The organism is Bartonella propinqua (assembly GCF_047263965.1).
Taxonomy (GTDB): Bacteria; Pseudomonadota; Alphaproteobacteria; order Rhizobiales; family Rhizobiaceae; genus Bartonella.
In genome coordinates this window covers 1-57,671 of record NZ_JBLEBK010000003.1, presented here as the reverse complement: position 1 = coordinate 57,671, position 57,671 = coordinate 1, and the positions used below count along the sequence as shown (strand labels likewise).

The window sequence follows — 57,671 nt, the reverse complement described above, 5'->3', positions numbered from 1 at the left end:
AAGTTGGTATTGATGTTACAAAAAATGTCAAAATAATAATTTTTATCAATGTATTACGCATCATTTTTATTGCTCACTTTTAATAAATTTCTGTACGATTACAATCACGGATAAAGTACTTTTATCATTGAGTATATTGTTAAAGGATATGACAAAAATTGTGCATTATTAACCGATAGCAAACATGTTATGAAATTTAGGGCAGGGAAGGTAGTAAGGAAATAAACATGGGAATATTAAAAGTTTTAACTAGGCTTTGTGTCGTTAAAAACTTCAAATTTTCTGCATGTAATTTTTTTTGCGTGTAAATTTACATTGTTTTGTGTGTTGAAGATTTTCTCTTCTGATATTTTGATCATAAACAAATTGGATATGAATTTTTACCGGTAATACTTTTGTTCAATCAAGTAAAATACGATTGTTTTTATGACGGATGGTGGATACAGCATAAAGTGGAATGGTTATGGGCATTTTACATCAGATGTATGAAAATTTTATTCTAAGCTCGCATAGCTTGGTGATCTTAGGTAAAATGTATCTAAGAGCGACAAGTAATATCGCTAACGGAGTATAATGATGAGAGAATTGCGATTTTATAATACACTTACGCGCAAAAAAGAAAGTTTTACACCGATAGATGCGGCTAAGGTACGTCTTTATGTTTGTGGTCCGACAGTTTACGATTATGCTCACATAGGTAACGCACGTCCTGTGATTGTTTTCGATATTTTATTTCGCTTATTGCGCCATATCTATGGCAATGATCATGTTATATATGCTCGTAATATTACAGATGTGGATGATAAGATTAATGCACGAGCAGCCCGCGAGTATCCAGAGTTAGCGCTAAATGATGCTATTCGCCAATTGACTGAGCGTACATATTCTCAATTTCAACAAGACACTATGGCACTTGGTTGTTTATTGCCAACAAGTCAACCACGTGCAACTGATCATTTAGAGGAAATGTGCTCTTTGATTGAAAAATTGCTTAAAAAGGGGTACGCCTATAAAGCGGAAAATCATATATTATTTTCTGTAAGTAGCATAAAAAAGCATCCTCATTATGGTACACTTGCAAAACGCTCATTAGATGAAATGAGAGCGGGTGCGCGTGTTGATGTTGCTGCTTATAAAAGAGAGGAGATGGATTTCGTTTTATGGAAACCTTCTGCGGAAGGAGAGCCAGGTTGGGCATCACCAGCAGGAATTCCTGTTTTAGGTCGCCCTGGTTGGCATATTGAATGTTCTGCGATGTCGATGGCAAAGCTACTAACTCCTTATGGCGGTGGTTTGATGTGTGATGATCCAACAGCGAATGTTTTTGATATTCATGGCGGTGGTATTGATCTAATTTTTCCTCATCATGAAAATGAAATCGCACAAAGTTGTTCAGCTTTTGGGACTGAACGAATGGCTAACCTTTGGATTCATAATGGTTTTTTGCAAGTTGAAGGGCAGAAAATGTCTAAAAGCCTCGGCAACTTTATTACTATTCGTTCTATTTTAGAGAGTAATTTTTTTGAGTTTAATGATGCTATAACAGATGAAATAAAACAAAACTGGGCTGGTTTATCTACACGTTTTTCGATGTTACAAACGCACTATCGTGAACCATTAAATTGGACAGCTGAGCGTTTAGCACAATCCAGTAGTGAACTGTATCGTTGGTATGAATTGCTTCGCTGTAAAAGAGAGAGCTTGGAGAAGAATGAAGTTCTTGAGGATTCCTTGATAAGTATATTAAGTGACGATCTTAACACTCCAAATGCGATTGCTGTTTTGCGAAAATTTTACAAATCAGGTAATGCAGTAGCTCTTGCAAATGGAATGAATTTGTTTGGATTATTGCGGCAAGAGTGGGTTAGAGAAGTAAAGTGCCCATTGTTTATGAGAAAAACTTCTCTTGATTCAAAATTTATTGATCGGCGCATTGCCGAAAGACTACGCCTTATCCATAATAAAGAGTGGACAGCTGCAGATACAATTCGTGATGAGCTTGCAGTTGAGGGGATTTTACTAAAAGATGGAAAAGATCCACAGACAGGTGAGCGTATAACTAAGTGGGAAATAAAGCGTTTTTAATACTCATATTCTAACAGCTTTCATAACATAAGAAGAGAGTCTGGTGGAATTTTATATCATTACGGATATATTGCATTTGAGTTAGTTATAAGCTTCGTTGCTTTCCTCTTTATTTTAAAAACCATAGGGCGTGGTAGCTTAGTCAAAATGACATCATTGGGTCTGGTAAGTAATTTTGTGATGGGTAATATCATTGGAGGAGTTATTTACAATTCGTATTCAGTTGTTATTTGTCTTATTCATTTGGCACTCCTTGATTGCATCTTTTAATTTTTTAGCACGATATTTAGTTTTTTCGCCCTCTTATTACAGAGCAAAGCATTGTAATTAATTTTAGGTAATGTTTTTCAAGTCGATGAGATCAAAAACTTGGGGATCAGCATGAATGATCTAATACAATGCTGCGTATTAACGGCTGTAGTTTACATGAAACTGCTTTGCTCGTTTGGAAACCAATAGTGATTATTCTGTTATTAAAAAGACAGAAGGTAAGAAATTTACCATTCTAAATAGTGAAATTTTTAATAAGGGTTTTAAGAGATTGGTAAGTCAAAGAAATAGCTTTAAGAGGAATTGAAAAAAGTGTGTAGAAGTTGAGAGTTTATATGCGGCAAAATGGTATGAGGATATAGACCAAAATAATAAACCTTATAGTGGATTATTTCTTGTCCCTCTTTCAAAAACAGTCTAACCTCAAATGCTAATACGTGTCGCTTATGAGAAGCGTATAGAAGAGGGGGTAGTATGATCTGTAAACTGATGCAGGAGAAGTGTTGTATTGCCCATTGGGTGCTTGAGAGAGAAATAGTGGCTTTATGAAACGGAATGAAATGATGAAAACTGTGTCGTCAGATACAGGTCAGACTTTGCGCACACTTTATAATTTATGGCCTTATATGTGGCCAGCAGATCGGCGTGATCTGAAAATGCGTGTTATATGGGCGATATTTTATCTTGTTTTAGCTAAGCTGATTCTCATATCTGTGCCGTATTTTTTTAAATATGCTACAGATGTGCTTGATGTGAGATCTAAGTTATCTACGTGGTTTCCATCCAGTTTGCTTGCCCCCATCATGCTCGTTTTAGCGTACAATGTTGCACGTATTGTTCAAGCTGGATTCAATCAGCTACGAGATTCCCTTTTTGCAACCGTTGGTCAACATGCTGTTCGTCGCTTAGCTTATAAGACCTTTGTGCATGTTCATGGACTATCTTTGCGATTTCATTTAGAGAGGCGGACTGGTGGGCTTTCTCGTGTGATTGAGCGTGGTACGAAGGGAATTGAATCTATCGTTAGATTTTCAATTCTCAATACAGTTCCAACGGTTTTAGAATTTGTGCTAACGGCACTTGTATTTTGCGTCAGCTATGGAGGGCTTTATTTTCTCATAGTTGTAGCAACAGTTGGTTTATATACTTGGTTTACAATTAAAGCGAGTGATTGGCGTATTCGTATTCGACAAAAAATGAATACAGCAGATACTGAGGCAAATACGCGTGCTGTTGATTCTCTTTTGAATTTTGAAACGGTCAAATATTTTGGCAATGAAACTTTAGAAGCACATCAATTTGATTCTTCGATGGCAGATTATGAAAAATCTGCAACGAAAATTTGGACATCATTAAGTTGGCTTAATTTTGGTCAGGCTGTTATTTTTGGTATAGGAATGGCTATCCTGATGTTGATGTCAGCTTATGAAGTTTTTCATGGGACGCAAACTTTAGGAGATTTCGTTTTTATTAATGCACTTTTAATACAGCTTTCCATTCCATTGAACTTTATTGGTTCAATTTATCGTGAAGTTCGACAAGGTATAACAGATATTGAAGCTATGTTTGATCTTTTAGATGCTCGACAGGAAATTGTTGATAAATCAGATGCTAAGCCATTGGTGGTAGGTGGTGGTACCATTCGATTTAATAAAGTAAAATTTGCTTATGATCAGACACGCCAGATTCTTAAAGATATTGATTTTGAAGTTCCAGGAGGAAAAACAGTTGCAATTGTTGGCCCATCAGGTGCTGGTAAATCGACTATTTCGCGATTACTTTTTCGATTTTACGATGTTGATGAGGGCTCGATTACAATTGATGAACAGGATATTCGTGATGTAACTCAAGAAAGTTTGCGTGAAGCTATCGGTATGGTGCCACAAGATACAGTTTTATTTAATGACACAATTGCATATAATATTCGTTATGGGCGTCCAAGTGCTACAGATGAAGAAATGCACAAAGCTGCTCAAATGGCGCGGATATCAAAATTTATTGAGATGCTTCCAGAAGGCTTTCAATCTATGGTAGGTGAACGTGGTCTCAAGCTATCGGGTGGTGAAAAACAACGCGTGGCTATTGCGCGAACCTTATTAAAAGCTCCTCCGCTTCTTATTCTAGATGAAGCAACCGCGGCTCTTGATACGGCAACAGAACAAGAAATTCAACAGGCATTGGATATTGTAAGCCGTGGGCGTACGACATTGATTATTGCTCATCGTCTTTCTACTGTTATCAATGCTGATGAAATTTTGGTACTCAAACATGGTCGTATTATTGAAAATGGAACACATGATGAGCTTTTGCGTAAGAAAGGTTTATATGCTTCAATGTGGAACAAACAACTTGAAGCATCGAAGGCAGAAGAAAAGTTACGTAAAATGCGTGAAGAGGATGAGCTGGGCATTGTTAATCGTAAAAAATAACCTGTGTGAAATGGCCTATATTTTATATGGAGTGATTGATTTAGTGTGCAAAAAGAAGGAAAGAACAAAAAAATCATTACTTATGAGATTATATCTGAACAGGAAATTATATGAGTATTCTGCAATCTGTCCATAATAACTTTGTGCCAATTCATAAAGAAGGTTATCCTTTTATTGTAGCGTTTTTTGTTATTTCTCTTATTCTTGGTTGGATATGGAGTCCGTTGTTTTGGTGTGGTCTCGTTTTAACGGTGTGGTGTATATATTTTTTTCGCGATCCAAACCGTGTGATACCTTTGAATCCAAATTGGGTTATATCTCCTGCTGATGGACGTATCTCATTTGTTGAGCCATGTGTTCCACCTGAAGAGTTAGGATTGGGTAATAAAGAAATGATTCGCATTTCCGTGTTTATGGATATTTTTTCATGCCATATTAACCGCATTCCTATAAGCGGTACGGTAGAGTCTATTGTGTATCGTCCAGGTAAGTTTGTCAATGCTGAGCTTGATAAGGCTAGTCAATTTAATGAGCGTAATGGAGTAGTGATTGACAGCAAGCATGGGAAAATTGGTATAGTGCAGATAGCAGGAATGGTTGCGCGTCGGGTTGTTTGTTGGTCAAAAGAAAATGATTCAGTTATGACAGGGCAACGTTTTGGGCTGATACGTTTTGGCTCTCGCCTTGATATTTATATTCCAATTGAAGTAAAGTTACGTGTTGCGGTTGGCCAAGTAGCTATTGCTGGAGAAACAGTTTTAGGTTCTTTTGATGATAAGAGTGCCATAACTAATTTCAGATTTGACTAGGATAAACAATGAAAAATTTTTCATTATTTTCTTCATTTAATCCTGAAGGACAACATGATGACATTCCAAATCGGTGGCGTTCACCCACGCCGATGCGATATGTCATCCCCAATATTATCACTGTTTTGGCAATTTGCGCGGGAATGAGTAGTATTCGCTTAGCTTTTGAGCATCGCTATGAGGCTGCTATTTTAATGGTACTTTTAGCAGCAGTTTTAGATGGTGCTGATGGTCGCATCGCTCGTTTGATGGATGGTAGTTCATCTTTTGGAGCACAGATGGATTCTCTTGCTGATGTTGTTAATTTTGGTGTTGCACCTGCACTTATTGTTTATTCTTTTATTTTAACGCAGGTTCACCAAGTCGGTTGGGTGGCAGCTCTTGTTTATTGTGCTGCTTGTTGTTTGCGGTTAGCTCGTTTTAATGTAATGCTGGATGACGCTAATATACCAAAATGGAAGGGAAATTATTTTATTGGTGTTCCTGCGCCAGCAGGGGCGCTATTGCTTTTATTGCCTGTTTATTTGGGAGCTCTTGGTTTGATACCAAGTTGGGGCTGGGCGTTATTTTTTAGTCTTTATACTGTAGTGATTGCCTTTCTTTTGGTTAGTCGCTTGCCAGTATGGAATGCAAAAACAATTGATCAAAATTTGAGACGTGATATTGTTGTACCATGCATGCTTTTCATTGTTATTTATGTGGGTTTTCTGGCAACTTATACATGGCATACTTTATTAATCACAGCTGTTGGCTATATGATTTTTTTACCCTGTAGTTTTATAGCTTATAATAAGCGGGTTGCTTTGGAAGAGAAAAAGATTAATGTTAAAGCTATCAAAAAATCGTAAAGTTTTGCATTTTTTTTGTAAGGTGAGACGGAAATATAAAAAGTTTTGATTAGCATGCGTAGTTTTTATAATTATAATTAATCAGGTGCATGATAATCCGTAAACCGATTTTTATGGACATTAAAAAGTTTACCTGTTTCTTTTAAATTGGGTGATAATAAATGCAGTATTTTTTCTGCAATTTCTTGCGGTGAAGGTAAAGTTTGAGGATCTTCATGAGGCATAGCTTGCGCGCGCATGGCAGTACGTGTCGCACTTGGATCAACACAATTGACCTTGATGTGAGTTTGTTTTAGCTCTTCTGCCCAGCAACGAGCAACAATTTCTAAAGCTGCTTTAGAAGCTGCATAAGGTCCCCAAAAAGCGCGTACAAGGTGAGCAACGCTTGAGGATAGAAAAATAGCTCGTCCTGCATCAGATTTACGTAGTAAAGGTTCAACTGCTTTCATTAAGCGCCATTGGCTCATGAGATTTATTTGAAAAACATCTTCAAATACCGTATTTGAGATATGAGTTATTGGTGAAAGTGTTCCAAGGATTCCTGCATTTGCAACCATAATATCGAGTTTTCCCCAGCGCTCAGCAATAGAAGTTCCGAGAGAGTCAATATGTTCCATATGACGTAAATCAATTGGAATGAGCGTTGCAGAAGCACCTTTTTCTTGAATTTTATTGTTAAGTTCAGTTAAACCACTAATTGTTCGTGCAAGAGCGATAATGTGAGCACCACGCGTTGCAAGCTCTAACGCTAAATGATAACCAATTCCTCTTAAAGCTCCTGTAACGAGTGCAACATATCCGTGGAGATTAAAGTCAAGCTTTGTCATCATTAATTTCTTGTTTTAAGAACAGATGATTGACGCATTTTAGGAACCATTTCTTGATCAACAAGATGTGTAGGGTAGTGTCCAGTAAAATAATGGTCAGTAAATTGTGGGTCAACATTATTTCGTTTTTCTCCTGCGACAGCAAGATATAAACCATCCGTTGAAAGAAATTCTAATGAATCAGCTCCAACAAAGCTACACATAGATTTTAAGTCAGGATACTGGTTAGCCAAAAGACTTTCAATTGTAGGCGTATCAATTCCATAAAAATCTGGATAAAAAATCATAGGACTAGAAATACGCATATGAACTTCTTTTGCTCCCGCTTCTCGGAGCATTCGCACAATTTTGACGGATGTTGTTCCACGCACGATAGAGTCATCGACCAAAATAACGCGTTTCCCTTCAATGATTGGGCGATTTGCAGAGTGCTTTAATTTAACTCCAAAAGCACGAATTTGTTGTGTCGGTTCGATAAAGGTACGACCAACGTAATGATTCCGAATAATTCCAAGCTCAAAAGGAATTCCAATTTCTTGTGCATAGCCAATTGCAGCAGGTGTTCCACCATCAGGAACTGGAACCACAACATCACCCTCACAAGGTGCTTCCTGTGCTAAATGAATACCCATATTTTTACGTGCCATATAAACATTTCGTCCTCCAACGATTGAATCAGGACGAGCAAAATAGACATATTCAAAAAGGCAAAGTTTCTCTGGCTTTTCTATCTCTGGCTTTATAACTTTTTTAGTGATTTCCCCATTTTTTTGTATTTCGCATATGATTATTTCCCCATTTTTGACATCGCGGACATATTTTGCTCCAATAATATCAAGTGCACAGGTTTCGGAACAAAAGATTGGTTTCCCATCAAGCTCACCCATTACGAGTGGTCGGATACCAGTGGGATCGCGTGCGGCAATGAGCTTTGTGCGTGTAAGTGCCAACATAGCGTATCCACCTTCCACTTGTCGAATAGCATCAACAAAGCGGTCAGATGATGATTCATAACGGGAGCGAGCAATCAGATGAAGAAAAACTTCAGAATCTGATGTCGATTGACAAATAGCACCAGATGCAATGAGTTCACGACGTAATGTAAGACCATTTGTGAGATTGCCATTATGTGCAATAGCAATACCTCCAGCTTTTAATTCAGCAAAGAGAGGCTGTACATTACGTAATGCTACTTCTCCAGTTGTTGAATAACGTGTATGTCCGATAGCACGATTCCCTGGTAAGCGAGCAAGTGTTGCAGGATTTGTGTAGTGATCTCCGACAAGACCAAGATGTTTTTCTTGGTGAAACATCTTGTTATGGTAGGAAACAATTCCAGCTGCTTCTTGACCACGATGTTGAAGTGCATGAAGCCCAAGGGCAGTTAATGTTGCTGCATCTTCATGCCCAAGAATACCGAAAATTCCACACTCCTCATGAAGGGTATCATCATCCAATGAGAATCTCTGAAAGGGAATATCAATTTTTGTCATCATATTTTTTTGGTTATGATATGAAAGATGGTTAATATTGTTACGTTATATTTATTTGAATTTTTTTCCCAATAAAAAATTATTCCTCATTTTATTGGGACATACTTTTATCAGAATGTATACCATTTGTGCTTGTATTGTCTCTTTTAAAAAGTTGTTCAGCTTTTTCGAGAGCATAGTCGAGATCTTTGGGCAGTATGTCCCAAATTTTTTGACCCAGTGAATCTAAGGTAGGCTTTGTTTTTGCATTTTTCAACCAATCAGATTGTTGCTCAGGTTTGATAAGCGCATTAATGAGTAATATGCCAATGACAATAATGAATAAGCCACGAATTGCTCCAAAGATAAAGCCAATAGTGCGGTCAAGTACACCAATTCGACTATCAATAATAAAATCGGAAATTTTCATTGTAACAACGGAAATAATAATCAAAATAATAATGAAAATCGTAACCACTGTAGCTATCAATGCAACCGTCTTGTTAGAGAGATATTGCTCAAAGAAGGGCAGTACAGGTTTGAATAAAAATAATGTGGCAACAGCTGAAATTGCCCAAGACATTAATGAAAGAATTTCGCGTGAAAATCCTCGAAGCATGGAGAGAAAAGCAGATAACAAGACGATTATTACGACAATTCCATCAAGGATTGTTATAGCCATCTTTATTTATTCCTTATACATAAAATTGCGTTTTGTTTAAACAACATACGAGCATGCTTCTGCTTCTTTGCTTTTTATAGCAAGAATCTTTTATATTTTGTAAATTTTTTTATCATGTACGTGATACAGGTTGTTTTTTTCCTGCAACAATAGAGCCAACCAACTCAGGAAGTTCAGAGAATGTTTTTTGTTGAAAGGTTTGCGATTTTGTTGTTTGGGTTGTTGCGGTGGGTTGAACAGATCCTTGAAAGCCAAGTTTTTTAGCTTCATTAATGCGTTGTCCTGAATGCGCAACGGTACGGATAGCTCCCGAAAGGCTTATTTCGCCAAAATACACATAATCAGTTGGGAGAGGAATGTTTGCAAGAGAGGAGACCAAAGCTGCTGCAACAGCTAAATCAGCTGCTGGTTCTGATATACGGTATCCACCTGCAACATTAAGATAGACATCATGTTGTCCAAAGCGAACACCACAATGGGCTTCTAAAACAGCTAAAATCATTGAAAGGCGATTTCCATCCCATCCAACAACAGCACGTCGTGGTGTTCCGAGTGAAGAGGGGGCAACAAGTGCTTGAATTTCTACTAATATCGGGCGTGTTCCTTCCATTCCTGCAAAAACAGCAGCTCCTGGTGCTTTTTCATTCCGTTCACCCAAAAAAAGTTCAGATGGATTGATTACTTCTCGTAGCCCTTTGTCAGACATTTCGAAAACGCCAATTTCATCAGTTGGTCCAAAACGGTTTTTTACAGTTCTCAATATTCGATAATTATGGGCGCCTTCACCCTCAAAATAGAGAACGCCATCAACCATATGCTCGACAACTCGAGGACCAGCAATTTGTCCGTCTTTTGTCACATGACCGACAAGAACAACAGCTGCTCCTGTTTTTTTGGCAAAGCGGATCATCGCTTGGGCGGCAATACGCACTTGTGTGACTGTTCCAGGTGCGGAATCTGCTGCATCTGACCATAGGGTTTGAATGGAATCAATAATAACCATATCAAGTTTTTTATGTTCGCTTAAAGTTGCAAGAATATCTTCAACATTGGTTTCTGCGGCAAGTTTTACTTCCGTATTGGTAGCACCAAGCCTTTGCGCACGTAGGCATATTTGCGCAATGGCTTCTTCGCCTGAAACATAAACAACATGATGCCCTTTTCGTGATAAAGCGGCTGCTGTTTGTGTTAGCAATGTTGATTTTCCAATGCCTGGATCGCCACCAACAAGTAATGCTGATCCACGAACAAAGCCGCCTCCAGTCACGCGATCAAGCTCAGCGATGCCAGAATGGATGCGTGGAGCATCTTCAATATTTCCAGAAAGAGACATAAGGGTAACGGCTCGCCCTTTACGAACATTTTGCATAGGACCACTGCCAATGCCGTTATTTGTGCCTTCTTCGATCAGGGAATTCCATTCTCCACAAGAATTACATTTCCCAGCCCAACGTGAATGGATGGTACCACAATTTTGACAAATAAATTGAACACGGATGCGTGCCATGGTGATTTAACCAATTTGTTCTGGGAGATATTGACTGTCTGCCAAATCACTGAAACGCGTAAAATCAGGTTGAAAAGCAAGTTTAACTAGCCCAGTTGGTCCATGACGTTGTTTAGCAATGATCACTTCAGCTTGCCCTAAAAGATCATCCATTTTATCTTGCCATTCTTCATGCTTGCGTTTTTCATGTTCTGTAATCCCTATCTTGGGTTCTTCATTTTTAAAGTAATATGCTTCACGATATACGAAAAGAACGACATCAGCATCTTGCTCGATTGAGCCAGATTCTCGTAAATCTGAAAGTTGTGGACGTTTATCTGTTCGATTTTCAACTTGGCGCGAAAGCTGCGAGAGAGCGATAATGGGAACATTTAGTTCTTTAGCTAATGCCTTGAGACCCGTAGTAATTTCTGTAATTTCTTGGACACGATTTTCAGATGAGCGCTTCGAATTGCTGGTCATTAACTGTATATAGTCAATAATCAAGACATCCAAACCATGTTGCCGTTTTAAACGCCGTGCGCGTGCTGCCAATTGCGCAATTGATATTCCCCCTGTTTGATCAATGTAGAGTGGTGCTTTTTGTAAGTGCTGCATTGCACGAATTATTTTGGAGAACTGCTTTTCTGAAATATTACCACGCCGGATATCAGAAGAAGAAAGCTCTGTTTGTTCTGAAATAATGCGTGTTGCAAGCTGTTCAGATGACATTTCAAGTGAGAAAAAGCCAACGATTCCTCCTTCATTTTCTGATGAAGAGCCTTCTGTTTTGGCATTATGATTGTAAGCATTAGCAATGTTAAAAGCGATATTGGTGGCAAGTGAAGTTTTTCCCATACCAGGGCGTCCAGCTAAGATGATTAAGTCGGATGGTTGTAATCCCCCCATTTGCTCATCAAGTGTTTTAATATGGGTAGCTATCCCCGATAATCGTGAAGAACGCTTTTTGGCAGCACTTGCCATGTCAAAGGCTTTTTTTATAGCTTCATCAAAATTTTCAAATCCACCACCGTATTTTCCTTTTTCTGCCAGTTCAAACAAATTGCGTTCAACCATCTCAATCTGCTGAGCTGGCGTAAGCTCTACAGGTGCATCAAAGGCTGTATTGACGATTTGGTTTCCAAGGTTAATTAAGGATCGTCGGATAAAAAGATCATAGATAACTCGTCCATAATCTTCAGAGTTAATGATTGTTACCGCTTCTTTGGCTAAACGAATCGCATAATTAAATACGGTAATATCTCCGATTTTTTCTTCAGCTGGAATAAAGGGCTTGATGGTAACTGGATTTGCAAGCTTTCCTTTCGCGATAATTTGCGATAAAATATCATAGATTCTTTGATGCAATGGTTCAAAGAAGTGCTCTGGTTTTAAAAAATCTGAGACTCGGTCAAGTGCATCATTGTTAATAAAGATTGCACCAAGCAATGCTTGTTCAGCTTCAACATTATGTGGGAGTTGTCGAAAAAGAGAAGGATCTTCTTTTTCTGAAGAGCTGAAATTGGCAATGCTTATTTCTTTCATAATGGCTTTCTCACTAAAATTCGTATTTTGCCTACTTTAGGCAATAATCGAATACTGTATATTAAACGGATTGGGCTCCAAATCCTTGTTTTTAGTTAAAATCACAGCTTTTATTTTTAAAAGACTCTTATCCCAATCGCTTACTCATAAATTTACTTACAATTGCATTAATATGTAACATAATTCTTTTGTGTTTTATTTTTTATAATTTAAAAATTTTAGTAAAAGCATCAGGAAAATTTTCAAATTCAGTTTTCTAAAAAATCCTGACAATATATCCCGAGTATTTTGATGTCATATAATCAAAATTCAATATTGAAAATAATAAGATTACGTGTCTTCATGGCAGAAATTGTTTCAGATGACAGAAGATGTAAGAAGTTGACCACTTATTATAGGATATTTTATATTTTTGAAGCATAAAATATCAAGTGATTCTTTGTTTCTATTTTAGGAAATGATAAGAAACATGTGAAAGTATTTTCAATCACGCTACTCATAATTTTAGGCATATTTCACTTTTTACACCACATCAAATCCTGATTCCTATATAAGTACAAGAATTCAGTTTTGGGATGATGGTAACAATAAAGTACTCAGATTTTTGATCTAAGCACTCTATAATTATGTAAATATAAAAAAGAAGAAAATTAAAAAAATGAAAAAAAGGTAAAAAAACGATAATTAATCCTTTTTGTCAGCGCTATTGGTATCGTTATTATTATTGGTATCGTTATTATTCATTTTTTCTTCTAACAATTCTTCCTGATCTTCTACCAATGGCTCTTCTGATTCTTCCTGAATATCATATATTGCTTCAGCAGAAGTAAGAGTTTCACCCTCTGCTTGGCGTTGTGCTTCACTGGTTGAACGTGCAACATTCATTGTCACAGAAATTTGAACTTCAGGGTGTAGGATAATCGTGATAACATGGAGACCGATAGTTTTTATTGGATGATTCAATTCGACCTGATTGCGCCCAACAGAAAAACCTTCAGTTGTTATAATTTCAGAAACATCGCGTGTTGATACAGATCCGTAAAGTTGTCCTGTTTCGCCAGCTGAACGAACGACAATAAATGACTTTCCATCAAGTTTTTCAGCAATTTTTTGCGCTTCACTTTTGCGTTCAAGATTACGAGCTTCAAGTTGAGTGCGTTGTGTTTCAAAATGTTTTTTATTAGCTTCATTAGCGCGTAAAGCTTTACCTTGAGGTAAAAGAAAGTTGCGTGCATAACCATCTTTAACTGAAACAATATCACCCATCTGACCGAGACGGGGAATGCGCTCAAGTAGAATAATATCCATATTTTTTCCTTTCGAACAAATAAATTAGTAGAGTTTATCCCGTGATTGAAAATTGTATTGAATAGCTGCCCAAATACCCATCAGAAGCATTATGAAAGAAATAGGTGGAGCAAGAAAGACAGTTAACATGGCAATAAAAATAGCAATATATACGAAGAAGAGTATAATAACCCGACCGTTTATCCCTTTTGTAATGTTGTGTAAATATGCTAAGCCACTGATTGATATAACGACAGTATATGCAGTGGTAAAGACGCGCGTGATTAAATTAAAAGTAAATCCCAATTCAATCATTGATGCTACACAAACAACAATAAAAATAACAAGTCCAGAAATTGGAAGACGGAAAGTTTTCCCCCAATCATCCCGAGGTCTTTTCAGCCAATTCATATGCTGTGCTGTTATCATTGAAAAATAAAGATTTCCAATGAAAAAAATCACACTATAAATAGTCAGAATAATAGCTGTCAAAGTTGCTGCATGCGTTGTTAAAATTTCGCTAAAAGCGAGTATATCAGCCTCTTTTATAGACTGCGATTGTTGCATAGCTTGTGTTATATTGGTAATAATTTGTTTTGTAATAACAGGTATGGACGGACGCGTTTGGATGTAGAGTCCGATAAGACTTGATATAAGAGCGATAAAATTGGTTAAATGAAAAATTACCAAAAATAACGGATACCATACCAATAAGCTTCCCTCTTGTACTGGTCGTGCAAGTCCAAGCAACCAAGAAGCATAAAAAGCAGGAAGAAAAAATAATAACATAAAGCCAAAACCAATATAAACATTACTGGCTATGGCAAGAACAAGAGTGGCACTGATTAACGCAACAAAGCTAACTAACGTTCCCCAACCGAATGCAACAATGAAAATTGGGAGTGAAAGAAAGCAACCGAGAAGAAGAGAAAAAGAAGGTGCAATATTTGCGACACTAATGACTGCCATTCCTATAACAGCAGCAAAAAGCCCAGCTAAAACACCAGTCATTATTTCATAGGTATGAAAATTTTTCATTGATCGCTGTCCTGCCTTCTGCAGTTAGGGGCGTTATAATGCCTCAACTTTTTATATTCTATACACTCTCACACACGTACATAATTAATCGACGTACTGCTAAGTTACAAAAAAAAGGCAGCTGAAAATACTTCAGCTGCACTGCAATTTGTTACTTTATAACGTATGGAAGCAAGCCAAGAAAACGGGCACGCTTGATAGCATTAGCTAATTCACGCTGTTTTTTTTGACTGATAGCTGTAATCCGTGAAGGAACAATTTTTCCACGCTCTGAAATATAACGCTGTAACAGTTTAACATCTTTATAATCAATCTTTGGGGCATTTGCACTTGAAAAAGGGCACGTTTTACGACGACGATGAAAGGGACGACGCACTGCTGTTTGATTAATATCGGTCATCATTCTATTCCTTCTACAGCATCTTCACGTTGATGACGTGGGGAGCGAGGTCGTTCTCCATCTTGTCCAGCGTGATTATTGCGATCCATGCGCGCAAGCATAGCAGATTTTTCTTTTTCATGCTCTTTTACACGGATAGTCATGTAACGTAAAATATCCTCATTGATACGCATTTGACGTTCAACTTCAGCAATTGCCGCAGCTGGTGCGTCAATATTAATCAGTACATAATAAGCTTTACGGTTTTTACGAATACGATAAGCAAGGGTACGAAGTCCCCAATTTTCTACACGCCCAACTTTTCCACCGTACGCTTCAATAACACCTTTGTAGACACCCAAAAGATCATCAATTTGCTGTGGTGCGATATCCTGTCGGGCAAGGAATATATGTTCATAAAGAGCCATTATTTTGCCTTTCTCCAATTAAACTTTACCTGTTTTAGCGCAAAGCCTCTGCGACTTGTCTTTTTTGGAGATCCAAAGAAGAAAGGACGCGTTTATAATTCGAGACATTCGAGAGTGAGGATACGGGAGGCCGGAAACATCACATCTCCTACTGAATTATTTTTCAGTCCTCCGTTCAACCCCCAGCCAAAACGCTGGTAACGAACGTTTGACGTTTACAGCTTATTTTTAAAAATAGCAAGTTCATGCTTATAAAAAATATGATTTAGTAAGTTTTGAATATATTTTGTATATATTGCAGGATGTTCCACAAAAAATGACGATCTAAAACTATAATAATTAAAATTAAGGAGATAAAAATGGATTTTTTAAACCAGATTGATTCTGCGCTTTTTAAAATGCTTGCTGGCAATTATCAATCATGGTCGATTTTAGTTTTAATTGGTATTTTTTGTGCAAAATTTTTAATTTATGTTATTCCAGCACATCTTTGTATGCTGTGGTTTTGCGGAAAAATCATGGAACGATGCGTAGCGTTAAGCATTTGTGTGAGCATTTGTATGGCTCTTTTTATAGGTTATCTCATTTCTCTTGTTTATTTTCATCCACGTCCATTTGTGGTGGATCTCACATTTCCTTTGATTAAGCATTGTGCGACAGCTTCTTTTCCTAGTAATCATGCTTTAACTATTGCATCTTATACGGCATGTCTTTATTTTTATCGGTATAAAACTGCCTTTAGGTTTGCAGTGATATTTTTATGTTTAATTTGTTGGGGGCGTGTTTTTGTCGGTGTACATTATCCTTTTGATGTTGTAGCTGGCGCAATTTTAGGGGGGGGAGTAAGTTGGGGCGTTATCCGATTCATGGTGCCGTATTTTCCTCAATTTTTATATCAAATTCCGCCGTTGAAATATAACTTTAAGATAGATATTCATTCCAAATAAATTACTTTATCTTGATTCATATTTATGGACTAAGATCAAAAGTAAATAATTTTGCATAATTTCGGAGGTGACTGATGGTAGCAGCATTTACTTTTCCAGGACAGGGGAGTCAGCTTGTTGGTATGGGCAAAGTGCTTGCACAACAATTTGTTGCAGCGCGTATGGTTTTTGAGGAAGTAGATGATGCTTTAGGTGAAAAATTATCAGATATCATTTTCGAAGGACCTGCGGATGCTTTAACTTTGACGATGAATGCACAACCAGCGTTGATGGCTGTATCTATGGCAATTATTCGTGTAATGGAAAATTTAGGGCTTAATATAGAATCAAAGGTAAAATTTGTTGCAGGTCATTCTTTAGGTGAATACTCAGCTCTTTGTGCTGCTGGTACATTTAGTCTTACCGATACAGCAAGGCTTTTACGGATTCGTGGAAATGCTATGCAGGCTGCTGTTGCTGTTGGTCAAGGTTCTATGGCAGCAATTATTGGTTTGGATGAGCAAGATGTTGAAAAAATTTGCGAAACTGTTTTAGGAGAAGGGCTATGCCAGATTGCTAATGATAATGGTGGTGGGCAAATTGTTATTTCAGGTGAAGTAAAGGCAATTGAGGCAGCAGTGGAGATTGCGTCAAAAAAAGGTGCAAAACGTGCGCTTCTTCTTCCAGTTTCTGCACCTTTTCATTCAGCTTTAATGCAACCTGCTGCTGATGCCATGAAGAATGCACTTTTGACTATTAATAAAGTGGCTCCAGTTGTTCCTCTCATTGCAAATATTTCTGTTGCACCAGAAAGTGATCCAGAGCGTATTGCGATGCTTCTTGTGCAACAAGTAACGGGGCGAGTGCGGTGGCGTGAAACAATAGAGTGGATCAGTGCCAATGGGGTTGATACGCTTTTTGAAGTTGGTTCTGGAAAAGTATTAACAGGTCTAGCTCGTCGTGTTAACAAGGATATAAAGGGATTAACAATTGGGACAGCTGAGGAAATAGAAGGAGCACTACAAGTGCTCGGTGTTTAATCTTTAAGGAGTCTAAAAAATGTTTAAATTAACAGGTCGTAAAGCGCTTATAACGGGGGCATCGGGAGGCATTGGTGAAGCAATTGCGCGCTGCTTCCACGCACAAGGAGCAATTGTTGGACTCCATGGAACGCGCGAAGACAAACTTAAAGAAATAGCTGAAGATTTAGGACAAGATGTTGTTGTATTTCCCGCGAATCTTTCTGAGCCTGAATCCATTAAGCAATTAGCTAAAGCTGCGGAAAGAGACATGGGAGGGGTTGATATCCTTGTTAACAATGCTGGAATTACGCGCGATGGTCTTTTTGTGCGTATGCAGGATAAAGATTGGGATGATGTATTAGCGATCAATTTGACAGCTGCTTCTACTTTAGCACGTGAATTGACGCACTCTATGATGCGACGTCGCTATGGACGGATTATTAATATAACATCAATTGTTGGTGTTGTAGGAAATCCTGGACAAACGAATTATTGTGCTGCGAAAGCGGGTTTAATAGGTTTTTCTAAAGCGCTGGCACAAGAAATTGCATCACGAAATATTACTGTCAATTGTATCGCTCCAGGATTTATTAAGTCCGCAATGACTGATAAACTCAATGAGAAGCAAAAAGAAACTATTATGGCGGCAATTCCAATGAAGCGTATGGGGATGGGGAAAGAAATAGCCTATGCTGCTGTTTATTTAGCAAGTGATGAAGCAGAATATGTGACGGGTCAAACAATACATGTCAATGGTGGTATGGCAATGATCTGAGAATTTGCTTTATTCCACATTGATTTATAAGCTGTAATATTTTAGTAATAACGAGTGAAAAGGAAACATGTACCTGTTTGTTTAACATGGTGGTTGACCAATTTATGTTTATGTCGGAATATCAGATTGATTTATTTTTTTTAGGATATCTACAGGATGTTTTAAATCGTTGCTAAAATTTTAAAAATAATGGATCTATTGTTTGATTAGATGACCCGATATAGCTAACCAATTACAGAAAAATGATACAAATTCGAGGATTTCAACATGAGTGATACAAAAGAGCGTGTTAAAAAGATTATCGTGGAGCATCTTGGAGTTGATGCAGATAAGGTAGTGGAAAATGCAAGCTTTATTGATGATCTAGGAGCGGATAGTCTTGATACAGTTGAGCTCGTTATGGCGTTTGAAGAAGAGTTTGGTGTAGAAATCCCAGATGAAGCTGCTGAAACGATTTTCACAGTTGATGATGCAGTAAAGTTCATTGATAAAGCTTCTGCATAATTACTGAAAGGCAAAGGCGTAAAATGCTTTTGCCTATATTTTTGAAGGCTATTTAAAAATATGGCTTTAAGAGGTAATTTCTCGGTTCAAGGTTAAAAATATGAGACGTGTTGTTATTACTGGTTTGGGATTGGTGTCTCCATTAGCTGGTGATGTCGAATATAGTTGGAAACGACTTCTTGAAGGGAAAAGCGGGGTTCGGCGCATTACTGAATTTGATGTATCTGATTTGCCTTGTCAGATTGCTGCGCGTATTCCTTTGGGGGATGGAACAAATGGTACGTATAATGCTGATTTGCATATGGAACTTAAGGAGCAGCGTAAAGTTGATTCATTTATTGTTTATGCAATGGCAGCTGCTGATCAAGCGCTTGCAGATGCTGGATGGTACCCTAAGAGTGATGAAGAACAGATTCGCACAGGTGTATTGATTGGTTCAGGTATTGGTGGCATTGAAGGTATTGTTGAGGCTGGTTATATACTGCGCGATAAAGGTCCACGACGTGTTTCACCTTTTTTTATTCCAGGGCGTTTGATTAATCTTGCGTCTGGCTATGTATCTATTAAATATGGGTTACGTGGACCTAATCATTCTGTTGTGACAGCTTGTTCGACGGGTGCACATGCAATTGGTGATGCCGCGCGTTTAATTGCATTGGGTGATGCAGATGTAATGACGGCAGGGGGAACTGAATCCCCGATAAATCGGATATCCTTGGCAGGTTTTTCTGCTTGTCGTGCTCTTTCCACTAATCGTAATGATACTCCTGAACAGGCATCTCGTCCTTATGATGCTGATCGTGATGGATTTGTTATGGGGGAGGGAGCTGCAATTGTTGTTTTAGAAGAACTTGAACATGCAAAAAAGCGTGGTGCTCGTATTTATGCTGAAGTTATTGGCTATGGTTTATCTGGAGATGCTTATCACATTACAGCTCCTTCTGAGAGTGGTGAAGGTGCAAAGCGCAGTATGATAGCGGCTCTTGAGCGTGCACAGGTAAATATAAGCGATATTGATTATATTAATGCTCATGGTACATCAACGATGGCAGATGTCATAGAACTGAAAGCTGTTGAGCATGTTTTTGGGCATTATGCACCGCAAATATCTATGTCATCAACGAAGTCGTCTATTGGACATTTGCTTGGTGCGGCTGGTGCGGCTGAAGCTGTTTTTTGTGTTTTAGCCATACGAGATAATATAGCTCCAGCGACACTTAATCTTGATAATCCATCGATTGAAACAAAAATTGACCTTGTTCCACATAAACCGCGCGAACGAAAAATTAATACGGTTCTCTCCAATTCTTTTGGGTTTGGTGGAACAAATGCGTCTTTGGTATTCCGACGTTTTGGAGAATAGGAAACATTTTCATTTGTATTTTCTGTTTCTGATTTATGATAGGATTTGAGTAAAAATATCTAAAAGTTGTTGGGGTTGATGGTTATGTCCGATGTGAAAAATGTGAGACCACTAAAGGACGTAGATAATTCTTCTTCGAATTATTTAGTAGATAATGATGATATGTCAGTGCATGAACAGCGAAAGAAGTCGTATATCTTACGTAATCCGTTGGTCATTCTTGGTCATTTTTTTCTGATGCTGATTATGGTTGTTATTTTAGCCACAGCTATTCCTCTTTACATTGGGAAGAGTATCTTTGAAGGAAAAGGGACAGCTGAAGAGGAAAAAGTTGTTCTTATCTATCCTGGGACTGGAATCCGTGAAATTGCGTCACTTCTTGAAAAAAATGGTCTTATTCGATCGTCTGATGTTTTTACTTATGGAGTGAGTTATCATCAAAAAGCAGCATCTCTTAAAGCTGGTGAATATTTAATTCCAGCATATGCTTCGATGCGGGATATTATGGATATTCTTGTAAAAGGTAAATCTATTGAATATACGTTTACAGTGCCTGAAGGTTTGACGGTTCAACAAGTTTTTGATCGGTTAGCTGCTAATGACATTTTAATCGGAGAGCTTCCAGAAGTTTTGCCTCCAGAAGGCAGTTTGATGACTGATACTGTTCATTTTATTCGGGGTACGACGCGCAAAGAAATTATAAAGAGATTGAGTGAAGGACAAACAAAATTAGTTAATGCAATATGGGCGACTCGTTCACCTGATTTACCAATTAAGTCCATTGAAGAGTTTATTATATTAGCATCAATTGTTGAAAAAGAAACGGGAATTGCAGCAGAAAGACCGCAGGTTGCTGCAGTGTTTTATAATCGTCTTGCGAAACGTATGCGTCTTCAATCTGATCCAACGGTAATTTATGGTCTTTTTGGTGGGAAAGGGAAGCCATCAGGTCGTGTGATTTATCGCTCAGATCTTGAGAAAGAAACACCATATAATACTTATAAAATTAATGGTTTACCACCAACGGCGATTGCGAATCCAGGTCGAGATTCTCTGAAAGCGGTTGCACATTTACCCAGCAGTGATGCACTCTATTTTGTAGCTGATGGTTCAGGTGGGCATGTTTTTTCCAAAACTTTGGAAGAACATAATAAAAATGTTTGTAAGTGGCGTGCATTAAAGCAGGCACACTGAATTTAAAAAAATTTATTACCAAAGTTTTGATGCAAAATTTTAGAAAAATTTAAAAAAAGTAGAGTGCTATTATGACATCCTTTGAGAGTGAAGCGAGTGCTAAAAAAGTAGGTCAGCGTCGCGGTTTTTTGTTTATTCTCTCTTCACCTTCAGGGGCTGGTAAATCAACTCTTTCTCGATTACTTCTCAAAGATGGACAATTAGAACTCTCTGTAAGTATGACAACACGGCAAAGACGTCCCAGTGAGGTAGATGGTCTTCATTACCATTTTATTTCAAAAAAAGAGTTTGAACGTAAGCGTGATGGAGATGAGTTTATTGAATGGGCTGAAGTTCACGGAAATTATTATGGAACTTTACGTGAAAATGTTGAAAGCGTGTTGAGTTCTGGTCGAGATATGTTATTTGATATTGATTATCAAGGTACTGAGCAGCTTCAAAAGAAAATGCCCGAGGATACTGTCTCTGTTTTTATCCTTCCACCATCAATGAAAGAACTCATTTCTCGTTTATATCGTAGAGCAGAAGATAGTCAGGATATTATTGATCTGCGATTGAAGAATGCACGAATGGAGATGCGGCATTGGTGCTCTTATGATTATGTTGTGATTAATGAAGACTTAAACCAGTCTTTGTTACTTATTAAATCGATTTATTTGGCAGAAACAATGAAGCGTGAGCGGTGCTTCTTTCTTCAATCTTTTATTAATCAGCTTATTGCTGAAAAGATTGATTAAATCTGTTTTGCTAAAAATCTGGCAGTTAACATAACAGAAAGGGAAGCTTTTTAAACTATTAGATTTGCCAAAGTCACAAATTCGGAAATTGACAATGTTTCAGCTCGGCGTGTTCCATCAATTCCAGCTTTTTCTAAAAGCGCTTCACCTCCGATAATTTTCAAATTTTGGCGAAGCATTTTTCGTCTTTGTCCAAAAGCGATTTTTGTTACAAAGCTTAATTTTTGTGTAGAGCAGGAAAGGGGTTGCGCGCGCGGAATAATATGGACAACGGAAGAAGTTATTTTAGGTGATGGTATAAAGGCTTGAGGAGGGATATCAAAAGCAATTTTTGCAATGGTGCGCCAACTTGTTAATACACCAAGACGCCCATAATGAGGGGATTGAGGTTTTGCAATGATACGTTTGGCAACTTCACGTTGAAACATCAAAGTCATGGATTCATAAAAAGGAGGCCATGGTTCAGCTAAAAGCCAATTTAATAAAAGTTGTGTTCCAATGTTATAGGGAAGGTTTGCAATAATACGTGGTTTCTCTGGAGATATTTCAAAAAGCTTTGAAAAATCTTGTTTCAGTGCATCATTACAGATAAGTTTTAGTTTTTGCGGGTAGTATTTTTCTATATCTAATAGAGCTGGCAAACATCGCTCATCACGCTCTATTGCTGTTACGATGGCACCTTTCGCAAGCAAGGCACGCGTAAGACCTCCAGGTCCTGGACCAACTTCAATAACAGGTTTTCCTTCTATATTTCCTGCTTGATGAGCAATTTTGGATGTTAAATTGAGATCAAAAAGGAAATTCTGTCCCAAGGATTTATAAGCTTGCAATCCATATGTATTAATTACTTCACGCAAGGGAGGTAGATTATCTATCGGCATGGTAGTAAACTATTTTTCGTAAGTTGATTTGCAAGTTTAAGAGCAGCAATAAAGCTTTCAGGAGAGGCTATTCCTTTATCTGCGATATCAAAAGCGGTTCCGTGATCTGGGGAAGTTCGAATGAAAGGTAATCCTAGAGTAATATTTACAGTAGTGTCAAAGTCCAATGTCTTCACAGGAATAAGAGCTTGGTCATGATACATACAAAGAGCAACATCATATGTTTTTCGTGCACGCTCATGAAACATTGTATCGGAAGGGAGCGGACCTACAATATTGAGTCCTTTATTTCTAAGATATTCAACAGCGGGAGCGATAATTTCAAGCTCTTCTTTTCCCATTGCACCTTTTTCTCCAGCATGGGGATTAAGACCCGCGACAGCTAATCGGGGTGAAACTATTCTAAATCGCGTTTTTAAGTCGTTTTCAATAATGAATGCAGTTTGAATGATTAAGTGGCGAGTAAGGTGTGAAGGAACTTCATGGAATGGAATATGAACAGTAATTGGTACCGTTTTTAATTGTGGTCCAGATAACATCATAACTGGATGATAGTATTTATGAGAAGCTTGATGAGCTAAATGGGCTAAAAATTCTGTGTGTCCTGGAAATTTAAATCCAGCATCATAGAGGCTTTTTTTTGTGATAGGGCAAGTAACTAAAGAGCATGCACGGCCACTTTGAATCAACTGAAATCCACGTGTGATCGCTTCAATTATTCCAGCAGCATTGTTTGGTGAAGGTAAACCAATTTGATCATTTTGCTGATTTTTTAATGGTATTATAGGAAGGGCATTTTGAAAATTTTTCACAAAATTATTTGTAAAGACGGTTTCTATTTCAATAGGGATCTGTAAAAAATGGGCACGTGAGCGAATAACATTTGGATCAGCAAGAAGAGCAAAAGGTGGAATTTGACGTGTAGTACGCAATTTCCACGCTTTTATAACTACCTCAGGGCCAATGCCAGCAGGATCACCACTACTAACGATAATTACAGCCATTATGAATTCTGAATATGTGCATCCCGTCGCAATTCTTTCAAATATTTTTCGCTTAGACTTTCAAGTTTTTGTGGGCTGATCTGTTTATTATCTTGAATTGCAAATATGAGTCGGGCAACGTAATCATTAGAAACTCTTTTGATTTGGCAGACAGCACGGGCTTCAATGCCATATGATGTCTCTCGTAGTTGGGTCATTTTTCCGACAGGCGTTGCACGAATATCCTGTTCCCACTCTGAGGGAAGTTGGGGATCTAAAAATTTTCCTAAATTTCGGATAGTAACATCTAACATGCCTTTTGCTTGCTTTTTCGTGTTAGCGCATCCTTGAAAATGTGCACGGAAATTGATTGCTTCTCTTTGACGTCTTTGGAAAATTTCTGAACGACGGTGCGCAGGAATAACAAAAATAATTTGCTGGAGCGTATATTCGTTGGTTGAAGGTTTTACACCACCATTTTTTAATACTCTGCGTACAGCATCTTGTTCGGTAAGTACGCCAGTTTCAGCTTGATAGCGCGCGCTAACAAGACGCCCCCATCCCATTTGTCCACGAATGTAATTCTTAAAGTGTTGTATTGTGATGTCAGTTTGGATCAAAATTTGGTTGAGTTGGTCAATACTCATATTATTTTGCGTTGCAAAATTTTCAAAAGCACTCTCAACTTCATTATCACTCACTTCAATATTATAACGCCTTATTTCAATTTTTTTAAGAGCTTCATCTATAAGTTCATCCTTAGCCTGTGCAGAGAGATCCCCTTGTTTTTGTTGCAACTTGAGAAAAGCAATGCGTCTTTGAATATCGTAATTTGTGATAGGAGAGCCATTAACTATGGTAACAATTACAGTCTGGGCGAAAACTCGTGGAACAAAAAATTCACTTACCATTAAGTTGCTTACGCTTAAAGTCGCAATACAAAATAAGGCAAGAGCACAATTTTTAAATTTGTTCATGTAAGTAACCCTTTGCATTGTTTATCAATTTCATCAATTCATTAAAATATACGCTTTTTTTGATAAAAACAATGATAACTTAAACTCTCTATATATATCTTTATAAATCTGATTTACTGATATCTGAAATTGTGCGGAGTGAAAGGGAAAAACTAAAATTTTGTAAAGGTGTTCTTTCACTTGGGTTAGTTACTTGCTGATAGCTAAATGTTAGCTTGAAGCATTCATCTTTATAATCCAAACTGATGCCTCGTTTTGTGAATATACCAGATGCTAAATCATAACCAGCATTGCTATTAATAGACCAAAAGTTAGCCAATTTAATAGCAGCTTGAAAAGAAATTTCTTGGCGATCTTGTGTATATTCATAATTGGGTTGGCTTGGGATATGGGCGTATTGCACTGCTGCCCAAAGATTTTTCCATTTCTGTGATGCTTCAATTTCACTACGGCGGATTTTTCCTGTTTTTTGATCAAAGCGTCCACGAGTTTCTAAATAAAAGCCACTTTTATGATGTGTGCCAAACATAGCAACATAGTCTGAGCGTGTTGTTTCAAGGCCAGAATGAGCACTTACATTAACAAAATCTTTTTCTGCAAAAGAATTTTTTCCTGCAAGATGAAAAGATTGCCCAATAAGAGCATCAAAAGACCAATCATTATTAAAATTTCCAGAATATCTCAAACCTATATTGGCTCTTGTTCCGCCTTCTACGCGATCATATCCAGAGAATTTATCACGTTGGAATAGAGTGGTTGCATCAAATACAAAACTTTGTGCATCTTCATTAGGGGTTTGTCCAATATATTGTTCATTATTGCGCACAAAAATTTGTGCTGTTGGCTCTATAATATGTGTAGAGTTATTAGACGTAATAAGAAAGGGATATCGTAATTCCAAACCTGCAGTTGCCATGCCACGAATGGCTGAGCTGCGAATAGCTGATAAGAAGTCGTTTGTTATATGAGCAGCGTGATTTTGGTGTGCATTTGTTGTAATGATATCAGTACGTAAGGCAAGAATAGGGGTTAATATTAATCCATCCTGCGTGTTGAAGCGCTTTTTCCATTCGATCTCGTTTGTTAAGCGAAAAATATTGCCAGCGATACCAGAAAGCCGAGCAACCTCAATCGGGTGATTATTCCAATCCGTAGAACTGAAGTCAGCATGACGACGATAAATTGATTGCATATTGCTATGAAAGGTAAGCAATCCAGTATAAACTGATTCATCTGGTATAAAAGAATAATTAATATGGGGAAGAATCCATGCTTGCCGAGAGTGGCGCTCATGATGGGTACTGTTTGCTATCAAATCTTGAATCTGGAAATGGTAAAAACGCATATCAAAGTAGTTTTTACCTACAAGACCATTCAAATAAATTTGAGAAAGTTGTGTAGGATTACTGTAATTTTCAAGTTTATATGTACGGCTAAAATCTCGATCAGATTGTGCGAGAATATTCCATCCGTAAGTCCAGCGTGGATTAATGCGAAAATCCCCTTTTGTTGCTAACATATAACGATTTGTATGTTGTGCATCGATTATGTCATTATCAAAGTTGTGAGGTTTCATTTGGTATATATGAGCGAAGCGAATATTGTAATCGCCTGTTTTTAAACGTTGGCGCCATTCACCTTCGGTTAAAAGTCCTTGTTGGGTATAGGCAGTAGTAGAAAGTGTAAAATCATAATGAGGTGCAAGATTCCAGAAGTAGGAATTTTTTATGCCCATGCCGAGGTAACCATTGTAAAAAAAATGAGGCATAAGGAAACCGCTAGCACGCTTCACAGTTGGGTCATAGATCTCAAAAGTTGGAAGTTGTATAATCGGTAATCCAAAAATTTCAAAATGGCTTTTTTCAAACCGAATTGTTTTGGTGGTGCTATTCCATATGATTTTTCTTGCTTTAATTTTCCACAGGACTTCTTTGTCTGATTTATAAGAGCAAGGTTCACACGCTGTGTAGGTAGCATTATCAAAGACTGTTATCTGGCTACCACTGCGTGTAGCATTTTCTGCGGCAAAATGAATATTGTGAGCTGTATCGATGCGTAAGGAGTTTACAAAACCTTCACCAAAATCTTTTGTCATATCAATTTGATTTGAGTAAATTTTATTACCATTTTTTTGAATAACTTCAACATTTCCTTGCGCTATAATACGTCCTGTTTTTTGATTATAAGTGACTTTTTGGGCGACAACTTTATTGCCATCATATTCGATCTGGACATTGCCTTGTGCAGAAACAGTATTTGCATCGCGATTGTAGATGAGCTCATTTGCAGATAGCAAGAGAGGGCTTATAGGATTTTGGATGCGATTTTGAGCAAAGGTAGTAAGATTTTGCGCGAATGTATAATAGGATAAAGACACACCTAAAATAAAGCCAATAACAGTCTTTAAAGCTAAGGTGCCTAAATTTGTTAAAATGATTTTTTCATTGAGTAATAGCTTCACCTACCCATCCTCTTTATGAAGTAAAAAGGAGATTCCCAAAAATAATGCAATTACAACTGGTGTCCAAGCCGCGATGACTGGCGGAATGTATCCAGCGTTGCCAAAAGCTTGAACAAGTACAGAAATGACATAAAGTATAAATCCAGCAGTTATACCGCCAAGAATTAATGTTCCAGTTTGTCCAAAGCGCGTAAAATTTAAAGAGACAGTTGCTGCAATGAGAGTCATTGCCACAAGCAGTGCTGGTAATGCAATCAACGATTGTAAATACATATCAAAGTTGTTGGCAGAGTAACCAAATGAACGTGCAATCATGATTTTTGTTGGCAATTGGTAAAACGGGATAGTCGCGGGATCCGCTAAGTGTTCAGTGAGGAATTCGGGTTTTAGATTAGTTGTTATCTTAAGTTTAGTAAATTTTTCAGGGGGGTGTCCTATTTTATAGATTGTGCCACTGGCTAACAACCATGCGCCGTTTTTTAATGTTGCTTTTTTGGTATTAATCCAATTCTTAATTGTCGTATTGTCATTGTATTGCACAAAAGTTGCATCGATAAGAGAGCGTCCTTGATCTGTGATAGATCGAGCGCCAATGGTTATTCTGCCTGAATTTGTGCGTTGTGTAAACCATGGGATACGCGTGTTAGTAAGAGATGTTAACACATTATTACTACGCCATTGAGTCATTATTTTTTCTGCTTGGGAAGATCCCCATGCGGCAAGTGGGTTAATGAAAAAAATTGAAAATAATCCAAAAAGAAAAGCTCCAAAACAAGCAGGCATGAGAAATTGCCACGCAGAAACACCGATTGAACGAGCAACCACAAGTTCAGATTTTCGATTAAACGATACCAGCATTGCCATTGCGGAAAATAGAGCAATAAAGGGGATGACTTGTTGTATGATAAAAGGGATACGCAGAAGTGAGACGAGAAGCGCATTTTTCGTTGTGTAGTGGGGAAGATACGCTAGTCGATTGGAGTTTTCTGTAAAGTCGATTAAAAGAACGAGGACAAAAATACTCAATAAAAAATAACAGGTCGTTTTGAGATAACGCACAAAGAAATATCGTCCAAGTGTCCATCCAATCATAACATATCACCTGAGGGATATTGAGATTTGCGATGTTTAAATTTGTCTATCATTTTTTTAAGAAATATTTGAATGATTTCATTAAGTTTTGCGAAGATGATGATTTTACGGTTTGTTAAGAGCATGAAAAAAATAAGCATAATTATTCCTATTGGAATTATATAGAGCAAAGGAACATATGCGAGATCACTTTTTGCTTTTTCGGCAAAAAAATAGCCCACCCAATAAACCAGCAAAGATAGGGAAATCGCAGAAAAGTTTGCTGATATCCGTGCTTGTCGGTATGAGTGTGCATTTCCTGCTGCTGCTATTGCAATTAATGAAAAAACAAAGGGATAGAGCCATTCTGTAAGTCTGCGATGAAACTCAGCTCTATATTGGATTGGTTTATACTGATAGTAGGGGTCTGTCGGATCAGGATTGAGCAAATAAGAAAGAGGTCTATCCTTGGGATAAATGGTGGGAGTTTTATCATTAGGAGTGAATTCACTTAGGTTAAAGGTGTATGAGCTGAATTGAATAATCGAAACGCTATCATTTTGATGATTGATTCTTTCTATTTCACCATTATTGAGAACTAAAAAATTGCCACTTGTATTACTAATAACTGATGCGTCGGTTGCATAATAAAAAAGATCAGTCTTAGGGTCGCGCTGGTCAGCAATAAAAAGCTGCTTAAGGATTCCATCTGGATTCCGTTCACCAATTTCTATGTAAAGGTTATTTGTTAATTTTTGAAAGCTACCTTCACGAATGAAAAGATTAATGAGGTCAGAGTGAGCGCTTGCTAGCATTTGTCGCATATTCAGGCGTGCTTGGGGAGCAACAAAATTAGCTATAAAAAAGGATGCACATGATGCAATAACAGCGAGAAGAAAAATCGGTTTCCAAACAGTACTTCTAGGAAAACCAGAAGCACTAATGATAGTGAGCTCAGAGTCCTGATTCATTGTTGAAAGGGTGGTTGTAATTGCAATCACTAATGCAAATGGAATAACAAGAAAAATAACAGAAGGAATCAAAGAGAACGAAAAATGCAAGACTGTTAAAAATGTTTGTTTGCTTGTCGTGAGAAAGTTGATTCGTGCAAGAATTTGCACTGTCCAACTAATACCGATGGCTATCATCATTACAGCACTAAACAGAATAATAACGCGTTTTAGAATGTATAACTCAATAATACGCATAGACTGGGTAATATCCTCAGTTTTTAACTAGAAAGCAGGTACTTTAAATGTTTTGAGTTTAGAAATAAAACAAAAATTAAAAAATTGCCTTATATTATACGCATATTATTGCCAAATAAGCAGTAAATAGAAGATAGTCTACCAACTTTAATTTATTTTGCCATATATTGTATTGCATTTTCAAGTGTGGCGTATAAAAAAGTTAAAAAGTAAATTAAAATAGATCCTTTTGTTAACTTTAAAATGATGATTTATCTTTTAGTGCGTATGAAATAAAATATGATACCCATATGGAAAAAAGAGGATCATTATATCTTAACCATTTTCTTTTGTGTTGGGGACATAGAAGCTTCTCCAAAGAGGTGTTGGCTTTTATAAAGAATGATAAAGGCTAAGAAGGTGGATATTCTTTTCTATCATTTGATGCAATCGACGCTGGAAGATATTTTGCCAACGCTTGTGGAACGTGCATTGGCTCGTTTTGGTAAGGTAACAATACAGTGTGTGACTAAAGAACGGCGTGATGCTATAGATACTCGTTTATGGGTTTATGCTGATGAAGCATTTATTGGGCATGGAACTGAATGTGATCAATATCCCAATTTTCAGCCTGTGTTTCTTACCACAGGGCAAGAAAATCCAAATGATTCAAAAATACGCTTTCTTACAGAAGGGGCAATTTGCTCAGATATCTATGCTTATCAACGACTTGTAGTGATCTTTGATGGACGAAATAATGAGGAGCTAAATCTCGTTCGTGTACAGTGGAAAAAATATAAAATGGAAAATCATACCTTAACTTATTGGCGGCAGACAGAAGATCGCGGTTGGGAAAAACAAGTTTAATATGTGTAACGTCTGTTAGTGTAATTTTTTTATGGAAGCAATAAAGATGTGGTTTTTAACCAAAATATTCAAACGGAATGATGATGATTGTTGATCGAGTTTTGCTTGTTATATGGGCTGTGATGTTAGCTTTTTTTTGTGTTTCGTGGTTGGGTACAACGCATATTCTCTCACAAATGTTTTCTGTTGCTTATATTGGCAATATCGCGGATATTTTATTTTTTTTTCTAAGTGCACTATTTGCTGGAATATTATGGTTGAGTGTACCTCAACCAATGTCTTTGAAAATGAAACTGGCAGCATTTTTACTGCCAGCAGTTATTTTATTTTCCTTTATAATATCCTAGTTAGATATTTCGTCATCCCTAAATCCAATGAAGCAAACGAGTGAAATAAAAGAAGAAAGAAGCAAATAATAGCCGATATAGGAAATATCAAAGTGTTGCACAAGATATTCTGCAATATAAGGCGCAAGAGCCCCACCTACGATACCAGATAAGTTAAAGGTTACACAAGAGCCTGTATATCGAATTTCTGTTGGGTATGGTGAAGCCAAAACAATCCCAAGCTGACTATATACTATTCCCATGAGTGATAGACCAATGATGGACATTGCAAAAATTCCTATAATTCCAGAGCTCAAGAAGTAAGGAATTGCGAAAGAATAGATACCAATAATGATTGTAGCACAAATTATCAAAGTTCTGCGCTTAATATAATTGGCAATTTTTCCAGTGATGATGGTAAAAAATATGCAAAAAACAGCACCGACGCCTTCTACCGTGAGAGTCTGAGTAGATGACAATTGTAAATGTTTTTCTGAATAACTTAATGCATATACGGTAATAAGATAAAATAAAACAAATATTGTCATACCAGCAAATGTACCAAGAAATAAAATCCGTGGACATTTAAAAAAGACATTCATTATAGGTAAACTGACACGCTCTTTACGTTCAAGAGTTTTTTTAAACTCAACAGTTTCATTGATCGAAAGGCGAACCCATAATCCCACAATCATGAGGACAACTGAAAAAATAAAAGGAATACGCCATCCCCATGCTAAAAGTTCATCATGATTAAGAAAATGAAACAGGCATAGGTAAACTATGATAGATAGGAGCAAACCAATGGAAACGCCTAATTGAGGAAACATTGCATACCAGCTACGTTTCTCTGGTGGGGCACTTTCTGTTGCAAGCAGAACGGCTCCCCCTGATTCACCTCCTAACCCCATTCCTTGACCAATCCGACATATTGTTAAAAGAAAAGGTGCCCACCAACCAGCTGTTTCATAAGTAGGAAGAATACCAATAACAATTGTTGATATCCCCATCGTAAGAAGAGCTGCGATAAGTGTTGCTTTGCGTCCAATTTTATCCCCAAAGTGTCCAAAAATAACTGATCCAAATGGGCGTGAAAAAAAGGCTACTCCGAAAATAAGGAAAGATTGCAAAATGGTAAGTGTATCATCTTGAGCTGGAAAAAATAAATAAGGAAATATAAGAGCTGCAGCAGTTCCAAAAACATAAAAATCGAAATATTCAATTATTGGACCAATAAGGCTTGCAAACAAGATTCGGTGGTGAGAATTTTGTTTGCTTATATCTTGTTTCTCTGAGCTTGTAGACATGAATAAATGTCCCTTTCAGTGTATAGTAAATCAAATTTAAAACTAACGTTTCATAACTATAAAAATTTTAGATCAGTGTCGAGTCAGTATTGTTATGATTCTAGCGCATCAGAGTAATTATTGAAGACATGATAAGCGTAGATGATTCTATTGTAGATGCATCTAAGTTAAATGCAATAAAGACACTCTTTTTAATGCCATAGAAGAGAGAAATATATTTTTATAAACGATTAAATTCATTTCATTGAATATTACTTTCTCCTTTAATACACGACACTGTTTTTATCTGTTTAGAGATCAATCTTAGTTTTATAAACCAGTGTTTAGTGTCATAAAGATGTTTTAAAAAGCTTTTATGAATGTAATTAAAACAATCTTTAGTTGTATAAAAAACATTTTCTACTGTTAATTGTATATAAATTCAAAACACACACGTAATATTTGATCAATTAGAGCTCAGTACACTTAATATTTTGTGGAAAATAGTTCGTTGTCATGAAGAGCGTGAAGATAAGCGGTCGTGCCATTTTTATTTGGAAACATGGAGGAGATGATGCGATACAAATTTAAGCTGAGCTTTTGGACATTAATGGTTGTGAGTTTTTTTATAGAGATTGCAAATGCAGAGGGAATAGTTGTCCTAAAAAAGGATCCATTAACATCAGTAGAAGTAAGTGCGCAGTTAAGAAAAAAAAGAAAAAACCCTACAATTAAGAATGGCAAAGTTGAAATTATAAGGCAAGGGCAAACTTCAAAAGGTATTTTTATTCGCCAATATGGGTTGCAAAGCGTTGAAGGAGGGGAAACACATGATGTTAAAATTTATAGTAATGGTGAGCAAATTGTTTTAGGAGGCGGTAGCTATGCTCATAACACTCAAATTCGTGGTAAAAAAGGAATGCCAGGGCAACAGAATGTATATGATGGGGGAGCAGCTTTCTTAACAGATGTGATGAAAGGGGGAATACAAAGTCTTGGCACATGGTTTGGCAATGAGAGTAAGGAAGGAGGATTGGCAGTAGATACTAAGGTTTCTAAAGGTGGTATACAGCGTGTTTTAGCGAAAGGTGAGGCGAACAACACCGTTTTGGAAGATGGTGCTCTTCAAGAAGTTTATTTCGGTGGATCTGTAGAAACTTTAACGATTAATAGCAATGCTAGTTCGCGGGTATATGCTGGTGCGATATTAAAAGGAGCAATAACGGTTAATGATTTTGGAATGCTTAATCTTTACGCTAGTGGAAATAATGAACAGGGCACTACAGTAGAAAATATTATTTTGAATGGACAGAATTCTTTATTGCAGTTTTTTGCCGCTGAATCTAATGAATATCGTTTTCTTATTCAAAAATTAAATGGAACTGGTCGTGTTGTTTTCGCTCATGAAGATTCTGCTCCACACTATTCTAAGCTTTATATTGATGATCTTTCAGGGAATATAGATTTTTATTTAAATGTTAATTTTGCGGATAAGTGTAGTGATTCTCTTTTTATTGCAAACGGTAAAGGAAATCACAAAATAGAGATCGTAGATTATGGCAATGAAACTACAGATTCTTTTTTATCTTCACTTAATTTAGTTACTGATGCAAGCGGTGGAGCTCGTTTTACTTTAAAAAGCCATCTTGATAAAAAAGCTGATGTTGTTGATGGTGGAGCTTATTTGTATAATTTGCAACATAAAAAAGGAAATAATGAAGATGAAAAAATTTGGTATCTGGCTATTGTAAAAAAAAATCATAACTCTTTAAGTATTTTGCCTGATACAGAACTGTCAATGATTATGCCTCTTAGGCAAGAAGAAAATATCCTCATTTCGCAAGATCCTATAATCAACTCTTATGAAAGTAGTTTTAATCTCTACGCAGATGATTTTAGTGCTGATGAAGGCAAGTTCATTTTGCAAAATTTTGCACTTAGTGATGATGAGGGAGTTTATATATCCGATAATAGAGAGATAAGCGTTGCTCAATTATCCATTAATAACTTTGTTGAGAATGCTGGAACAATTTATGTTGAAGCGGGTGGTATCAGTAAAAATACTACAATTGGTAGAGGTGGTTCTGAGATTGTGAGAGAACAAGGAACTTCAGAATATACTATTGTTTATGAAGGTGGAAAACAAAGTGTAGAAGGAGGAGGAACAGTGGTGGGGGTTCAAATTTATGGTGGTAATCAATCTGTTTTTGGAGATGATTATGTAAACGGTGTGATTGTTGGTAGCAGTGCTTATGAGACTCAAATTTATGGTCAAAATGAAACACTAGGAGAGCAGAATGTATATGATGACGGAGTGGTTTGGAACACAAAAATTATGGATGGAGGGGTACAAACTCTTGCTAAATGGTTCTTCGAAGGTGATTTCGCACTAAAGAGTGGTGGTCTGGCAATGAAGACTGAAGTTTTCGCTGGTGGTAGACAGCGTGTTTTTGCAGGAGGTAAAGCGGAGGATGTTATTTTACGTACTGGTGCTGCTCAAGAAGTTCATGCTGATGGATATGTGAAAAACTTAACGATTGAGAGTGGAGCCAATTCGTGGGTTTTTGCGGGTTCAATGTTAGAAGGCGAAGTAGCGGTTCATGATTTTGGATATCTCTATCTTTATGCTGGAGAAGGCAATTATCAAACTATAGTAGAAAGCATCAATTTAAATGAAGGCAAGTCTCGACTATATGCCGTTGCTAGTAAATTTGATGACAAAAATTCTCATGTTAAAAAATTAAGTGGTGTAGGTGAGGTTATTTTTACCTCTGATGATTCTAGTTTATACTACTCTCGCCTTTTTGTGGATGATCTTTCAGGTAGTATTCATTTTTATTTTAATGTTAGTCTTGCAGAAGAAAAGGGTGATTACCTTTTTATTAAGAATGGTCGCGGTTATCATGCAATAAGCGTTGTAGATTCTGGTATTGAAATCACTAATCCTTCCTCAACAAGTCTTGATTTAATTGTTGATCAAAGTGGAGGAGCTCATTTTACTTTACAAGATTTTTCTGGTGAAAAAATCAATGATATTGATGGTGGAACTTATAAATATGGTTTAAAACAAAAAAAGAGCGGCTACGAAACAATTTGGTATTTAGCTGCGGTATCCCTTGATAAGGAAGCCAGTGATAATTTGTTACGCGGGAGAAGGTCTCTCCAACATTTAAGCGAAAATCAGCCAGTTCTTACTTCCTCAACTTCTGTATCTCCAAAAGAGCATGTTCCAGAAAGGCATGTCAATAAGTCATCTTATCAAAGCTCTTCTCGTTCTCGAAGTCGAGGTTCCACTTTGGGAAATGATAATGTAAGAGGTCACGATAAAACGTCTAGGTCGCGCCCTCCACGGCATTTGAGGGAAAAACAGCCAGTTTCTATTTCTTCTCCGGAGCATCAAACTGCTCGAGTATCACGTTCGGATAATCGGTCTCAGCCTCCAAGTCAAAAATTGCAGCCTGCTGCTTCTCCATCTTCTCCATCTTTAGCAGATGAGATGATTGCGCGATCAAGTGTTCAAAATCCCCTTCTCTCGCAAGTAAAGCAGGATGAAGAGATAAAGGTTTCTGATTTTTTAACCACGCCTTCTACTGATGCCGTTTTGTCTATGGCAGTTGCTCCTGCACTTGTTTTTAACAATGAGGTGCAAACTGTACGTTCTGGAAGGGGAATTTTAGACAGAAATAAGAAAAATGCTTCTCTGTGGACTTATGCCATTAAGAGCAAAGAGCACGTTGCTACAGGTCATATAGATTTTAATCTTGAGCAGACGGGTATAGTGTTGGGTGTGAATGGTTTAAGCGAATTGACCAATGGAGAGTTTTATGTTGGCGGTTTCGGCGGTTATGACCAGGCACGTGTTGCGCATGCACGAGGTGGTACGAGTGGTATAAACAGTTATAGCATCGGAGCTTATGCGACTTATTTTGATCACAGTGGGTGGTATTTAGATGGTGTTTTGAAATACAATCATTATAAAAATAATCTGAAGGCTATTTCAACGAACGGTTTATCTGTTCAAGGGGATTATACCCAGTGGGCAGTAGGCACATCCTTTGAAGCAGGTTATCGTTTTAAGACGGCGCAGAGCAGTTGGATGCAGCCTTATGCTCACTTAACGTGGTTACAGGTTGAAGGTAAAAAAATCAAGCTTTCTCATGGAATGAAAGGTGATATAGGTCGAGCGGTTTCCTTACGTAGTGAGGTTGGATTATCTTTAGGGTATGAATTTGGATCTGGCACAGAGATGTCATCGATGGCTTACATTACAGCAGCTTGGTTGCGTGAGAATATCAATAACAATCACACGATGATTAATAAACAGCATAAATTTATCACGGATTTATCTGGAAATTTTGGTAAATTGGGAATTGGTTTGAGTGGTTCTGTTAGTGATAGATTAAAGCTTTATGCGGAAGGTCACTATCTCAAGGGGCGCAAGATTAAGCAGTCCCTTCAAGGTGTTTTAGGTATCCGCTATAGTTTTTAAATATGCGTTTGTCCTTTGGTTATATTTAGTGAGTGTGTGATTGGTTTTGTAAGTGAGGTTAAGTGATGTAAACAGCATTTTAAAGAAATGTATGTATGCTGGAGAGGGAAAAGCGCTTTTTCTCTCAATTAAACGCGAAATATAGCGAAAGATAATAGATTGTTTTTACAAGGTTAATAAAGGATTGAAGATAATTTCTAATGCTTTAGATTGAAAATAAATTTTGCAGAACTAGTTACATTTTATATTTGCTAGATATAAAGGGGAAGGGTATAACTATGCAATATAAGTGGAAATTAAATTGCTGGGTGCTTATGCTCAGCAGCTGTTTTGTGCAAACCGCAATTGCAGACAAAGGTAAGACACAGTTTTTTTGCTCATCTGTAAAATATAATATCAACAACAAAATACTCTATGATAAAGAGAATTTGAAAGTAGAAAAATGCATAAGTGCTAAAGCACTTACACATTCTCTCAGAGAGACACACAGTAAATCACATTTACAAAAATTGGCTAATCTTGCTACGAGCGAAAGCCTTATAACATCTTTCAACACAGAACAAAAAACCGATGACAGCAGTGTTAAACGTAGTGTGCAAGGAAAAAATATTGCAATGTTTAAAGACCCTGAACTTATTTTTGTTAAGGATGGGGCGATTTTGAAAAATTTTGTACTCGATAACAATGCACAAGCTTACATTTCTAATGATGGTGCAATAGATGATCCAGGAAGATCCATCAACAATATAATTATGAATGGTGCAGTAATTTATGTTGATGCGGGAGGTCTTAGTGAGAATAGTAAAGTTGAAAATGGTGGAGCTGAAATTGTTCGAGCTTCAAAGGGGCAACAGGGCTTTTCACAAAATGCTGTAATTAAGTATGGAGGAAAGCAAATTGTTAGTAATGGAGGAAAAGCAGAAGGGGCTGAAGTTTATGGTGGTGAGCAGTTTGTTTTCGGGGGTGTTGATGTTGGAGGGCTGGTGAAAGGCAGTACTGTTTCTAATACTATACTTTATGGTCAAGGTGAATCTCTGGGGAAGCAAAAAGTATATGATGGAGGGATAGTTTGGAATACGAAAGTTATGCGAGGAGGTGTACAAGATATTACCAAAGAAGAGCAAGGTGCAAAAAGTGGTGGTTCTGCGTTTAATACAGAAGTATTCGACAATGGTGAACAGCATGTTTGGGCGGGAGGGAAGGCTGTAGGGGTTACTTTAAATGATACTTCTATCCAAGAAGTATATGCTGGTGGATATGTAAAAAATTTGACACTTCATGATAATGCAGCATCAGTGATATATGCGGGTGCAACATTAGAAGGTGTGGCGCTGGTGAATAATTTTGGACATCTTCATCTTTATGCTGGAAATGATCAGAATCGTACTACAGTAGAAGAGATTATTTTAAATGGAAAAGATACAAAACTGTACGCCATCACTGCTAAGTCTGATGGGAAAAGTTCTTTTATTCAGAAATTAAGTGGTGAAGGTAGTGTTATTTTTTCATTTACTGGATCTGATCCGTATTACTCTCAGCTTCATGTTAACAATCTTTCAGGAAGTTTACATTTTGAGTTTAATACCGATCTTGCAAATGGTCGGGGTGATTATCTTTTCATTGAAAATGGTGAGGGTAGTCACACAGTGAGTGTTGCTGATTCTGGAGTTGAGATTACAGATTCTAATTTAAAAAATCGTGATTTAATTACTGATCACAGTGGTGGGGCTCATTTCACTTTGAAAGACCTATCTGGCAAAACAATTGATGCTATTGATGGTGGAGCCTATATGTATAGTTTGAAACAGAGAACGGATGAAAATGAAAAAATTTGGTTTTTATCCGCAAATCGCGTTGGTGCACCAGAATTTGTTATACCTGATGTAGAAAATCCATTTGCTCCGGGTGGGTTGGTAACAACTCCTTCAACTGATGCAGTATTGGATACAGTAGTGGCACCTGAGCTTATTTTTAACAATGAGCTGCAAACTATTCGTATGGGGAGAGGAGTTCTGGATAAAAGCAAAAGAGATACGGCTCTATGGACATATGCGATTAAAAGTCAAGAGCGCGTTGCTACAGGTCATACAAATTTTAAGCTTGAACAAACAGGCATAATATTCGGTGCTGATCAGTTAAACGAATTAACGCATGGAGAGTTGTATATTGGTGGTTTCGGTAGTTATGATCAAGCGCGTGTTGTTCATGCACGAGGTGGTGCTAGCAACGTAGATACCTATAGTATTGGAGCTTCCGCAACTTATTTGGATACGCGCGGATGGTATTTAGACGCTATTTTAAAATATAATTATTATCAGGATAATTTGAAAGCTGTTTCAACAAACGGTTTAGCCGTTCAGGGTGATTATAATCAGTGGGCAATAGGTGGGGCATTTGAAATGGGATGCTATTTTGAAACAGCGCAAAGCAGTTGGATGCAGCCTTATATCAAAGTAACTGGAGTACAAATTGAAGATAAAAAAATCAAGCTTTCCAATGGAATGACAGCTGATATAGGTGCATTAACTTCACTTCGTAGTGAAATTGGATTATTTGCTGGGCATGAATTTATTGTTGGTGCAGGCACTCCATTAACAACTTATATCACAGCAGCTTGGTTGCGCGAAAATATAAATAATAATCACACGACGATTAATGAACAACATAACTTTATCACTGATTTATCTGGAAATGTGGGGAGATTGGGGATTGGTTTGAACGGTTTCGTCAGTGATAAGTTAAAGCTTTATACAGAAGCTTATTATTTAAAAGGGCGTAAGATTAAGCAATTACTTCAGGGCATTTTAGGTATACGTTATAGTTTCTAAATATGTGCTTATTCTCTGATTAATTTCAAATACCATTGTTTTTTACGCTCTAAATACTCAGTGGTCAAATAATAGTCCTTGGGAGTGCATAGATAATTCTACGCTTTCTGTAGGCGATGCAATTCTTTCACCCATTGTTGTAAGTATTACAAATTGTGTTTTGAGTTTAAAACACAATTTGAATTTTTTATTTAATAGCGATATTTCAGGCAAAAATAGAAAATAATATTTTAAATTCATGCATTTACATTAGAAAATTAAATATCATGATATCATCATATAAATACATTATAACATAAATAAAACACATTATGATACAATCTAAAATAAACTACATATGTAGTGTTGGGGGGGGGGGATGTGTCTTTATTTGATGATGGAGTGTGGATTATGCGGTTTAAATGCAAATTAAGTTTTTCAGTATTGATGATTAGTAGTTGTTTTGTGCAAATTGCAGGTGCGGATGAAAAAGGGAATGGGGAGCTAAAAAATATTTCAATGGGGGGAATGTCAGTTGGAAAGGAGGTGCCAAAAGGCTCAGCACTAAGTACTGCTGTGTTCAGTAATCAAACGAAGGTAAGTGGTGTAGAGATTGTTGAGAATAAGGGGAATGCAATGGCAGCTACTGTTGAAAAAGGTGGAATGCAAATAGTTACGCGTGGAGGAACTGCAATAAATACTACGATTATTGGTGGTCAGCAGTTTGTTTTTGAGGAAAAAAGTTTTTTTAGGCTTAAGAGTGTGGATAAACATAGCGGTGCTTATGAGTCCACAGTTTCTGGTGGAGGTGGATCAATTGGGCAACAGAATGTGTATGATGGTGGAATAGCTTGGCATACAGTAATTCTTAGCGGAGGAGAACAAAATCTTTATACGGGAAATGGAGAAATTGGTGGTTTTGCATTAGCTACTAAGGTTTCTGGGGATGGTAGACAAAATGTTTTAGCAAAAGGAATAGCTGAAGGCACTACTTTGCTGAATACAGCTGTTCAAGTAGTATACCCTAGTGGGCAGATAAGTGGTTTAACAATTAACGATCATGCTAGTTCGTGGTTACACGTTGGTGCAACATCACGTGGAGAAATAATGGTCAATAATAATGGAAGTCTCTATTTGTATGCTGGCGATAAAAGAAATCATGTTATAAAAAAAAGACTTTCTGTTGTAGGCCGAAGTGACGAGGATTTATTTTTTGTTGGGATGCAGAGTAGATCTAGTATTTATCTTGATAAGCTAGGTGGTGATGGAGGGACTGTTGGTTTTGTTTCTGTCCCGTATGATTCACGCCACTTGTCACTTCATGTTGGGCAGCTTTCAGGTAATTTACATTTTAATTTTAACATTGATACTACAACTAACCGTGGTAATTATTTGGTGATCAACGATGAGAGTGTGGGTGAACATACGGTAAATGTTATAGATTCTGGTTCTGAATTTACGAATTCTCTTTCACAAAAAAATGGTGCAGTTCGGGTTTATTTGGTTACTGATAGAAGCAGAAGCAAAGATGCTAATTTTATTTTGATGAATAATTCCGGAAAAGAAACTTCAACTGTTGATGGTGGAACTTATATGTATGGTTTGTATAAAACAACAGGAAGTTCGGGTAGTAATTCTACGATGTGGTATTTAGGTATGAAGACTGACAATCCTCATTCTTCAGATGTTAGCTCTCTGCGTACGAAAAGTAGATCAACAAGCAGATCAAACGCTTCTACTACTGATGCGAGTGCAAATAAATCATCGTCGGATAGTGATTTCACTGCTAGCTCCTCTTTGTTGAGTATTTATATACGTAATATGGAGACGTTAAAACCCAAAAGGCGCCCTCCTCGGCATTTAAAAAAGAAACTGCCTACTCTTGTTCATCCAACTTCTTTTTTTTCAGAAGAACAACCTGTTGATTCTATTGTAGATGCAGATGAAAATAAAAATGGAGTGCTAACAGTGATAAGGCATGGGCAGGAGGTGCCAAAGGGCTCAGCACTGATAACTACTATGAATAATGATGTTAGAGTTAAGGATGGTGGCGTAGAAATTATTGAACATGGAAGTAGTTCACTGAAATCTACTGTTGAAAAAGGCGGAATGCAAATAGTTACGCGTAAAGGAACTGCAATAGATACTATAGTCCGCGGTGGTCAGCAGTTAGTTTTTGAGGAAGAAAGTTTTTGGCGTCTTAAAGAGAGAGAGAAACATAGCAGTACTTATAATACTGAAATTTTTGGTGTAAATGGAATTATTGGTCAACAAAATGTGTATGATGGTGGGGAAGCTTGGGGTACAAAAATTTTTAGTGGGGGGGAACAAAATCTTTATACGGGAAACGGAAAAAATGGTGGTTTTGCATCAGGTACTAGGGTTGGTGAGGGGGGTAAACAACATGTTTTAGCACAAGGAATGGCTGAAGATACATTTTTGGAGAGCGGAGCTACACAGATAGTATATCCTGATGGAAAGATAAATGGTTTAACGATTAATGGTGGTGCTAGCTCGTGGCTACATGTTGGCGCGAGAGTATTAATTAAAGAAATAAAGGTCAATAGGGAAGGGAATCTCTATTTATATGCTGGCGATAGTACAAATTTCGTTACAGAAGAACAATTTTTAGTGGAAGAGCGAAGTCCTGAAACAATTTTTTATGTTGGAAGGCGTGATAATAGGAAGAGGTCTTGGTTTGCGATTGAAAAATTAAGTGGCACGGGAGGAAATGTTCTTTTCACTTCTGTCCCTTACGATCCACGCCATTTGTCACTTCGCGTTGAGGATCTTTCAGGTAGTTTAAATTTTTATTTTAATATCAACGCTACTGGAAGTAAATATAGTAAGTACAATGGTACAAATCAATATGCCAATTATTTGTTGATTAGTAATGGGGAGGGAAATCATAAAATAAGCGTTGCAGATTCTGGCACTGAAATTACAGATTTTCTTTCAAAAAATGGTATTACTTCTTCTTATATCGTTTTGGTTGCTGATAGAACCAAAAATGGAAAAGCTGATTTTACTCTTGCAAACTACTCTGGCGAAAAAATTACAGGTGTTGATGGTGGAGTCTTTATGTATGGTTTGCAAAAGGGAAAGAGGGACATAGGAAATGGAAATAGTGTTACAATTTGGTATTTGGGTAAAAAGAATGATGCATTCAGTCTTTCAAGTCATCAACTTTCCTATGTAAGTGAGCAACCAAAGGAGCCTACGGCTGTTAACGTAGGTCAGTCATCTCATCAAAGCTCTTCTCATTCTCGAAGTCGAGGATCCGCTGTGGGGAATGATAATGTAAGAGGTCACGATAAAGCGCTTAGGTCGCGCTCTCCACGACATTTGAGGGAAAAACAGCCAGTTTCTATTTCTTCTCCGGAGCATCAAACTGCTCGAGTATCACGTTCGGATAATCGGTTTCAGCCTCCAAGTCAAAAATTGCAGCCTGTTGCTTCTCCGTCTTTAGCAGATGAGATGATTGCGCGATCAAGTGTTCAAAATCCCCTTCTTTCGCAAGTAAAGCAGGATGAAGAGATAAAGGTTTCTGATTTTTTAACCACACCTTCTACTGATGCCGTTTTGTCTATGGCAGTTGCTCCTGCACTTGTTTTTAACAATGAGGTGCAAACTGTACGTTCTGGAAGGGGAATTTTAGACAGAAATAAGAAAAATGCTTCTCTGTGGACTTATGCCATTAAGAGCAAAGAGCACGTTGCTACAGGTCATATAGATTTTAATCTTGAGCAGACGGGTATAGTGTTGGGTGTGAATGGTTTAAGCGAATTGACCAATGGAGAGTTTTATGTTGGCGGTTTCGGCGGTTATGACCAGGCACGTGTTGCGCATGCACGAGGTGGTACGAGTGGTATAAACAGTTATAGCATCGGAGCTTATGCGACTTATTTTGATCACAGTGGGTGGTATTTAGATGGTGTTTTGAAATACAATCATTATAAAAATAATCTGAAGGCTATTTCAACGAACGGTTTATCTGTTCAAGGGGATTATACCCAGTGGGCAGTAGGCACATCCTTTGAAGCAGGTTATCGTTTTAAGACGGCGCAGAGCAGTTGGATGCAGCCTTATGCTCACTTAACGTGGTTACAGGTTGAAGGTAAAAAAATCAAGCTTTCTCATGGAATGAAAGGTGATATAGGTCGAGCGGTTTCCTTACGTAGTGAGGTTGGATTATCTTTAGGGTATGAATTTGGATCTGGCACAGAGATGTCATCGATGGCTTACATTACAGCAGCTTGGTTGCGTGAGAATATCAATAACAATCACACGATGATTAATAAACAGCATAAATTTATCACGGATTTATCTGGAAATTTTGGTAAATTGGGAATTGGTTTGAGTGGTTCTGTTAGTGATAGATTAAAGCTTTATGCGGAAGGTCACTATCTCAAGGGGCGCAAGATTAAGCAGTCCCTTCAAGGTGTTTTAGGTATCCGCTATAGTTTTTAAATATGCGTTTGTCCTTTGATTATACTTAATGAGTGTGTGATTGCTTTGTAAGTGAGGTTAAGTGATGTAAACAACATTTTAAAGAAATGTATGCTGGAGAGGGAAAAGCGCTTTTTCCTTTTGATTTGTTTTCTTCTTAAATAGCAATTTAGAGAAGAAGAAGTGGAGGTTATGTAACTGATTCAGTACAACAAGACTTTATAATAGAAGCAATAATGTTATGAGAAAGAGATCAATAATCGTGGATATTTCTATTTTTTATTGAAGCTCATTCTGTTACTAACTACGTAGCTTTAAATAATTAGTGCGGATTTTTTCACAGTCACTTGGCAAGATGCTTCTTGCTCGCTATAGAACGGCTAAATAATTTTGTAAATGAAATAAAGGTGGTCAAATGGCTGTAGAACGTACTTTTTCAATGATTAAACCAGATGCAACGCGTCGTAATTTAACAGGGGAAATTACAAAAATGCTTGAGGATGCAGGGTTGCGTGTTATTGCATCTAGACGTGTGTGGATGAGCCAGCGTGAAGCTGAAAGGTTTTATGCTATCCACAGAGAGCGCCCATTTTTCAAAGAATTGGTTGAGTTTATGTCTTCTGGTCCAACTGTTATACAGGTTTTAGAAGGTGAAAATGCAATAGCTAAAAATCGTGAAGTGATGGGAGCTACGAATCCTAATGATGCACAGGAAGGGACAATTCGTAAAGTACATGCTTTATCAATTGGTGAAAATTCTATTCATGGTTCAGATAGTACTGAAACCGCAAAAACAGAAATTGCTTTTTGGTTTTCTGAAATGGAAATTGTTGGTTAATAAAAGCGTGTAAAATATAAAAGCAAGAGAATCTCGAAACAATATGTTTCGGGATCTTTACGAAGTTATAGAACTCTCTGTATCTTTAAAAGGGCGTGTAGATGTTATCATGTGTTATGGGATAACGTGTTTTAGTCCTGCACGAAAATAATCCCATCCTGTCCACAATGTGAGAAGAGCTGCAATCCATAACATAATAATACCAAATTCCGTTGTGTAAGGAACAATTTTATTGCCAGCTGGTCCTGCTAAAAGAAAGATAATTGCTATCATTTGTACAAAAGTTTTCCATTTTGCAAGACGAGAAACAGGAACACTGACTTTCAATTCAGCCAAATATTCACGTAATCCTGATACAAGAATTTCCCTGCAAAGAATGATAATGGCTGCCCACAGTGTCCATCCAGCAATAGTACTGTCTGCGGCAAGTAATAGTAAACACGCAGATACGAGAAGTTTATCTGCAATTGGATCTAACATGCGACCGATATTGGAAGTTTGTTCCCAAATACGTGCAAGATAACCGTCAAAAAAATCGGTAATAGATGCTATCACAAAAATGGAGACAGCAACCCAGCGTGCGATATCGCTCGATTGTAGTCGTCCTTCTAAAAAAAAGCATGCAACAACCATTGGCACAGCAATAATCCGTGCATAAGTTAGAATATTAGGAAAAGAAAAAGTATGATTTTTCATAGAGTCATTTTCAATTCTTTGTAAAATATGATATATTTCATAAACGTAACAAGGCAAAGATTATGAAACAAGCCTTATTTTTCATTAAAGTGATTATGAATTTTTTGTGCAATTGCGGCAGAAATTCCTGCGACTTTTGTTAAATCTTCAATAGAAGCGCCAGCAACAATTTTGCTACTCCCAAAGTGATGGAGCAACGCACGCTTTCTTTTCGGACCAATATTTTCGATTTCATCAAGTGGGTTTTTGAATGTTTCTTTTTTTCGTTTTGTTCTATGAGTTCCGATTGCAAAACGGTGCGCTTCGTCGCGTAAACGTTGCAAAAAATAGAGGATAGGATCTCGTGGGGGAAGTGTAAAAGACGCTTTACCTTTGATAAAAAATCGTTCACATCCCGCTCTACGATCAGCACCTTTAGCTATGCCCACAACTGTGATAAGATTGTCTAGTTTTAATTCAGATAATATTGTATATACGCTATTTATTTGTCCTCTACCACCATCGATTAATATAAGATCAGGCCAAATGGGAATAGGATCATCGCCTTGATTTTTTTCTCTATTGTTCTCATTAGGCAAACCTTGCTCCTTGATAAGGCGTGAAAATCTTCGTTTAATAACTTCTTTCATCATGCCAAAATCATCACCAGGTGTTATATCGGTAGAGCGAATGTTAAATTTGCGATATTGATTTTTAATAAATCCCATTTGACCTGCAACAATCATTGCACCCACAGCATTTGTCCCCATAATATGAGAATTATCATAGACCTCTATACGGCATGGGGTATGAGGAAGTTGGAATATTTCGGCAATGCCGTGAAGCAGTTTTATATGTGTGGTAGTTTCAGCAAGTTTATGTTCAAGTGCTTCATAAGCATTGATATAGGCGTGATTAACAAGAGTTTTGCGTTCTCCCTGTTTTGGTAAAGATACAAATATTTTACGATTTGCTTTTAGACTGAATGCTTCTGTTAGAAGTGCTTTTTCTTCAATTGGCTCAGATAAAAGGATGAGTTTTGGAATAGGTTTATCATCGTAAAACTGAGCAAGGAAACTTGCTAAAATTTCAGTACTAGAAAAAGATGAATCTGCTTTGGGGAAATAGGCTCGATTCCCCCAATTTTGTTTCATACGGAAAAAAAATACTTGAATACAAGTTACTCCTCCTCGCTGCGCAATTGCAAATACATCTGCTTCTTCTATAGTTTGAGGATTAATTCCTTGGTGACTTTGTATATGGGACAGGGCTGATAGGCGGTCACGGTAGGATGCTGCTTGTTCAAAATCAAGATTTTCTGCGGCTTTGTGCATAGCTTGAACCATATCATTTTTAACCGATTGGCTTTTTCCTGAAAGGAAAGCTTTTGCTTTTTTAACCAACTCTCTATAATCGCCGTCATTAATTTCATGTGTACAGGGTGCAGAACATCGTTTGATTTGATAAAGTAAACAGGGGCGTGTACGGTTTTCAAGAACTGCATCGGTACAGGTTCGCAATAAAAAGGCACGTTGTAAAACGTTGATTGTTTGTGTAACTGCGCCTGAAGAGGCAAAAGGACCAAAATAATGTGCCTTTCGCGTTCGAGCGCCGCGATGTTTGTAGAGTGCAGGTGATCGATGATCATCAGTGATAATGATATAAGGAAAGCTTTTATCATCACGCAGTAACACATTAAAACGTGGATTCAACCTTTTGATAAGATTAGCTTCTAAGAGTAGTGCTTCTGTTTCTGTGTGGGTGATAACAAATTCCATATGGTATGTCGCACGAATCATGCGGGTAATGCGGTTATTGTGTCCCTGTTCACGGGTATAGTTTGAAACACGTTTTTTTAGATTACGCGCTTTACCCACATAAAGAACATCACCATTCTCATCCAACATTCGATAAACCCCTGATTTGTGTGGAAGATGTTTTACAAACTCCTGTATGAGTTTTGTGCCTTTGAATTGGCTTTTATCATCTCCCTGATTGGCGTTGTCCCATGTAATGTTAGAGAAAAAATATGATTTTTCTCGTTCATTTTGGGGACAAGTTGTGTTATTTTTCAAATTCATTTGGTTTATCCAGAGGTGTTTTGTGTGTTCCATATGAAATAGTTTTTTTATCAAGTGTTATCATTTACGTAATTATGGTTTTTTCCTATAAGTAACGCATTATGATATGAGATTGCGTGATTTTGAGGTTATGATTTTTTTAAAAATATGGAGACAATTTTAGAATAATAAATCTGTGATGACTAGAAATCGCCTAAAATAAACTTTGTTAAAAAAAATCAAAGAGGCTATAGTACAGTGTTTTTTTCTGAACCAATTTATTTTCGTTCAAATTTATACATAATAGAGAGCCTTACGATTATATACAGTTTTTATGATAAGCTTACTAATAGCATTAAGGGTATTACGTATAATCGGTACTTATAATACACGCAATACTGTAATAATAAAACTCTATAAAAAGAGTTATTAAGCAACTATTTTAGATATGCACTAAACTAATTTGCAGATTTGAAGTGTTTAAAACATGAAGAAAAGTAAAAAAGTTAGAAATATTCGTGTTTTTTTAAGAGCAATAGAAAAATTTTCTACTTCATTTTGTATCTTAGACAACAGTTTTTCATAGCTTTTTTGCTGTGCCATAATGTTTAATACGTAAAATAAAGCTGCTGTTTTTTATTTTTAGAGCATATTTAATGACTTGTTAAAAAATATTTTTTTATGCGATAGGGCATGTTAATGCTATATATTAAATATGAGTACAAATTGTTAATCATGTTTATTATAGGTAATATAAATTTTTTCCATTTAAAATTTCATAAATATGATCTAGGTATCCGTAGCAGAGAAGAGATTTTTAGGGCTTTAATTTTTATATATGATACCGAAATATAGTTTTTAAAAATTGACATCAGATGTATAAACTGTCTCAATTAAATTAAGGCTTATTGATCAAAATAAGCATCAAGGTATTGCGATAATGTCAGAAATAAAAGCTATGATCGTTAGCATTTCTGGTTTTTCCCTGAAAGATGATGAAAAAGTGTTCATTGCTAAATATAAGCCTTGGGCTTTTATTTTATTTGCACGCAATATTGGTACAGCAGATGATGTCAAGGCACTTACCACGTCTTTACGTGAGGTAAGTGAGCGTGATGATATTTTCATTTTTATTGACCAAGAAGGAGGAAGAGTGCAACGTTTGCTTCCACCTCTGGTGCCTCATTATCCCGCAGCTGAAACTTTGGGGAGGCTATATAAAAAAGATCAGGATAAGGGAGTCCGTGCTGCATGGGTTATGTCTCGACTTCATGCTTTTGATTTAATGAGGTTTGGCATAAATGCTAACTGTCTTCCTGTTTTAGATATTCCAGTGGTAGGTGCACATAATGTTATTGGAACACGTGCCTATGCTCAGGAGCGAGAAATAGTTACAGCTTTAGGACGTGCAGCTGCTGAGGGGCTTTTGGATGGAGGTGTTTTGCCAGTGATGAAACATATTCCTGGACATGGGCGAGCGCTTTCGGATACGCATTTTGAATTAGCACGTGTCGATGCACCACTTGATATTTTAGAAAAGTATGATTTTTTACCTTTTAAAAATTTAGCTAATTTGCCAGCTGCGATGACTGCACATATTGTTTATGAGGCAATTGATAATAGGATTCCTGCAACACTGTCTGAGAAAGTTATTAAAAATGTTGTTCGTAAGAAGATAGGGTTTGACGGGCTTTTAATGTCAGATGATGTGTCAATGAAAGCTCTTTCAGGGAGTATATTTTCGGAAAATTTTTCAGATTTAACACGTAAAGTTTTTGCTGCAGGCTGTGATATTATTCTTCACTGTAATGGTAATTTGGAAGAGATGCTAGCTATTGCGCATGCAACTCCATTTTTAGAAGGAAAAGCGCTAGAACGTGCATATGGTGCCTGCAATAGTGTTTCACAGCCCGATAGATCAGATGAAGTTTCCTTAAGAGAAGAGTTTTCAAATCTTTTAACTTTTATTTAAAGATACTTATTACTTTTTATTTTGTGTTTATCTGACCTTATTATAACGTGTTGAAAAAATTGTTGATAGGGACAGCTAAACTGTAACAAAAAGTGTGCGATAGCTTTTCATTTGATAAAAATATAAAGTTTAATATAGTGATACTTTGTATATTTCCTTACAGAGTGAGCGTGAATAAAACTATGGAGAGGGAGTGATGAGGAGTATTTTTTACCAACATGTTTGATTGTTATTTTCATGATTATCCTTGTACTTTTTGGGTGTGAAAAAGTTTCTAAGTTAATGGATGATGTTGCTAAGAATATGAAAGCTTTTTAAACGATATGAGGGAAGAAGAGAACAGTCTAGAGGATAAGTATGAAATGGTTACTTATTTTCAGATAGTTGATATTGGATATTAATCGTTATCAGCAAAGCTTGCAAAAAAGATTCTTTTTTTATGAAGTAGTTAAGATACCTATTTATAAAAATGGTTTATAAAGTAACAAAAGCACTATTATAATTGTGCATTATTTTTTTAAAATAACGCGCATATAAACAATGTTTGAAATTGATGAGGGAGGGTTTTCCGTAATCTTACTTTCATTGTTGTAGTTGTGCTAAAAGATTTTTCTAAAACGTTAAGCAGAGTGGTAAAAGCAATACCTATGTGCGTTCAACAATAAATGAATTTTATCATTAATTTGGTGATGCAATGAGATAAATTGAGCTTGATGATACAAAAAACATTATCAGATATTCGTATCCTTAATTTGCACAAGAATTTAAAAAAGACTTTCAATCCTATTTTACGAGCTGTAAAAGGAGATGAGAGTTTTGGTGTAAGCACACATACTCTGAACTTAAAAAAGATAAAAAGTTTTTAAAGTGTAATAAAAAAAATCTTATGAAAATTGAATAATATCTAATAATTTTCATAATTTTGGGAGCATTTTAGTCGTTTTTAAAGAGAAAAGAAGTGCATCATGAAAATCCTAAAAAGATAAAGTTGACGCCAATATAACGCTGCTTTTAGAATACTTAACTGAATTTCATCGGCGAATTATTTCTATTTTGATTGCGTTTTTTATGACTTTATCCGTAGACAATAACAATTGTTAGGTGGATAAAGTAAAAATATTCATCTGCAATTAACACAAATATAAAAAAATCCTCTTTAAGGAAGATAGAATTTTCTGCTTTTGATGTAGCTATGTTTTCCTTTTCCTTATACAGATTTTCAGTTTTATAACTTTATTACAGTTAGGCTTTATGAAAATAAGCGTATAGCTTTTTTTCATTTTTTATTGGTGGAATTATTTTATTTTGGTTGGTGATGCGTTTGTTGATGCTTTTTGAGCGCTGATAGTACTTTAGTTTAAATTTTTTTGGCAATTTCTTCCTTATCATTGATTTTTGAATGAAAGCTAAATTTAAAACATCTTATGTTTTGGTATCCAAATAAAAGTGAGCTATCTCCGTTTTTTATAGTTATAGCAATAATCATTCCATTAGATTTATGTTTGCAGTGGTTTTACTTATAATAGAGTTTTACGAAATTCTAATTTTAATTGCTTACTGAAAAAAAATAAAAAACCTCTTCATAAAAATTTATATCTTGTATGGTAAGGGATTAAAAAACGATGCAAATGAGGAATTTTGATGCTTGATATTAAGTGGATTCGTGAACACCCTGAAAAATTAGATGAAGCGTTAGCAAACAGAGGTATTGAGCCGCAAGCTGAAAGGTTAATAAAACTTGATCTTGAGCGTCGGTCGTATGTTGCTAAAGTGCAATTTGCGCAGGAACGCCGTAATGCGGCGTCAAAAGAAATAGGACAGGCTTTAGCTGCGGGTGACCAAAAAATGGCTGAACGTGTTAAAGCTGAGGTTGAAGAAATTAAAGTTTTTCTTTCTTCTGCTGTAGCAGAAGAAAAGCGGTTAACTGAGAGCTTTGAGAAAGCTCTTTCAGTACTCCCGAATATTCCATTGGATGATGTTCCAAAAGGTAAAGATGAAAGCGATAATGTTGTTATTCGACATTTTGGTACACCTCCAACGTTTGACTTTACACCAAAGGAACATTTTGATCTTGGTCAAAACCTTAAGCAGATGGATTTTGAGCGGGCAAGTCGTTTGTCTGGTACACGCTTCACAGTTCTTTCAGGAGCATTGGCACGGCTTGAACGCGCATTGGGTCAGTTTATGCTGGATGTGCATGTTGAGGAGCATGGTTATACAGAGGTTTCAGTACCTTTTCTTGTGCGTGATGAAAGTGTTTACGGAGCAGCTCAGTTACCAAAATTTGCTGATGATCTCTTTCGGACTACAGATGGTCGGTGGCTTATTTCTACAGCAGAAGTACCGTTAACTAACTTAGTAAACAATGAGATTCTTCAAGAATCGGATTTGCCGTTGCGATTTTCTGCTTTGACTCCCTGTTTTCGTTCAGAGGCAGGCTCTGCAGGTCGTGATACACGTGGTATGTTGCGCCAACATCAATTTTGGAAAGTGGAGATGGTATCAATTACTACCGAAGAGCAGTCTTTAATTGAACTAGAACGCATGACAGAATGTGCAGAAGATGTGTTGAAACGGCTTAATTTGCCTTTTCGTACGGTAGTTCTTTCTACTGGTGATATGGGATTTGCTGCACGTAAAACTTATGACATTGAGGTTTGGCTCCCTGGTCAGGAGTGCTATCGTGAAATTTCCAGTTGTTCAGTTTGTGGAGATTTTCAAGGGCGGCGTATGAATGCTCGATATCGTAAAGAAGGTGATAAAATATTACATTTCGTTCATAGTCTCAATGGTTCTGGTACGGCTGTTGGTCGTTGTCTTATCGCTATTCTTGAAAATTATCAGCAGGCTGATGGGTCAATTATTGTTCCAGATGTTTTACAGCCCTATATGAGAGGCGTGTGTTGTATTACTGCTTGATTTTGCAAAAGGAGAACCAATATGTGTTTATCGCTAACAGATGATGGCATGCAAACGCAAAGTTTTGTTGTTTTTAAAAAAATAGCTTACCTACACAGAAAAATAACTACTCCATTGGAGAGCAAATGATACTATGGAGCAAAAGGGTGTTTTACGATTTCGTGAAAAATTGGCAGCTCTTGTCTTGAAAATGCGTAGTAAAGGCATTGATGATGTTCGCTTTTTTACAGCATTTGAGAGGATTTCACGTCAACAGTTTGTTGCAGCTCCTTGGCTCAACAATGCTTATGATAATAAAGTGATTCCAATTGAGTGTGGTGAATATATTGAACGCTTAGAGGAGCAGCTCCTGATTCTTTTTGCGTTATCGTTAAAAAAGAAACATCGTGTTTTAGAAATTGGTACAGGTTCTGGTTTTTGTACAGCTCTTATGGCATGTCTTAGTGACCGTGTGATAACAATTGATCGCTATAAAACACTTGTTGATTTGGCACGACAAAAATTTCAAACTTTAGGAATTGAAAATATCATTGTAAGGCAAATTGATGGAAGCCGTACTGTAACAGGTTTAGGATCATTTGATCGTATCCTTATTTGGCCATCATGCTCTCGTGAACCAAAAGGGTTTTTAGAACTTTTAGCTGAAAATGGGATTCTTATTCAAGCTATAGGTCCAGATGAAGGAGTACAAATGGTTACGCGTTATACAAAAGTTGGCACTCAATTTGAACGCTCAAAAATGTTTCAAGTCCGCTACCAACCTTTTATTGAAGGCATAGCAGAGGTACTTTGAAATTACAGTATTACGAGAACCTTCACACTCTTCAATGATAAATTCATTTTGATTTTATTGTCAAGATATTTATGTGAAAAATACCTGATTTTAACTCTTAGGTAATATTAAAAAGTTTTAATAAAGTGAATTGAATATTGGCGGATGAGAAAAATTATGTATTTCAAAACTTTAGGTAATATTTTTCAGCGTAATTTTCAATGTATAGCTTTTTTGGTGATAACAGTGATTATTGCAGGGTGTAGTTCTGGTACGCAACGTTTCGATAATTTTTTCTCTCATCATGCAGTTTCTGCTCGATCAGATGAATCTGCAGTTTTTTCTGATGATCCGCAGATGCTATCATATGGTGACATGATACAAAGCACTGAATTACCGCCTGTGGAGTCAAGTAGTGATCAATGGAGCTATGACAGTACTCCGTATAACTCTTCAACACAAGGCAGAGAATCTGTTTCTGATGGGCAAATTATAGGGGAGCCGCCACGCAATCTTGGAACGCTCTCTCGTTCACAAGTGAGCGATACTTCTGTTGTTCGGAAAAATTCTTATATTGTTCAGAGTGGGGATACATTATTAAGCATTGCGCATCAAACGGGGGTTAGTATTGATACATTAAAATTAGCAAATGGCATAAAAAATAACTCTATTTATATTGGTCAGATTCTTACAATTCCAAGCAAGCGTACAGTAGCGGATTCAAATGCAACAAATAATAATTTATTTGCATCAGCACAAAAATCTTCATTTCAAGCTAGATCTTCCAAAAAATACGAAAAGATTCCACCTACATATAAGAAGCCTGCACCAGTTGTACCTTCTGAAAAAATTAGAAAATCAGATATTCAAAAAAATTCTTCTCAACAGATGATAGCGTTGAGTCACGGAAATGGTCTATCAGATACAGTTCCTCGTACAAATAATAAGCTTCCTTTGCAAGCAACAGGAATTTCTAAGATGCGTTGGCCAGTACGAGGGCGTTTATTAAGTCAGTTTGGTCAAAAAAAAGGGACAGAAATTAATCGGGGAATAGATATCGCTGTGCCTGTAGGCTCATCGGTAAAAGCTGCGGAAAATGGTGTTGTTATCTATGCGAGTGATGGGTTAAAAGATCTCGGTAATGTTGTCATGATTCGACATGAAGATGATATTATCACTGTTTACGGATATAATAGTAAACTCGTTGTTAACAGAGGACAAAGGATACGGCGTGGTGATGAGATTGCTAAGTCTGGAGTTTCAGGAAATGTTAAGACTCCACGTGTCCATTTTGAGGTACGTAAAAATCGTATACCTGTCGATCCTATCAAATATTTAGAAAACTGATTAATAATGGTTTTATTTAAGAAATTTATAGCTCATATAGATTTTAAGTCAAACAATCGATAGATTCAATCTAATCATGCATATTTGAGCCAACAGTTCTATACGTTTGAAGGTAGTTGATCCTTCTTTCAATTAGAGAATAAAAAGTCATTTTGTATCATTTGTTTTTTTGAATAGTAAAAATATTTATATTTGTAAAAGAATAAATCTGTTTTTTAGAAATTTTTGCTTGTTGCCTTCTGTTTCTTGAGGATTTATTACTTTTTGGTAAGATTACAGCTACGTTGTGTAGTTATCGATATGTGTAATATTTAAAAAAAACTTATTTTAGTAAAGTGGGAAAGACCTGAAGTTTAATCTATAGGAGATAAAAATGTTTATTACCAACGCTTATGCTCAAGTTGCAGGCGGTGTTTCCAACGGGGTCTCATTTGTTACCTTTGTTCCGTTCATTTTAATTTTTGGAATTATGTATTTTTTTATTATTCGCCCACAGCGTGCACAAATGAAAAAACGGCAAGAAATGCTTAGTGCTGTACGTCGTGGTGATACAGTTGTAACAGGGGGTGGTATTATAGGAAAGGTGACGAAAGTCCATAATGAGAGTGATGAATTAGAGGTTGAAATTAGTGATGGTGTGCATATTCGCGTTATTCGTTCAACATTGGCGGATGTTCGCGTTAAAGGCAAACCTATTGCGGAAAAGAAATCAAAACTTGATACTAAAATAAAAGCACCGCAAAAGTCTAAAACTACAATGAAGGCAAGTGTAGGGGAATCTGATGAGGCAAAAGCTGCGTCAAAAGAAGACAAACCTTAAAGTATAGTTACAGTTTATTAAGTTTTTAAACTGATTTTTGTAAAGGCGAATGGCTTTTATATAAAAGCCATTCTGCTTAGATGGGTTATTTTATGGTTGGGAAACAAACATTATATCTTTTTTATTCTGTGTGAGGTCATTTTAAAAAATTGTTTCAATTATGGAGTATTGAGACAATTTTTACTACCCTTTAAACGATGCCATTGTTGCGTATGGCGGAAATTGCTTATTTTTGAGTAAAATAGACTAAGATAAAATTTTCTTTTTTAAATTTGTATGTTTAAATGGATGTGGTATTTGATCGCGTCTTATTGTAAATTTCTCTATATTGTCTTGAAACATTTTTCATGTATTGCTTTTTGTATTGTCGTGGGTAGTGTTTTGATATGAAAATTTTGCGTTAACATTGCTATATGGGTTATTATTAATATATCAGTGTTTTATTATCACTCCTTTGTGTGATTTATAAGGGAAAGCGCAATTGGGGTTTTAAATAAAGGACATTTAGGTATGTTTCATGCAATTCAAATTCGTGAGGCGCATTTTCCAGGGCGGGCACCTATTGACGCTTATGGGAATGGTGGGTTTCGTTTTGCTGATATGTCACATAAAGGTTCTATTATTTGTGTACCATCGGGTATCTATGGTATCGATATGGCAGAACCTATCCCCACTCCAAAAGATATATCTCGTGTTTTAAAAGAGTCAGAAGGAATTGAAGTTTTATTGATAGGTACGGGAACCGAATTATTAAGGTTACCTGAAGAGTTACGGGTGCTTTTATGGGAAAAGCATATTTCATCAGACACAATGAGTACAGGGGCAGCAGTGCGTACATTTAATGTTTTGTTAGCTGAAGATCGTGCAGTTGCTGCGTTATTGTTTGCGGTAGAGTAATCAATACCAAATAAAATCAATGTGTTAACTCAATGTGAGGGAGTTGTATGGTTGTTGATTCTATTAAGTTTTTTTGGGGTCTATCCCTCATTTTTTTGAAGCTTTTTGATTGCTTCGAGAGCGAGTCTTTTGCGGTCAGCACTCTTAGTGTAAAGAGACGCCATACTGTCTTCTGTCCAGCCAAAAAGTGCTTTTAATTGCGATAAGGTTGCACCTGAATTGGCAGCACGTGTTGCTGCTAATTTTCTTAATCCATGTGCTGATTTTTTAATGCCAGCTTGTGTGCACGCTTTATAAAATAGAACACCAAAGCTTTCTTTGCTAAATTTTTTTCCGCTTTTTCCACAAATGAATGTTTCATCTCCGATAGGACCAATTGCAAGTGTTTCTGCAAGTTCAGGCAAAATAGGAAGAAAGACATCTGTTTGAAATTTGCTTTTTTCCGTTTTTAAATGAATGATATTATCTTTTACATCTTTCCAACCAATTCGTACTGCGTCACCGCGTCTTAAACCTGTGTAAAGAAGGACATCAATCCAAACGCGTTCATGCGTACCATGATGCCATTGATTATAATATTTTTCTACGTCTTCCTCTATCCAAGCAGGAAATCCATTCTTATTTTTGAGAGGTGGACTTTTAATTCCTAAGGCTGGGTTATTTTCCAAAAATCCTTGATCGATTGCCCATTTAAAGAGGCTGCTCATTGTTCTTAGAAAATTTTTAGCAGTTCCGGGTGTTTCTTTACGTCGTTCAACACTAGCTATGATATGCGTTTTTTTAATTGCTTTGTATGGAATATTTCCTATGGAGTCGGAAACTTTCATCAGAATATGTTCTTTTTGTTTTTTTGTACCTTTAGCAAGACTATGCCAATTGACGCTGTTAAAATATTGTTTGAGAAGCCATGCAAATGAACCTTCAATAAGTTTTCCTACTTTAGGTTTAGGAGGGATGATACCTTGCAATTCAGCAAGCGCTCTTTTGTAGCTGTCAGTAAATTCTTGCGTTCCATAGGTTCCATGCACTCTACGTCGTGATCCATGACCGATACGTACATACCATACAATTTTACCATGCTGGGTGATTTGTTTAACAAGATGAGGGGGACGTGGTTTAGGCATGGTAATTTCACAGCTTAGAGAAAAGAGCTTCGTAATACTCGTCTTTTGACAACTCTAATAAACTGTCTGGATGGGTAGCTGTCTTAGGAACTTCGATTCCAGTTTTAAGATAGATTAACAATTCGCCAGTGGGTTTGATTTCTACAACTTCGGCTCCTTGTTTTTTGGCTTCTCTTAAAGCACGAGCAATCGCTGGCTGGGTTATGGTAGGTTGACGGTGAGCCATATTTAGTCTCCTAATTTTAGATGCAATTCACTTGTGACGTGAATCACGCATTTAATGAAAAGTTGTTATGAGAGAGGGCGGGGATGCTAGGGAGGAGACAGCACCCCCATAACGTTAAGCAGCCTTAGTCA

At 36.9% G+C, this 57,671-nt stretch carries 45 protein-coding genes (1 of these 45 running past the window's edge); 24 read left to right on the top strand and 21 right to left on the bottom strand.

Annotated elements, in window-relative coordinates; translation table 11 throughout:
* Window positions 1-61: the beginning of a TIGR02301 family protein gene (locus ACMFKV_RS03185; RefSeq protein WP_336288033.1), read on the bottom strand. The gene continues 311 nt to the left of window position 1, outside the view; 61 of the gene's 372 nt are visible here — the first part of the coding sequence; its start codon is at window positions 59-61; its stop codon lies off the left edge, out of view.
* 515 nt (window positions 62-576) lie between these two features.
* Here ACMFKV_RS03185 and cysS point away from each other — a divergent pair.
* From cysS to pssA, 5 genes are all read left to right on the top strand, one after another.
* Window positions 577-2,085, top strand: a complete 1,509-nt coding sequence (cysS, locus tag ACMFKV_RS03180) for a cysteine--tRNA ligase (protein ID WP_413154559.1) — start codon at window positions 577-579, stop codon at window positions 2,083-2,085.
* A 27-nt stretch (window positions 2,086-2,112) separates the two neighbouring features.
* Entirely contained in the window at window positions 2,113-2,355 is a 243-nt protein-coding gene (locus ACMFKV_RS03175; protein WP_413154558.1) for a hypothetical protein, read from the top strand.
* A 545-nt stretch (window positions 2,356-2,900) separates the two neighbouring features.
* Window positions 2,901-4,784, top strand: a complete 1,884-nt coding sequence (locus ACMFKV_RS03170) for an ABCB family ABC transporter ATP-binding protein/permease (RefSeq protein WP_413154478.1) — start codon at window positions 2,901-2,903, stop codon at window positions 4,782-4,784.
* A 110-nt stretch (window positions 4,785-4,894) separates the two neighbouring features.
* A complete protein-coding gene (locus tag ACMFKV_RS03165) occupies window positions 4,895-5,593 on the top strand; it encodes a phosphatidylserine decarboxylase (RefSeq protein WP_336287878.1) in 699 nt (232 codons plus the stop codon).
* A gap of 8 nt (window positions 5,594-5,601) precedes the next feature.
* Entirely contained in the window at window positions 5,602-6,441 is an 840-nt protein-coding gene (gene pssA, locus ACMFKV_RS03160; RefSeq protein WP_413154477.1) for a CDP-diacylglycerol--serine O-phosphatidyltransferase, read from the top strand.
* Between the two features lie 77 nt (window positions 6,442-6,518).
* On the opposite strand, the gene ACMFKV_RS03155 is transcribed toward pssA, so the two are convergent.
* The 9 genes from ACMFKV_RS03155 to rpsF all read right to left on the bottom strand — a co-directional run bounded on the left by ACMFKV_RS03155 (window position 6,519) and on the right by rpsF (window position 15,585).
* Window positions 6,519-7,268, bottom strand: a complete 750-nt coding sequence (locus ACMFKV_RS03155) for an SDR family NAD(P)-dependent oxidoreductase (RefSeq protein WP_413154557.1) — start codon at window positions 7,266-7,268, stop codon at window positions 6,519-6,521.
* Window positions 7,269-7,270: 2 nt separating this feature from the next.
* Entirely contained in the window at window positions 7,271-8,764 is a 1,494-nt protein-coding gene (purF, locus tag ACMFKV_RS03150) for an amidophosphoribosyltransferase (protein WP_413154476.1), read from the bottom strand.
* A gap of 88 nt (window positions 8,765-8,852) precedes the next feature.
* Window positions 8,853-9,422, bottom strand: a complete 570-nt coding sequence (locus ACMFKV_RS03145) for a CvpA family protein (RefSeq protein ID WP_336287875.1) — start codon at window positions 9,420-9,422, stop codon at window positions 8,853-8,855.
* 112 nt (window positions 9,423-9,534) lie between these two features.
* Complete coding sequence (gene radA / locus ACMFKV_RS03140; RefSeq protein WP_336287874.1) at window positions 9,535-10,929, bottom strand: DNA repair protein RadA; 1,395 nt, start codon at window positions 10,927-10,929, stop codon at window positions 9,535-9,537.
* 6 nt (window positions 10,930-10,935) lie between these two features.
* Window positions 10,936-12,453, bottom strand: coding sequence for a replicative DNA helicase (locus ACMFKV_RS03135; protein ID WP_336287873.1), 1,518 nt, complete (start codon window positions 12,451-12,453; stop codon window positions 10,936-10,938).
* Between the two features lie 684 nt (window positions 12,454-13,137).
* The gene (rplI, locus tag ACMFKV_RS03130) at window positions 13,138-13,761 is read right to left on the bottom strand and encodes a 50S ribosomal protein L9 (RefSeq protein ID WP_413154475.1); all 624 of its coding nucleotides are present in this window, start codon (window positions 13,759-13,761) and stop codon (window positions 13,138-13,140) included.
* A 24-nt stretch (window positions 13,762-13,785) separates the two neighbouring features.
* Complete coding sequence (locus ACMFKV_RS03125) at window positions 13,786-14,778, bottom strand: hypothetical protein (protein ID WP_413154474.1); 993 nt, start codon at window positions 14,776-14,778, stop codon at window positions 13,786-13,788.
* Between the two features lie 151 nt (window positions 14,779-14,929).
* Complete coding sequence (gene rpsR, locus ACMFKV_RS03120; RefSeq protein ID WP_336288030.1) at window positions 14,930-15,178, bottom strand: 30S ribosomal protein S18; 249 nt, start codon at window positions 15,176-15,178, stop codon at window positions 14,930-14,932.
* Complete coding sequence (gene rpsF / locus ACMFKV_RS03115) at window positions 15,178-15,585, bottom strand: 30S ribosomal protein S6 (RefSeq protein WP_336287870.1); 408 nt, start codon at window positions 15,583-15,585, stop codon at window positions 15,178-15,180. Before rpsF ends, rpsR begins: the two co-directional genes overlap by 1 nt.
* Window positions 15,586-15,944: 359 nt before the next feature.
* Here rpsF and ACMFKV_RS03110 point away from each other — a divergent pair, with 359 nt between their 5' ends.
* The 7 genes from ACMFKV_RS03110 (at window position 15,945) to gmk (ending at window position 22,106) form a co-directional block, all read left to right on the top strand.
* Window positions 15,945-16,532 (top strand): undecaprenyl-diphosphatase, encoded by a 588-nt coding sequence (locus ACMFKV_RS03110; RefSeq protein WP_336287869.1) that lies wholly within the window; start codon window positions 15,945-15,947, stop codon window positions 16,530-16,532.
* Between the two features lie 74 nt (window positions 16,533-16,606).
* Window positions 16,607-17,551, top strand: a complete 945-nt coding sequence (fabD, locus tag ACMFKV_RS03105; protein WP_336287868.1) for an ACP S-malonyltransferase — start codon at window positions 16,607-16,609, stop codon at window positions 17,549-17,551.
* A 19-nt stretch (window positions 17,552-17,570) separates the two neighbouring features.
* The gene (fabG, locus tag ACMFKV_RS03100) at window positions 17,571-18,308 is read left to right on the top strand and encodes a 3-oxoacyl-[acyl-carrier-protein] reductase (RefSeq protein WP_336287867.1); all 738 of its coding nucleotides are present in this window, start codon (window positions 17,571-17,573) and stop codon (window positions 18,306-18,308) included.
* A gap of 267 nt (window positions 18,309-18,575) precedes the next feature.
* The gene (locus tag ACMFKV_RS03095) at window positions 18,576-18,812 is read left to right on the top strand and encodes an acyl carrier protein (protein ID WP_332060371.1); all 237 of its coding nucleotides are present in this window, start codon (window positions 18,576-18,578) and stop codon (window positions 18,810-18,812) included.
* Between the two features lie 100 nt (window positions 18,813-18,912).
* On the top strand, window positions 18,913-20,175 hold the full coding sequence (gene fabF, locus ACMFKV_RS03090) for a beta-ketoacyl-ACP synthase II (RefSeq protein WP_413154473.1): 1,263 nt from the start codon (window positions 18,913-18,915) through the stop codon (window positions 20,173-20,175).
* A gap of 84 nt (window positions 20,176-20,259) precedes the next feature.
* Window positions 20,260-21,369: an endolytic transglycosylase MltG gene (gene mltG / locus ACMFKV_RS03085; protein ID WP_336287865.1), complete on the top strand. Its 1,110-nt coding sequence runs from the start codon at window positions 20,260-20,262 to the stop codon at window positions 21,367-21,369.
* 71 nt (window positions 21,370-21,440) lie between these two features.
* Entirely contained in the window at window positions 21,441-22,106 is a 666-nt protein-coding gene (gene gmk / locus ACMFKV_RS03080) for a guanylate kinase (protein ID WP_336287864.1), read from the top strand.
* 50 nt (window positions 22,107-22,156) lie between these two features.
* Here the strand turns inward: gmk and rsmA are convergent, their stop codons facing one another.
* The 6 genes from rsmA to lptF form a co-directional block, all read right to left on the bottom strand.
* Window positions 22,157-22,987: a 16S rRNA (adenine(1518)-N(6)/adenine(1519)-N(6))-dimethyltransferase RsmA gene (gene rsmA, locus ACMFKV_RS03075; RefSeq protein WP_413154472.1), complete on the bottom strand. Its 831-nt coding sequence runs from the start codon at window positions 22,985-22,987 to the stop codon at window positions 22,157-22,159.
* The gene (gene pdxA, locus ACMFKV_RS03070) at window positions 22,978-23,991 is read right to left on the bottom strand and encodes a 4-hydroxythreonine-4-phosphate dehydrogenase PdxA (RefSeq protein ID WP_336287862.1); all 1,014 of its coding nucleotides are present in this window, start codon (window positions 23,989-23,991) and stop codon (window positions 22,978-22,980) included. Before pdxA ends, rsmA begins: the two co-directional genes overlap by 10 nt.
* On the bottom strand, window positions 23,991-24,947 hold the full coding sequence (locus ACMFKV_RS03065) for a SurA N-terminal domain-containing protein (protein ID WP_413154471.1): 957 nt from the start codon (window positions 24,945-24,947) through the stop codon (window positions 23,991-23,993). Before ACMFKV_RS03065 ends, pdxA begins: the two co-directional genes overlap by 1 nt.
* A 100-nt stretch (window positions 24,948-25,047) precedes the next feature.
* Window positions 25,048-27,408 carry an LPS-assembly protein LptD gene (locus tag ACMFKV_RS03060; RefSeq protein ID WP_413154470.1) on the bottom strand — a complete coding sequence of 787 codons (2,361 nt, stop codon included), beginning with the start codon at window positions 27,406-27,408 and terminating at the stop codon, window positions 25,048-25,050.
* Window positions 27,409-28,500 (bottom strand): LPS export ABC transporter permease LptG, encoded by a 1,092-nt coding sequence (gene lptG, locus ACMFKV_RS03055; protein WP_413154469.1) that lies wholly within the window; start codon window positions 28,498-28,500, stop codon window positions 27,409-27,411.
* Entirely contained in the window at window positions 28,497-29,687 is a 1,191-nt protein-coding gene (gene lptF / locus ACMFKV_RS03050) for an LPS export ABC transporter permease LptF (RefSeq protein ID WP_336287858.1), read from the bottom strand. The genes lptG and lptF overlap by 4 nt, the downstream gene beginning before the upstream one ends.
* Window positions 29,688-30,086: 399 nt before the next feature.
* Here lptF and ACMFKV_RS03045 point away from each other — a divergent pair, with 399 nt between their 5' ends.
* Window positions 30,087-30,533, top strand: coding sequence for a DNA polymerase III subunit chi (locus tag ACMFKV_RS03045; RefSeq protein ID WP_336287857.1), 447 nt, complete (start codon window positions 30,087-30,089; stop codon window positions 30,531-30,533).
* Between the two features lie 83 nt (window positions 30,534-30,616).
* Entirely contained in the window at window positions 30,617-30,880 is a 264-nt protein-coding gene (locus ACMFKV_RS03040) for a hypothetical protein (RefSeq protein ID WP_336287856.1), read from the top strand.
* Here the strand turns inward: ACMFKV_RS03040 and ACMFKV_RS03035 are convergent.
* Complete coding sequence (locus ACMFKV_RS03035; RefSeq protein ID WP_336287855.1) at window positions 30,877-32,166, bottom strand: MFS transporter; 1,290 nt, start codon at window positions 32,164-32,166, stop codon at window positions 30,877-30,879. The two genes, ACMFKV_RS03040 and ACMFKV_RS03035, sit on opposite strands and share 4 nt — an antisense overlap.
* 553 nt (window positions 32,167-32,719) lie before the next feature.
* On the opposite strand from ACMFKV_RS03035, the gene bafA (ACMFKV_RS03030) reads away from it, so the two are divergent.
* The 4 genes from bafA (ACMFKV_RS03030) (at window position 32,720) to ndk (ending at window position 44,728) form a co-directional block, all read left to right on the top strand.
* Window positions 32,720-36,634: a BafA family autotransporter gene (gene bafA / locus ACMFKV_RS03030; RefSeq protein ID WP_413154556.1), complete on the top strand. Its 3,915-nt coding sequence runs from the start codon at window positions 32,720-32,722 to the stop codon at window positions 36,632-36,634.
* A gap of 278 nt (window positions 36,635-36,912) precedes the next feature.
* The gene (bafA, locus tag ACMFKV_RS03025) at window positions 36,913-39,462 is read left to right on the top strand and encodes a BafA family autotransporter (RefSeq protein ID WP_413154468.1); all 2,550 of its coding nucleotides are present in this window, start codon (window positions 36,913-36,915) and stop codon (window positions 39,460-39,462) included.
* Between the two features lie 390 nt (window positions 39,463-39,852).
* On the top strand, window positions 39,853-43,911 hold the full coding sequence (bafA, locus tag ACMFKV_RS03020; protein ID WP_413154466.1) for a BafA family autotransporter: 4,059 nt from the start codon (window positions 39,853-39,855) through the stop codon (window positions 43,909-43,911).
* 394 nt (window positions 43,912-44,305) lie between these two features.
* Window positions 44,306-44,728, top strand: a complete 423-nt coding sequence (ndk, locus tag ACMFKV_RS03015) for a nucleoside-diphosphate kinase (RefSeq protein WP_336287851.1) — start codon at window positions 44,306-44,308, stop codon at window positions 44,726-44,728.
* Between the two features lie 114 nt (window positions 44,729-44,842).
* On the opposite strand, the gene pgsA is transcribed toward ndk, so the two are convergent.
* A complete protein-coding gene (gene pgsA, locus ACMFKV_RS03010) occupies window positions 44,843-45,424 on the bottom strand; it encodes a CDP-diacylglycerol--glycerol-3-phosphate 3-phosphatidyltransferase (RefSeq protein ID WP_413154465.1) in 582 nt (193 codons plus the stop codon).
* A gap of 74 nt (window positions 45,425-45,498) precedes the next feature.
* Window positions 45,499-47,484 carry an excinuclease ABC subunit UvrC gene (uvrC, locus tag ACMFKV_RS03005; protein ID WP_413154464.1) on the bottom strand — a complete coding sequence of 662 codons (1,986 nt, stop codon included), beginning with the start codon at window positions 47,482-47,484 and terminating at the stop codon, window positions 45,499-45,501.
* 919 nt (window positions 47,485-48,403) lie between these two features.
* Between uvrC and nagZ the strand changes: the two genes are divergently transcribed.
* The 6 genes from nagZ (at window position 48,404) to ACMFKV_RS02975 (ending at window position 56,190) form a co-directional block, all read left to right on the top strand.
* Window positions 48,404-49,435 carry a beta-N-acetylhexosaminidase gene (gene nagZ / locus ACMFKV_RS03000; protein WP_336287849.1) on the top strand — a complete coding sequence of 344 codons (1,032 nt, stop codon included), beginning with the start codon at window positions 48,404-48,406 and terminating at the stop codon, window positions 49,433-49,435.
* A 1,641-nt stretch (window positions 49,436-51,076) separates the two neighbouring features.
* The gene (serS, locus tag ACMFKV_RS02995; RefSeq protein WP_413154463.1) at window positions 51,077-52,354 is read left to right on the top strand and encodes a serine--tRNA ligase; all 1,278 of its coding nucleotides are present in this window, start codon (window positions 51,077-51,079) and stop codon (window positions 52,352-52,354) included.
* A 133-nt stretch (window positions 52,355-52,487) separates the two neighbouring features.
* Window positions 52,488-53,147: a protein-L-isoaspartate(D-aspartate) O-methyltransferase gene (locus ACMFKV_RS02990; protein ID WP_336287847.1), complete on the top strand. Its 660-nt coding sequence runs from the start codon at window positions 52,488-52,490 to the stop codon at window positions 53,145-53,147.
* A 156-nt stretch (window positions 53,148-53,303) separates the two neighbouring features.
* Window positions 53,304-54,473: a peptidoglycan DD-metalloendopeptidase family protein gene (locus ACMFKV_RS02985; RefSeq protein ID WP_413154462.1), complete on the top strand. Its 1,170-nt coding sequence runs from the start codon at window positions 53,304-53,306 to the stop codon at window positions 54,471-54,473.
* A 373-nt stretch (window positions 54,474-54,846) separates the two neighbouring features.
* Window positions 54,847-55,293, top strand: a complete 447-nt coding sequence (yajC, locus tag ACMFKV_RS02980; protein ID WP_413154461.1) for a preprotein translocase subunit YajC — start codon at window positions 54,847-54,849, stop codon at window positions 55,291-55,293.
* Window positions 55,294-55,803: 510 nt separating this feature from the next.
* Complete coding sequence (locus ACMFKV_RS02975) at window positions 55,804-56,190, top strand: Mth938-like domain-containing protein (RefSeq protein ID WP_336287844.1); 387 nt, start codon at window positions 55,804-55,806, stop codon at window positions 56,188-56,190.
* A gap of 80 nt (window positions 56,191-56,270) precedes the next feature.
* Here ACMFKV_RS02975 and ACMFKV_RS02970 read toward each other — a convergent pair whose 3' ends face one another.
* On the bottom strand, window positions 56,271-57,314 hold the full coding sequence (locus ACMFKV_RS02970) for a tyrosine-type recombinase/integrase (RefSeq protein ID WP_413154460.1): 1,044 nt from the start codon (window positions 57,312-57,314) through the stop codon (window positions 56,271-56,273).
* Between the two features lie 7 nt (window positions 57,315-57,321).
* A complete protein-coding gene (locus tag ACMFKV_RS02965) occupies window positions 57,322-57,540 on the bottom strand; it encodes a hypothetical protein (protein ID WP_413154459.1) in 219 nt (72 codons plus the stop codon).
* Window positions 57,541-57,671: the final 131 nt, after the last annotated feature.

What these genes read in the sequence shown, in the direction of transcription:
- gmk (WP_336287864.1), top strand. Translation starts at nt 21,441, where the DNA reads ATGACATCCTTTGAGAGTGAAGCGAGTGCTAAAAAAGTAGGTCAGCGT.
- purF (WP_413154476.1), bottom strand. Translation starts at nt 8,764, where the DNA reads ATGATGACAAAAATTGATATTCCCTTTCAGAGATTCTCATTGGATGAT.
- ACMFKV_RS02985 (WP_413154462.1), top strand. Translation starts at nt 53,304, where the DNA reads ATGTATTTCAAAACTTTAGGTAATATTTTTCAGCGTAATTTTCAATGT.
- bafA (WP_413154468.1), top strand. Translation starts at nt 36,913, where the DNA reads ATGCAATATAAGTGGAAATTAAATTGCTGGGTGCTTATGCTCAGCAGC.
- uvrC (WP_413154464.1), bottom strand. Translation starts at nt 47,484, where the DNA reads ATGAATTTGAAAAATAACACAACTTGTCCCCAAAATGAACGAGAAAAA.
- lptF (WP_336287858.1), bottom strand. Translation starts at nt 29,687, where the DNA reads ATGCGTATTATTGAGTTATACATTCTAAAACGCGTTATTATTCTGTTT.
- ACMFKV_RS03170 (WP_413154478.1), top strand. Translation starts at nt 2,901, where the DNA reads ATGAAACGGAATGAAATGATGAAAACTGTGTCGTCAGATACAGGTCAG.
- bafA (WP_413154556.1), top strand. Translation starts at nt 32,720, where the DNA reads ATGCGATACAAATTTAAGCTGAGCTTTTGGACATTAATGGTTGTGAGT.
- rpsR (WP_336288030.1), bottom strand. Translation starts at nt 15,178, where the DNA reads ATGACCGATATTAATCAAACAGCAGTGCGTCGTCCCTTTCATCGTCGT.
- nagZ (WP_336287849.1), top strand. Translation starts at nt 48,404, where the DNA reads ATGTCAGAAATAAAAGCTATGATCGTTAGCATTTCTGGTTTTTCCCTG.
- ACMFKV_RS03035 (WP_336287855.1), bottom strand. Translation starts at nt 32,166, where the DNA reads ATGTCTACAAGCTCAGAGAAACAAGATATAAGCAAACAAAATTCTCAC.
- mltG (WP_336287865.1), top strand. Translation starts at nt 20,260, where the DNA reads ATGTCCGATGTGAAAAATGTGAGACCACTAAAGGACGTAGATAATTCT.
- ndk (WP_336287851.1), top strand. Translation starts at nt 44,306, where the DNA reads ATGGCTGTAGAACGTACTTTTTCAATGATTAAACCAGATGCAACGCGT.
- serS (WP_413154463.1), top strand. Translation starts at nt 51,077, where the DNA reads ATGCTTGATATTAAGTGGATTCGTGAACACCCTGAAAAATTAGATGAA.
- ACMFKV_RS03040 (WP_336287856.1), top strand. Translation starts at nt 30,617, where the DNA reads ATGATTGTTGATCGAGTTTTGCTTGTTATATGGGCTGTGATGTTAGCT.
- ACMFKV_RS03135 (WP_336287873.1), bottom strand. Translation starts at nt 12,453, where the DNA reads ATGAAAGAAATAAGCATTGCCAATTTCAGCTCTTCAGAAAAAGAAGAT.
- lptG (WP_413154469.1), bottom strand. Translation starts at nt 28,500, where the DNA reads ATGATTGGATGGACACTTGGACGATATTTCTTTGTGCGTTATCTCAAA.
- ACMFKV_RS03065 (WP_413154471.1), bottom strand. Translation starts at nt 24,947, where the DNA reads ATGAACAAATTTAAAAATTGTGCTCTTGCCTTATTTTGTATTGCGACT.
- radA (WP_336287874.1), bottom strand. Translation starts at nt 10,929, where the DNA reads ATGGCACGCATCCGTGTTCAATTTATTTGTCAAAATTGTGGTACCATC.
- pdxA (WP_336287862.1), bottom strand. Translation starts at nt 23,991, where the DNA reads ATGGCTGTAATTATCGTTAGTAGTGGTGATCCTGCTGGCATTGGCCCT.
- pssA (WP_413154477.1), top strand. Translation starts at nt 5,602, where the DNA reads ATGAAAAATTTTTCATTATTTTCTTCATTTAATCCTGAAGGACAACAT.
- ACMFKV_RS03145 (WP_336287875.1), bottom strand. Translation starts at nt 9,422, where the DNA reads ATGGCTATAACAATCCTTGATGGAATTGTCGTAATAATCGTCTTGTTA.
- bafA (WP_413154466.1), top strand. Translation starts at nt 39,853, where the DNA reads ATGCGGTTTAAATGCAAATTAAGTTTTTCAGTATTGATGATTAGTAGT.
- ACMFKV_RS03095 (WP_332060371.1), top strand. Translation starts at nt 18,576, where the DNA reads ATGAGTGATACAAAAGAGCGTGTTAAAAAGATTATCGTGGAGCATCTT.
- ACMFKV_RS02990 (WP_336287847.1), top strand. Translation starts at nt 52,488, where the DNA reads ATGGAGCAAAAGGGTGTTTTACGATTTCGTGAAAAATTGGCAGCTCTT.
- ACMFKV_RS03125 (WP_413154474.1), bottom strand. Translation starts at nt 14,778, where the DNA reads ATGAAAAATTTTCATACCTATGAAATAATGACTGGTGTTTTAGCTGGG.
- ACMFKV_RS03155 (WP_413154557.1), bottom strand. Translation starts at nt 7,268, where the DNA reads ATGACAAAGCTTGACTTTAATCTCCACGGATATGTTGCACTCGTTACA.
- ACMFKV_RS03110 (WP_336287869.1), top strand. Translation starts at nt 15,945, where the DNA reads ATGGATTTTTTAAACCAGATTGATTCTGCGCTTTTTAAAATGCTTGCT.
- ACMFKV_RS03165 (WP_336287878.1), top strand. Translation starts at nt 4,895, where the DNA reads ATGAGTATTCTGCAATCTGTCCATAATAACTTTGTGCCAATTCATAAA.
- rsmA (WP_413154472.1), bottom strand. Translation starts at nt 22,987, where the DNA reads ATGCCGATAGATAATCTACCTCCCTTGCGTGAAGTAATTAATACATAT.
- fabG (WP_336287867.1), top strand. Translation starts at nt 17,571, where the DNA reads ATGTTTAAATTAACAGGTCGTAAAGCGCTTATAACGGGGGCATCGGGA.
- ACMFKV_RS02975 (WP_336287844.1), top strand. Translation starts at nt 55,804, where the DNA reads ATGTTTCATGCAATTCAAATTCGTGAGGCGCATTTTCCAGGGCGGGCA.
- cysS (WP_413154559.1), top strand. Translation starts at nt 577, where the DNA reads ATGAGAGAATTGCGATTTTATAATACACTTACGCGCAAAAAAGAAAGT.
- ACMFKV_RS02970 (WP_413154460.1), bottom strand. Translation starts at nt 57,314, where the DNA reads ATGCCTAAACCACGTCCCCCTCATCTTGTTAAACAAATCACCCAGCAT.
- fabF (WP_413154473.1), top strand. Translation starts at nt 18,913, where the DNA reads ATGAGACGTGTTGTTATTACTGGTTTGGGATTGGTGTCTCCATTAGCT.
- pgsA (WP_413154465.1), bottom strand. Translation starts at nt 45,424, where the DNA reads ATGAAAAATCATACTTTTTCTTTTCCTAATATTCTAACTTATGCACGG.
- fabD (WP_336287868.1), top strand. Translation starts at nt 16,607, where the DNA reads ATGGTAGCAGCATTTACTTTTCCAGGACAGGGGAGTCAGCTTGTTGGT.
- yajC (WP_413154461.1), top strand. Translation starts at nt 54,847, where the DNA reads ATGTTTATTACCAACGCTTATGCTCAAGTTGCAGGCGGTGTTTCCAAC.
- rplI (WP_413154475.1), bottom strand. Translation starts at nt 13,761, where the DNA reads ATGGATATTATTCTACTTGAGCGCATTCCCCGTCTCGGTCAGATGGGT.
- rpsF (WP_336287870.1), bottom strand. Translation starts at nt 15,585, where the DNA reads ATGGCTCTTTATGAACATATATTCCTTGCCCGACAGGATATCGCACCA.
- ACMFKV_RS02965 (WP_413154459.1), bottom strand. Translation starts at nt 57,540, where the DNA reads ATGGCTCACCGTCAACCTACCATAACCCAGCCAGCGATTGCTCGTGCT.